The following is a 57,671-nucleotide window of genomic DNA, read 5'->3' on the forward strand; positions in this document are numbered from 1 at the left end:
CTAGACCTGGGCCTGGGAATGGGTGGCGGTAAAGCATGTTGTATGGAAGACCAAGCTCTAGACCGATCTTACGTACTTCATCTTTAAACAGCTCACGTAGAGGCTCAACAAGGCCCATTTCCATATCGTCTGGAAGACCACCAACGTTGTGGTGAGACTTGATAACGTGCGCTTTACCAGTCTTAGATGCCGCAGACTCAATTACGTCTGGGTAGATAGTACCCTGAGCTAGCCACTTAGCATTTTTCAGTTTCTTAGACTCTTCGTCGAAGATATCAACGAATACGTGACCGATGATCTTACGCTTAGCTTCAGGATCGTTCTCGCCTTTAAGCGCTTCTAGGAAACGGTCTTCAGCGTTTACGTGGATGATGTTTAGACCAAACTTGTTGCCGAACATATCCATAACTTGCTCTGCTTCGTTCAGACGAAGTAGGCCGTTATCTACGAATACACACGTTAGTTTGTCGCCGATAGCGCGGTGCGCAAGCATCGCAACGACTGATGAATCAACACCACCAGATAGACCAAGGATAACTTCGTCGTCACCTACTTGTTCTTTAATGCGTGCAACTGCATCTTCAATGATTGAAGCAGAAGTCCAAAGGCCTTCACAACCACATACATTAAGAACGAAGTTTTCTAGCATTTTCATGCCGTTCTTAGTGTGCGTTACTTCTGGGTGGAATTGAACGCCGTAGTATTTCTTCTCTTCGTTCGCCATTGCTGCGTAAGGACAAGTGTCTGTTTCACCTGTTTTAACGAAGTCAGCTGGGATTTCTACTACTTTGTCACCGTGGCTCATCCAAACATCTTGAGATGCTTCTAGATCAGCAAACAGTGCAGATTCACCTGTTACTTGTACTGCTGCGTAGCCGAACTCACGCTCAGTAGACGTTGCTACTTTACCGCCAAGTTGCTCAGCCATAGTTTGCATGCCGTAGCAGATACCGAATACAGGAACACCTGAATCAAATACATATTGAGGTGCACGTGGAGAGTTCTCTTCCGTTACACTTTCAGGGCCACCAGAAAGGATGATGCCGTCTGGGTTGAATTCACGAATATCCGCTTCTTCTACGTCCCAGCTCCAAAGTTCACAGTAAACACCGATTTCACGAATACGACGAGCAACTAGCTGCGTGTATTGAGAGCCGAAATCTAGAATTAGAATACGTTGGTCATGAATATTTTTAGTCATTGTAAGCAGTCTTATTGGCTATGTGATGAAACGGAGGCGAGTTTACTCACCTCTCATTAACTCTTCAAGAAATAAAGCAAACGTTTTCGTCAATTTTCTCTTACTCAATGTTTAATCACTATATAGATAGAGAAAAAACAGAGCTAGATAAAACAGTGTGCCTCTAATGGGCACACTATAAAACGCTTAAAGGAGGCGATTAACCTAGACGGTAGTTAGGCGCTTCTTTAGTAATTTGAACGTCGTGTACGTGAGACTCTTTCATGCCTGCACCAGAGATACGAACAAACTCTGCTTTAGTACGCATATCTTCTACTGTTGCTGAACCTGTTAGGCCCATGCTTGAGCGAAGACCACCCATTTGTTGGTGAACGATCTCTTTTAGGCGACCTTTGTATGCGATACGACCTTCGATACCTTCTGGTACCAGTTTGTCTGCTGCGTTGTCAGACTGGAAGTAACGGTCAGAAGAACCTTGAGACATTGCGCCAAGAGAACCCATACCACGGTAAGACTTGTAAGAACGACCGTTGTAAAGGATAACCTCGCCCGGTGCTTCTTCAGTACCAGCGAACATAGAACCAACCATCACACAAGATGCGCCAGCTACGATTGCTTTACAGATGTCACCAGAGAAACGGATACCGCCATCAGCGATAACTGGGATGCCGTATTCGTTAGCAACTTCTGCTGCGTCTGCGATTGCTGTTACTTGAGGAACACCAACACCAGTAACGATACGAGTTGTACAGATAGAACCAGGGCCGATACCTACTTTAACTGCGCTTACGCCAGCTTCGATAAGTGCACGAGCACCTGCACCCGTTGCAACGTTACCACCAATGATCTCTAGATCTGGGTAAGCTGCGCGAGTTTCGCGGATACGGTTTAGGACACCTTCAGAGTGACCGTGAGAAGAGTCGATAAGTAGAACGTCTACACCAGCTTCAACAAGAGCAGCAACGCGCTCTTCGTTACCAGCGCCAGCGCCAACAGCGGCACCAACACGTAGACTGCCGCGCTCATCTTTACATGCGTTTGGCTTACGTTCTGCTTTATGGAAATCTTTTGCTGTGATCATACCGGTTAGTTGGAACTCATCGTTCACTACCAGTACTTTCTCAACGCGTGCTTCGTGCATTTTCTCTTGCACTTCTTCACGTGTTGCACCTTCTTTAACTGAAGCTAGACGCGACTTAGGCGTCATCACTACGTCTACTTTCTTAGACAAGTCTGTTACGAAGCGAACGTCACGACCAGTAATGATACCAACCAGTTCGTTTGTTTCAGTAACAACTGGGAAACCAGCAAAGCCGTGCTTCTCAGTTAGAGCGACAACGTCAGCGATTGTTGCATCAGGACTTACTGTTACAGGGTGAGAAACCACACCTGCTTCGTAGATTTTAACCTGACGAACCATCTCAGCTTGTTGCTCGATAGACATGTTCTTGTGGATAAAGCCAATGCCACCTTCTTGCGCGAGTGCGATAGCCAGACGAGCTTCCGTCACGGTATCCATCGACGCAGAAATCATAGGGATGTTCAGTGAAATGTTTTTAGTCAGCTGAGTGCGAAGATCAGCTGTGTTTGGGAGAACAGTGGAGTGTGCTGGCACAAGTAGTACGTCATCGAATGTCAGCGCTTCTTTGGCAATTCTTAGCATTTGCAATATCTCACAATTGAGGGGTAGAAAGAAAAATCCCGCTTCATCGTTTCGCATAATGAGGCTCTTAGGATTAGATATTGCGGAGGGATTATACGCACGGGGAAATCGCTTGGCTACACATTTTTGTATTTTTTATTTGCATTTACCCCCTTGATATGTATTATATTGCCGCTATCTTCCATACTCACGCCCTGTGAGATACGACATAAGACCGTCCTACAAAGATAGTGCCTCTATGACCAATCCAAACATCTTTACTGTTTCTCGCCTCAATGCAGAGGTTCGACTTCTTCTTGAAAATGAAATGGGTATTGTCTGGCTCGTCGGAGAGATCTCCAATTTCTCAGCGCCTGTCTCTGGTCACTGGTACCTCACCCTTAAAGACTCTCGTGCTCAGGTGAAATGTGCCATGTTCCGCGGCAACAACCGCCGAGTGACATTTAAGCCTCAAAACGGTAATCAAGTATTAGTCAAAGCCCGCCTCTCTCTCTATGAGCCACGCGGTGACTATCAACTGATCATCGAAAGCATGCAGCCAGAGGGCGATGGTCGGCTTCAGCAAGAGTTTGAAAAACTCAAAATGAACCTTGCTGCAGAAGGTCTGTTTGCTCAATCAAATAAGCAACCTCTGCCAGAACACCCTAAGCGTGTTGGTGTCATCACATCAAAAACGGGTGCCGCTCTCTACGATATCTTGGACGTACTAAAGCGTCGTGATCCATCTTTGCCTGTTGTGGTTTACCCAACCATGGTTCAAGGCGAAGAAGCAGCGATTCAGATTGCTCAAGCAATTGGACGCGCCAATGAGCGTAATGAGTGTGACGTGTTAATTGTGGGCCGTGGCGGCGGTTCACTGGAAGACCTATGGTGCTTTAACAACGAGATCGTTGCGCGCACCATTGCCGCAAGCCAGATTCCAATCATCAGTGCCGTCGGCCACGAGGTGGATGTTACAATTGCTGACTTTGTTGCTGATATGCGCGCCCCTACTCCATCAGCGGCGGCTGAATTAGTGAGCCGTGATAACAGTCATAAAGAACAAGCTTTTTCTGCGAAGCGTGCACGCTTAGTCAGCGCGATTCGTCACCTATTAATGAAACAAGCACAATCGACACATGCGCTTAAGTTCCGCTTAGAGAAACAGCATCCAAGCTACCAGTTACAAAAACAGAGTCAGCAACTGGATGATCTAGACATGCGTCTGCGTCGTGGTATGGCTCAATACCTAAAGCAGCATGCACAGCGTGTCGAGCGTAAGCAGCATCAACTTCAATTGAACTCGCCTGTTAAGCGTTTGGGCGAACAAAAACTGCATCTGCAACGTTCAGAGCAAAAGCTATTGGATGCGATGGATAAGACATTGCTAACCACTCGCCACCAGCTCACAATGGCCGCAGAGAAGCTAGAAACAGTAAGCCCACTCGCGACGCTTAAGCGTGGCTACAGCATCACTCATTCAGCCTCTAAACAGACGGTCTCTTCAATTGAAGATGTGAATGTTGGTGAAGTTATCAAAACGCAAGTTGAAGATGGCGTGATTGAATCTCAAGTCACCCAAAAGATTGCAAAAGCATAAGCGCCTAAGCAGCGTTAAACTAGAAAGCCCTATCAGATTTGATAGGGCTTTTGCTTATGGGGGGAATTATCAGAAGCTGCGAATGACTAGCTTGCCTTCTCTGGATCTTTAAGAGTAAGCATACCTTCAGTCACGATAAAGTCGATGATGGTATCTAGGCCTTTGCTCTCTTTAAGGTTGGTAAACACAAACGGCTTGGTTGGACGCATACGTTGCGTATCTTGTTCCATCACTTCTAGCGACGCGCCAACATAAGGTGCCAAATCAATCTTGTTAATCACCAGCAGATCCGAGCGAGTAATACCCGGGCCACCTTTACGTGGGATCTTTTCCCCTTCCGCTACATCAATTACATAGATAGTCAGGTCAGCAAGCTCTGGGCTGAACGTCGCACTCAGGTTATCACCGCCACTTTCAACAAACACCACATCTAGGTTTTTGTGCAGCTTAGCCAGCTCTTCAACGGCTGCGAGGTTCATCGACGCATCTTCACGAATCGCAGTGTGTGGGCAGCCGCCCGTCTCAACACCGATGATGCGATCCGGCTCTAGTGCTTCGGCGCGAGTTAGGATCTTTGCATCTTCCTGTGTATAAATATCGTTAGTAACGACCGCGATATTCAGCTTGTCACGAATCGCCTTACACAGCACCTCAAGCAGTGCCGTTTTACCAGAGCCTACCGGGCCGCCAATACCAATTCGAAGCGGTTGCTTATAACTTTCCATAGTCTTATTCCTTATATTCTTTCCACTACATCGTTGCGCTATGAACGAAATAGCCTTGTGTATTGTGTTTCATGCAGTGAGCTGGCTATCGACAACGAGGGCGTGAAACTGCCAATCATCCACTCTTCGATCTTACCTGCCTGTTTGATAACCTCTGGGAATCGTTCTGTGACATTCAGTAACGCAAGCTGACCATCGGTTTGACCAAGTGGCACTAGCTTCACGCCTGCAGTGACCAAATTCTCTAACCAGCTCCACAGGTAGCCTTGCTTCAAATCCTCTAAACTGATTTTCCAATGCCTTGCTGCTATGCAGAATCCCAACAGTTGATTGGGGTGCGATTGGATTGAATCCATGACAGAGACATCAATCTCCAATCGCTTAAGCAAAGTAAACAGAGCCAACCCACGCTGCTTTTCCTCCGCACGCAGTTCGCTGGTTTCACGGCTTGCGTACAAAAAATTACACCAGTACTCAATCTGATCGAGCTCGCCTTGTTCTAGTGCCAGATAGAGTCGATCGATAATTGGCAGCTCTAGGGTGGCGACGCTTGAGTTCGCCATGTAATTCAGCCACTGCTCCATCGTACCGCGATTGGTCACCCACCCCGCTTCCACGGCATATTCCAGCCCTTGAGAGTAGGTGAAGCCACCGATTGGTAATGAAGGGCTAATTAATTGAAATAGGCGATAGCTCGCGACATTTGCTGTTGCTTGCATGCTTATCTCCCTAAGGGCTATTTAGGCCGCCATTAAAAACAGCGCACTTAGCGAAGCCACACCCAGTGATGCCCATTTTGAATACAGCGCCTTACCGGCAACATAGCCAACGCCCATCAACCCTAAAGCACTTACCCCCATGCCTGCCGCGAACTGTGCAAGACCAGACGCAGCTTCAACGCCGTGAGCGTAACCATGGAAGAACAGGAAACCGATAGAAACCGCCAGTACGCTGTTGACCTTAGTTGTAGAAGGTGAAAACACATGCCACAAGCACAGGCTTACAACAAACAGAGAAGCGATGATCGCAGGCTCAACCACGACAGAGAAGCCCATTGCTTGACCAACTAATAGTCCCGCCATCAGAGAAACAAGACCGCCACCGACTAGAGCGGATTTAATCTTGTTAGAATAAGAGAGCGCACCAATCAACATGCCAAATGCCACCAGCATGATAAGGTGATCGACACCGGTCACTGGGTGCGTTAGGCCAGAGAGCAGTGAGTGAGAGCCGTGGTCATGACCCGAGTGAGCCAGAGCCAATGTTGATGTTGTTAGCGAAGCGATTGTTAATGTCGTTAAGCCTGTAGCGTATTTAAAGTTCATCGCGTAATCCTTGCGTTATTCTTATCGTTGTTGTGTTTATAAATTAATGTGTCTCAAGTGACTCGATTAGTGATGGTGGTGATGACCGCCAGAGCGCCCACCATAAGCCCCACCTTCTGGTTCAAAGGGTTGTTTTTCAGTGGTTACTGTTGCGCCCAAGCCCTCTACCATTTCATCCAGTACATGGTCGTGCTGATAGCGAACCCAGCCTGCCTCTACTTGTAGGGGAACATGTCGATTACCTAAGTGATAAGCCACGCGCGTCAGCAGGTGCGCATCATCGCAATACACCGTAGAAACAGTTTCTGGTGCCGCTTTGACTTCAACCGTTAAGCCACACTCACTGGTGAGCTGTTCGCCTCCACGTAGGATGTGTCCGCGCGGAAGAAACAAACCAGCATCACGGCCATCATCGAGCGTCACTTTAAGACGACTCTTAATACGACTATCGATCGGTAGGCTCAAAAAGCCGTCGGGCGCCGTGCTCTGCTCTGCTTGAATTTGAGTTAGTTCAATCATGTTATTACTCAACCTCCATATGAGATTCATAACCTTATGTAAGGCGTAGAATTAGATTCCGAGCTCTTAAAACAAGAGTGTTCAAATCAAGAGCTCTCTAAAATAATTTTCTTTAAAACAAAAAGTAACGCTGTGCCATCGGCAACTCTTTGGCCGGCTCACACTCAAGCAGCTGACCATCGGCTCGTACTTGATAGGTTTGTGAATCCACTTCGATCTTCGGCATCCAATCATTGAGCTTCATATCTGCTTTACTGATGTTGCGACAATTACTGACCACACCAATCAGGCTCTTCAACCCAAGCTGCTTATCAATGTTTTGCGCCTTGGCTTCTTTAGAAACAAACAGCATTGAGGTGTTTTGACTTGCCTTGCCCGAGCTACCAAACATAGAGCGGTAGTGCACAGGCTGTGGCGTTGGGATAGAGGCATTAGGATCGCCCATCGGTGCCATCGCGATCATGCCACCTTTTAGAATCACGCTTGGTTTGACACCAAAGAAAGCTGGTTTCCACAACACAAGGTCGGCCAACTTTCCTTCTTCAATTGAGCCAATTTCATGCGCCATGCCGTGAGTGATAGCAGGGTTGATGGTGTATTTTGCAATGTAGCGACGCAGACGGAAGTTATCGCTGTAGTCTGAATCCTCCTCCAGGCTGCCACGCTGCACTTTCATCTTGTGCGCGGTTTGCCAAGTGCGAGTGACCACCTCACCTACGCGCCCCATTGCTTGCGAATCCGATGCAATCATCGAGAACGCGCCAAGATCATGAAGAATATCTTCGGCAGCGATGGTTTCACGACGAATACGAGACTCAGCAAACGCGACATCTTCAGCAATCGACGGTGACAAGTGGTGGCACACCATCAGCATATCTAAATGCTCATCAACGGTATTGACGGTGTAAGGCCTTGTTGGGTTGGTTGATGACGGCAATACATTTGGTTCACCTGCAGCACGAATGATATCGGGCGCATGACCGCCACCTGCTCCTTCGGTGTGATAGGTATGAATCACGCGATCACCAATTGCACCGAGTGTCGATTCCACAAAGCCTGATTCGTTCAAGGTGTCAGTATGAATAGCAACCTGTACATCCATTTCATCGGCAACACTTAAACACGTATCAATCGATGCAGGTGTTGTCCCCCAGTCTTCATGCAGCTTTAAGCCAACTGCACCCGCAGCCACTTGCTCGCGCAGTGCTTCTGGTTGGCTGGCGTTACCCTTGCCGAGTAAACCAAAATTCATTGGGTACTCGTCCAAGGCTTCCAACATACGGTGCATGTTCCACGGACCCGGCGTACAGGTGGTGGCGTTAGTACCTGTATTTGGTCCAGTACCACCACCAATCATGGTCGTGACACCTGACGCCAATGCCTCTTCAATCTGCTGCGGACAGATAAAGTGAATGTGGGAATCGATACCACCAGCAGTGAGGATTGAACCCTCGCCCGCCAAGATCTCAGTCCCCGGGCCAATCACAATATCAACGCCCGGTTGTACGTCTGGGTTGCCTGCTTTACCAAGCGACTGAATGCGGCCATCTTTAATCGCAACATCGGCTTTAACGATGCCCCAATAATCAAGTACCACGGCATTGGTGATCACAAGGTCTGGTGTTTCCGCACTGACTCGTTGGCTCTGTCCCATGCCATCACGAATCACTTTACCGCCACCAAACTTCACTTCGTCACCGTAAACGGTGTAGTCTTTTTCTACTTCTAGCCATAAATCGGTATCAGCAAGACGCACTCGGTCACCGACTGTTGGCCCAAACATCTCGGCATAAGCCTGTCTGGATATCGTCGCCATTATCAATCCTTTGTTATTTTCATTATTTCGTGGGAGCGCTTAGAGCTTGCCCATTACCTTTCCTTGAAAACCGTACACTTCCCTTGCGCCTGCGTAGCTCACCAACTCAACCGTGCGCGACTGGCCGGGTTCAAAGCGGGTTGCTGTCCCTGCAGGAATATTTAGGCGATAGCCCTTGGTTAACTCGCGTTCGAAAATCAGCGATGGGTTCGCTTCGTAGAAATGGTAATGAGATCCAATTTGAACCGGACGGTCACCGATATTGTTGACCTTAACAGAGACAGTATCTCGCCCTTCGTTCAAGGTGATACTGCCGGGTGCTGTTTCGATTTTTCCCGGTACAAATCCGCTGTAATTAGTATTAGAACTGGCCATAACTCCCTCCTTACACAATCGGTTCGTGAACGGTCACCAGTTTGGTGCCATCAGGAAAGGTGGCCTCGACCTGTACATCGGGGATCATTGATGGAATGCCTTCCATTACATCATCGACGGTGAGAAGAGTTCGTCCGAAATCCATCAGCTCAGAGACGGTTTTACCTTCTCTTGCACCTTCTAAAATGGCGCTACTGATCAATGCAATGGACTCAGGGTAATTGAGTTTTAAGCCTTTATCTTTTCGCTGCTGAGCAAGCATGCCAGCGCAAAAAATGAGGAGTTTGTCTTTTTCTCTTGGTGTTAATTCCATTTATTTGCCCACTGTTCGTCTAGATACTTAGTCAGGTTTTCCTTCTGAGCTAAGCCAAGTTTCTATACAGCAAGCGAAAAAAAGTACCGAGGGCTGGAAGTCTACCCTCGGTACAAAAATGGGCAGGTCGCTAAGTCGCCCAAATCCTTGGTAAATCAGGGGTGGAGCCACAAAGATGTGAACGCGTTGCTTGCCATATCTGTCCAAAGGCTTGGAGAATATCTTCACTCCAATGACCTAAAGCTCGGATCACTATCAACCCTTCAATCTGTGTCGCGCCCATAATTAATGAGGACTTACTCGACGAACCAAAATGAACAGGTTGCAGTGAAGCTTGCTGTGTAATAGAGCAGAGCAAGCTCTGTACCAACTCTAAATCTTGTGGCTGGTCCGCGGTGATATAGAAGGTTCCCATCATGGGATAGTTTAATAAACCTATATTTATCATTAACTTATCACCACCATGAAAGTTAAAACCTTCGGTAAGCAATTTCTTGTTATCTAAGTAGATTTCGGTTTTGCCAACGAGGTGCCCTTGCTCAAATCCCTCATTTTGTGCAGGCCGACCAAAACAGTGCATCTCCCAACCCCAAAACTGTGCACCCTTTTCTAGGTAAATTTCAGTGTCTAAACGCACGTGTGCATCAGGAAAAAAGATGTTCTCTTGTGGCACCCACTCGAGGCGTGCATCTTTAGCAACGTGCAACATCTGTTTCTGCTTGGCGTATTTGGTATTTGAACGGTAGAACTTGGTCGCCCCCGGCGTGGTGATCAAGGTATTAGCGCCACTTTCTACTGATATATCAATATTTAACGAGTCACCACCTACGACACCACCTGGAGGATGCAGCAGATAGCTGTGACAGGTTTTCCCATCGGGATACAAGGGTCTTTGCACCGCCAATGGCCCGAGTTGGTAACGGTGTTTCAGCACGGTTTTGTCACCACGGTCAGTAAAGGTCAGATCAAGATTCGCTTGCCAACCATCACGAACGTCCTCCTCTATTGCTCCCCCTAATGGCATTGCGTCTTCCAAGATCGCATTAAGTACTTCGCTCATACCGTGAGATACTCCTTTATCAATTTCTCATCGAGGCCATCCATCTCGCCTTCTGCTACTTGTCGGCCTCGGTCTAGAATACAAAAACGATCGCCAACCTTTCGAGCAAACGGCAGCTTCTGCTCAACCAGCAGTACCGTCAGTCCCATCTTTTCGTTGAGCATGCGAATAATGTCGCCAATCTCTTGCACGATATTGGGCTGAATCCCTTCGGTTGGCTCATCGAGAATCAGTAGCTTTGGGTTCACCACCAACGCTCGACCGATCGCGAGCTGCTGCTGTTGCCCGCCAGACAAATCGCCACCGCGTCGATGTAGCATCTCCTTCAATACCGGAAACAGATCAAAGATAAACTCTGGGATCTTTCGATCGCCCTTGTCTCTAATTGGCAAGCCAACCTCTAAGTTTTCTTGAACCGTGAGCATGGGAAAGATCTGTCGCCCTTGGGGAACATAACCAATCCCTTGTCTTGGGCGCTCTTCTGCATCTGACTTTAATAGTGATTGTCCTGAGAGCGAGATATCACCGCTCTCAACTTTAACGAGACCCATAATGCACTGCAGTAATGTTGTTTTTCCGACGCCATTGCGCCCCATAAGCACGGTGCACTTCCCTTCTGGAATATGCATATCAAGATCCCACAAGGTGTGGCTTTCACCGTAATACTGGTTAACTGATTTCACTTGTAACATCTTATTCTCCCAGATAAACCTGTTTCACTTGTGAATGCGCTTGCACCTGATCCATGGTGCCTTCCGCCAGTACATGACCTTGGTGCAATACAGTTACATGACTGGCAATCGAGCGCACAAAATCCATATCGTGCTCAACCACGACCACGGAATGCTTGCCCGCCAGAGAATTGAGCAGCTCTGAGGTTCTGTCCATCTCTTGGTGAGTCATGCCTGCAACAGGCTCATCCACCAGCAACAGCTTAGGGTTCTGCATCAGCAGCATGCCGATTTCCAACCACTGCTTCTGACCATGAGACAGGTTCCCAGCTAAGTTGGCAGCCTCTTCGTGGAGATGAATCAACTCAAGTACAGAGAGCAGTTTATCTTTCTGCTCACCATTCATTACTGCGGTAAAGGTGCCCCACACTGAGCGAACACCAGACATAGCAAGCTCTAAGTTTTGCCATACGGTCAGACACTCAATCACGGTTGGCTTTTGGAACTTACGCCCAATACCCGCATTGGCAATCTCTGCTTCGTTCATCTTGAGTAGGTTGATGTTAGAGCCAAGCCACACCTCACCGGTATCAGGTTTGGTTTTACCGGTGATGATGTCCATCATGGTGGTTTTGCCCGCGCCATTAGGGCCAATGATGCAGCGCAACTCACCCTCTTTGATATAAAGGTTCAGATCGTTGATCGCTTGGAATCCATCAAAGCTCTTGTTGACCCCTTCTACGTACAACAAAATGTTATGACGGGTATCGATAGCTGGGTGTACATCTGGCTTGAGATAATCAAAGACCTGATCGCGGCGTGTCAGTGCACTCACCGAATCTTTTAGAGAATTCAATGTACTCATACTGTCACCTCCTGTGGCTTGATCGATGCGTTATCTGCGCTCGTTGAACGCGGGTTTGAAGGGGTATTGTTCGATGAATCATTATCGGAAGAATCAGACTTTGACGAGCTGGTTTTCTTGCGCAGCTGTTGCCATTTATCGCTCACAAAGCCAATCACACCCTGCGGGAAATACATGGTCGACAACACAAACAGACCACCCAGAGCAAATAGCCACACCTCTGGGAATTCGACCGTAAACCAACTCTTGGCATAGTTGATAATAAGCGCACCAACAATCGCACCAAACAGAGTGGCACGACCGCCCAAGGCAACCCAAACCACGACTTCAATGGAGTTAAGTGGAGCAAACTCACCGGGGTTGATGATACCGACTTGAGGCACATACAGAGCACCTGCAATACCAGCAATCACCGCCGATAACACAAACACCCACAACTTAATGCCATCAACGTCATAGCCCATAAAGCGAGTACGTGACTCTGTATCACGGATCGCCAGCGCAACACGGCCTAAACGGCTGGTGACCACCATGCGACACACGATGTAGCTGACAATCAAGGCTAAGCCCGTGCATACGAATAAACCAATTTTGGTCGCATCACTCTGCAGGCTAAAGCCGATAATATCTTTAAAGTCAGTCAGACCATTGTTACCACCAAAGCCCATTTCGTTACGGAAAAACGCCAGCATCAAAGCGTAGGTAAGTGCCTGCGTCATAATCGAAAGATAAACGCCCGATACTCGTGAACGAAATGCCAAGTAGCCAAACAGGTAAGCCAACGCGCCCGGCACCAATAGCACCATCAAGCAGGCAAACCAGAACTGGTCAAAGCCGTTCCAGAACCAAGGCAGTGCCGACCAATCGAGGAACACCATAAAGTCAGGGAGAACCGGATCGCCATACACCCCACGATCGCCAATCTGACGCATCAGGTACATGCCCATCGCATAACCACCAAGGGCAAAGAAGGCACCGTGCCCAAGACTGAGAATACCTAGGTAACCCCATACCAGATCGAGAGCCAACGCCAGCATCGCGTAGCTCAAATACTTACCCATCAATGAAATAGTAAAGGTTTCAACGTGTAATGGATGACCGCTAGGTAACAGTGTGTTGGCCATAGGCACCAAAACCACCGCTGCTAGCAAGATAAGGATCGTCAACTGACCGCCCTTGTCACCTCTCAATGCTGAGAGAACAAAAGATTTCGACTGCATAATGTTCTCCTTAACCTTCAGCCGCGCGTCCACGCTGAGGGAATAGCCCACGTGGTCGTTTTTGAATAAATAGAATGATGAAAACCAGTACTAGGATCTTGGCGAGCACCGCGCCAGCCCAAGGTTCGAGTATCTTGTTGAACAGACCCAAACTTAAGCCCGCCACTAGGGTTCCCCAAAGGTTACCTACACCGCCAAACACCACCACCATGAACGAATCTATGATGTAGGCTTGCCCCATGTTCGGACCAACGTTGGTGAGTTGCGATAGCGCCACACCCGCAACACCCGCAACACCAGAGCCTAGACCAAAGGTCATTGCGTCTACACGCTCAGAGCGAATACCCATAGCACGAGCCATTGCACGGTTTTGAGAGACAGCACGTACCTGTAAACCTAGAGGTGTTTTCTTTAGCATCATCAACAATCCCATAAAGACTAAGGCACAGAACAAGATGATATAGAGACGGTTGTAAGTCAGAGACAACATTGGGTTGAGCTCAAGCGCACCGGCCATCCACTCTGGCGTACTCACTGAACGATTCAATGGAGAGAAAATACTGCGCACCGCTTGTTGGAGGATCAGACTAATACCAAAGGTCGCAAGTAGCGTTTCGAGTGGACGACCGTAAAGGTGGCGAATCACAGAGCGTTCGATAAGAATCCCAACCAACCCCGAAACGATGAAGGCAACCGGGATCGACAGAAGCAGTGCAGCGCCGATATGATTCGGCATTAAGAGTTGAAGCACATACGTGGTATAAGCGCCTATCATGATCAATTCGCCATGCGCCATGTTGATCACGCCCATCACACCAAAGGTGATCGCAAGACCGATACCCGCCAGCACTAAGACCGAGCCTAAGCTCAAACCAAAGAACACCGTCTCGACACCCGAGTAGAAGGCTTGGCTCTGCTGATACTGATCGAGAGAACGGTTCGCGGCTTCGATAATGGCCGGTTCGCTCTCCTTAGATAACAGAGAGTTTAAGGTTTTGAGCACAGCCGATTGTTTAAAGTCTCCAAGTGTTTCAATCGCTTCGATACGTGACGCTACACTAGCTTGCGTATCTAGAGAGCTATGAACCGCCAACAGCAGTGCCATTAGATCGGCAACACCGTCATCTGACTCATTCGGCTGCATTTGCTTAATACGCTCAATGATCGAGAGATCCTTAGTACCAAGCAGATTATTCACTGATTGGTAGCGCACCGATGGTTCTTCACTGTTGAGACCCATTGAAGCGATTTCAATACGCAGTATTCCGCGCAGTTTGTTGTTTACACGTACCTTCTTGAATTGCTTACTCGACTCGATTGCCAGTGTCTCGTTACTCCATGCAGATTGAGCCTGCGTTGCTGTCTTGATCCCTTCAATCAAATACAGCTGTTGATAGTGGTCGCTTTTTCTATCACTAGCATAATAGAGCGTACCGTTAAGCCAGCCAGTTAAGAGCGGTTTTGCGACGCCTTCCGGTTGCGAAGCAATAAGCCATTCAATCGCCGACTCTTTTTCTGACGTTTTTTTACCAACTAGCGCCTTGGTAAAGCTTGCGTCGTCGGACACATCGGCCCACGCAAACTGAGCACTAACTACCAGAAGCAGCAGTGCTTTAAACACGTTTAATACGTTTTTCATTTATTGTTCCTTAACCCACCAAGCACGTTTTTATTCAAGCCACGTGTTCGCAGCCTATTGTTATTGTTCCTTGGAAACTTATTGTTGTTTGGAAACTGATTGTTCCTTGTAAACTGATAGCTCCTCGGAAACTGATTGTTCTTTGAAAACTGATTGCTGCTTGGAGACTCATCCTGATTTGGACTCATTAACGAAGGCGCCCTCGGCGAAGTTGACTGAAATGCCAAGGGCGCACGTATCCAGGTTTGCTTAGTTACTACCTGAACACTTCTTCGTTTCTACGTTGAACGCACCACACGAGAACGGCTTAGACCAGCTAGAGTAAAGCTTGGCTGATTCCGGCAAGTAGCTTGACCATGCGTCACCCGCAACAAGGCCTGTGGTTTCCCAAACAACTTCAAATTGACCGTCATCTTGGATCTCACCGATCAATACGGGTTTCGTGATGTGGTGGTTAGGCAACATGGTTGAATAGCCACCGGAAAGGTTAGGAACAGAAACACCGATCAATGCATCTTGGACTGCTTCTGCATCTGTCGTGCCTGCGTTGGTTACCGCTTGAGCCCACATGTTGAAGCCGACGTAGTGCGCCTCCATTGGGTCATTCGTCACACGCTTTTCACTCTTGATGAAGGATTGCCATGTCTCAACAAACTCTTCGTTGGCTTCAGTATCCACGCTCATGAAGTAGTTCCAAGCCGCAAGGTGACCAACCAATGGTTCGGTATCCATACCTGAAAGCTCTTCTTCACCGACCGAGAACGCAATCACTGGAATGTCTTCTGATGAAATGCCTTGTGCGCCCAGCTCTTTATAGAATGGGACGTTCGCATCACCATTGACCGTAGAGACTACCGCTGTCTTTTTGCCTGCGTCGCCAAACTTCTTGATGTCTGAAACGATGGACTGCCAATCTGAGTGACCAAATGGCGTGTAGTTGATCATGATGTCTTCTTGCGCGACACCTTTCTCTTTCAAATACGCTTCAAGGATTTTGTTGGTTGTGCGTGGGTAAACATAGTCGGTACCCGCCAGAACCCAGCGTTCCACTTCAAGCTCTTCCATCAGGTAATCCACCGCTGGAATCGCTTGTTGGTTTGGCGCGGCACCCGTGTAGAAAACGTTTTTCGAAGACTCTTCACCTTCATACTGAACAGGGTAGAAAAGGATGCTGTTGAGCTCTTCAAATACTGGAAGCATGGATTTTCGAGAAACAGATGTCCAACCACCGAAGACCACATCGACTTGCTCTTTTTCGATCAATTCACGCGCCTTTTCTGCGAATAGAGGCCAGTTTGACGCAGGATCGACAACCACAGGCTCAAGCTTCTTACCCAGTAGCCCGCCTTTTTTGTTCTGCTCTTCGATTAGCATAAGAACCGTGTCTTTTAGCGTGGTCTCACTGATCGCCATGGTGCCTGACAATGAGTGCAGAACACCAACCTTAATGGTGTCTTCTGCTGCAAGCACGCTTGCCGAAGAGAAAGAGAGTGAAGTACATAGTGCAGCTAACGATAATTTGAACACCTTGTTCATAGTTGTTACTCCATAATTGTTATTTGTTATCCAATTACAGAATTACAAGAAGAGTGCCAAGCTATCGATAAAGTAAAAAATAAATTAAACAATTGATTTTTAGAGATTTAAATTCATAGAGTACAACTTTGGTGCAGTATGCACTATGTAAGCTGATTCATGGTGGTGCAGTTGTCTCAGGAATGAACCAATATGAAACATGACCACAATAAAAAAGCCCAACTCGCTAAAAGCTGGGCTTAAACATTGAAACGTACTTTAGGACGCGCCAGTATTTTGGGGTGAGACGATATTTTGGGCCGAGATAAATTGATTAGACAGGCTATATCAAAGCTATGCCGTCGGCTTAAACTCAAATGTCACTCTCGACTTAGACTTGAGTTCATTGCATTTATCATTACAAAAGTAGCTGGCGGCACCGCATGCCTGAAGCTTCTCGAGCTGACTTTGACAGTCAGGGCAATAACCAATCTTGGTAAAATGCATTGCACAGGTTTCGCAGTGGTATTGTCCGTCCCAACTTAATTCAGACTGACACTGAGGGCAGATATTTTCGCTCATATCGCATTCCTAAATCATCAACTAGGGCTAACTCTACGCTTAGTGTACTTTCGATTGCTTGATTTGATACATGTTCTTGTCTGCTTGCGCAATCAAACCACTTAAACCGTTTGGATTTTTCTCAAACGCCATCCCCACACTGACTGAAAACTGAGTTCCATCGATATATAACGCTTCTTGCAGCGTACTGTTAAGTACTCGATAAGTCTGAGAAAAACTCTCTTCCGAATTGAAACAAGAGAACACCACAAACTCGTCTCCACCGTAACGCCCTACTTTAGCGCACGCAGTCGTCGCGTCGTCGAGAACCTTGGCAACTCGCTCTAAGATTTCATCACCAAAGCGGTGACCATAGGTATCATTGATCGCCTTGAACTTGTCGACATCGACAAACATGCATCCCATGATCTTTTCTCCAAAGCAGCGCTTTTCGAGAACTTTCTGAGCTTCACATAGCAGTGCTCGACGATTAAGACATCGAGTTAATGAGTCACGAGTAGCGTGATATTGCAGTTGATCCTCGAGTTCATATTTCTCTAAAGCAACAGAGTAGAGTGATGCCAACAGCTCAAGGATTTCAACCTCGAACTCATGGGGCTCAGAGGGGAACTGACTATAAATAGCAAAAGTGCCAAGCACCAAGTCATTAGAAGAGAGAATAGGAACAGACCAGCAGGCATGCAGATTCGCTTGCTGAGTTAACGGTAAGAAAGCCGCCCAGTTTGGGTGATGGTTAATATCTGAGACAATCACCGCCTTTTTTAAGGCCGCTGATTCGCCACATGAACCTATCCCCTTGCCAATCGAAACTCCCTCAATTTTTTCATTATAAAACTGAGGTAAGTTCGGCGCATATTCAAGGTGTAGGGTTTGAGTCTCGGTATTGAGCAACAAGATTGAAGCCATGCGCTCGCCAAAAAGATGTTCAGTAAGCTGAATGATCTTCTCATTCAGCTCCTTTCGATCCATGCCAAGCGCAAGCCTACGTAACAGGCTATTTACGGATCGATGAGCTTCCAATAAAAATTCTTTTTCCATTCACTACAGCTTTATTAAGTGTATTAACAGCAACCTGTTCTTATGCAAGTCTACTTTTTGTTCGATAATAACACACTAACCAACCGAGGCGCACATCCCGAGATCAAAGCTTGATCTTTTGCTTTATCTATTTTGATCAGCGATCTACCCCAAAAAGAATATTTATATCACCACACACCGAAAGCATAAGTTACATGTGCTGCATTTGGATTTTAAACAGCATATAAAACCAAATTGACGTATTAAATCAAGGCTTGTCAGAACATCTCATCTCGATCTGTTGTCGATTAATGTCTAATTACATGCGTCTGCATTTCAATGTGTTGGTCATCTAGTTTGGTCAGTTTTACCGACAAACGGCCTAGCTGAGTGGAGCTAGTGATATGAGTACCACCACAAGGTATTGAAACTAAAGAAGTTTCATTTTTCTGCCATTGCCAGTATCGAGAATCGGTCAAGCATTCGCCTTCGAGTTTCATCGAAACCTGAGTTTCAACGGCCAGCCACTCTGCGATCGTTTGATTGACTGATGCTTCAATCTCAGCAAGATTTTCTAGCATATTCGCAACATTGAGACCGCGCTTTTTAAGGGTTTTCCCTAAGCGATATTTATCGGTGCATAAATCAGGGGTAACGAAACTGGTCACTTGAGCGTAACTATTGAAATCATAGTGCCCGAGTGGATCTTTTCTGTCAGCATCCTTACGCCAGTAGTGTGCAGCAAGCACTTGGTTAAGCGCCAGATACGCGACGTGCCCCGCACTGTGGCCACGGCTAAGGCTATCTTGGTAGGCTTGATTGACATTGAGCTCAACCGCATCACCAACCTTAAGCATTTCAGCCGAAGCAGGTAACTGATGCACCACCACAAAAATCCAGCCTTCCGTATCACGCTTAACAGGAATATCTGCTGACACGTAGAGTTTTCCAGTGGATTGTTCTATTGCACCAACCAGACAATCTTCAACGTCCACACGCTGTTGTTCAATGGTCACATAACCCTGATCCGCAGGATGATCTGGCCAAATATGGCTAACTGGATGAAACGGTGTTTTGTCAACGACGAGGTAAGTCTTATCCGCTTGCTGTTCTACGTACTGCACTGTCGCAGTTAGGCTCCAGATTTGATGACAAAATTGAGTGATAGTTGGAGTGATTTGAGTCGATGTGGTCATATTATTTTCGTTCGAATAAATTTTGCTTAAAAAAATACCCGAGCTCGGCTCGGGTATCAAATCAGGAGTAAAGGTTACTTACGGCCTTTCATCATGCTCATCATGCGCTTACGTTTACGCTCTTGAGAGATAGTTAGCTTGTTTGTCTTACCTTCAAACGGGTTCTCACTGTTCTGGAACTGAATACGAATTGGCGTACCCATGATCTCTAGAGAACGACGGTAGTAGTTCATCAAGTAACGCTTGTATGAATCTGGCAGCTCACGTACTTGGTTACCGTGAATAACCACGATTGGTGGGTTATAACCACCCGCGTGCGCGTACTTGAGCTTCACACGACGACCACGAACCATAGGTGGTTGGTGATCATCCGTCGCCATCTTCATGATACGCGTCAGTACTGAAGTACCTACACGTGTTGTCGCTGACTTGTAAGCTTCTTGAACAGACTCAAACAAGTGACCAACACCAGTACCGTGCAGTGCAGAGATGAAGTGGATACGTGCAAAGTCAACGAAACCAAGACGACGATCTAGCTCTTTCTTAACGCGCTCTTTCACGTCGTTATCTAGACCATCCCACTTGTTTACCGCGATCACGATTGAACGACCTGCGTTCAATGCAAAGCCTAGTAGGCTCAAATCTTGGTCAGAGATGTTTTCGCGAGCATCGATAACAAGCAGTACTACGTTTGCGTCTTCAACTGCCTTCAGCGTTTTTACTACCGAGAACTTCTCAACCGTTTCGTTGATGTTCTTACGACGACGTACACCCGCAGTATCGATCAGAACGTATTCACGCTCATCACGGCTCATTGGAATGTAGATAGAGTCACGCGTTGTACCCGGCATATCGTAAACAACCACACGCTCTTCGCCAAGGATACGGTTCGTTAGCGTTGATTTACCTACGTTTGGACGACCAATGATAGCCAGCTTAATTGGTTGATCTTGAAGACGTTGGAATTCTGCTTCCGCTTCTTCTTCAGTGAAATCAATTTGCTCAGCTTCTTCGTCTTCAAACTCAGTCAGATCGCTTACTTCACCTGCTTCTGCTTTTAGCGCTTCAGCAAATGGGTTAAGTGCTAGGTCGATCAGTGCTGTTACACCACGACCGTGCGCCGCTGCGATTTGGTACATGTCTTCTACACCAAGCTGCCAGAAGTCAGCGCTTGCTGCATCAGGGTCGATACCATCAACCTTGTTTACTACCAGCATTGATGGCTTTTCTAGTTGACGAAGGTGCTTCGCGATAGCAACGTCAGACGGTGTTAGACCAGCACGGCCATCTACCATGAACAGTACTACATCAGCTTCGTCGATCGCCGCCAATGATTGTTCTGCCATTTTTGTTTCAACACCTTCTTCAGTACCGTCGATACCGCCAGTGTCGATTACAATAAATTCATGTTCACCAAGCTGAGCTTGGCCATATTTACGGTCACGCGTTAAGCCAGGAAAATCCGCAACCAATGCATCGCGAGTTCGAGTCAATCGGTTAAACAACGTAGACTTACCTACGTTCGGACGCCCTACTAGAGCAACAACAGGTACCATAACAACCTCTACAATTTCTTTTCTTAATGTAGTTATAGGTAAACACTTGTTCGCAAGTTTAAACTCTTACCTATAACCACACGCTTTATTAATTTTACAACAACAAAACGGCTCCTGGCTGTTACCAACCAGGAGCCGACTGTGAATTATATCACGCTTTTATTGGCTAATCGTCAGTTTCTTTACATCGCCGTTGCGAGTCACGACAAGGTAGCCACCAGAAAGCTCAATTGGTGCAACGGCAAAGCCGCTGTCGTCCACCAGCTGTTGTGCCACAAAGTCACCCGTCGCACGATCTAGCCAGTGTAGGTAACCTTCTGTGTCACCGACCACTACGTATCCGTTAATGATAGCAGGTGCCGTCAGTAAGCGGTTTTCAAGCAGTGATGTACTCCAGATCTCTGTACCACTTCGTGCATCAACTGCCGCTAAGTGATCGTTGTCTGTCACAACAAATAGACGGCTACCATCGCTCGCTAAATCAATTGCAGAAGAGTAGTTACGCTTCCACACTGGCTTACCAGAACGTAGGTCGATCGCAATCAGCTGACCATTAACACCAACGGTGTACAGCGTGCCACCCAGTACCACTGGAGAAGAGTCAACATCAACCAAACGGTCAATCTCGGTTGCCCCTTTCGGTGTGCCTACCGGCTGTTGCCAGATAAGTTGGCCACGATCTACGATTGCCGCTGCAAGTCGACCGTTCGCTGTTCCCCAGAATACACCGCCAGAAACAGTAACAGGTGCACTGTCACCACGCAGGGTTAGGCTAGGAACTTCAGTACTGATGGTCCACTTTTCCTCACCCGTTGCTTGGTCAAGCGCGACCATCATGCCACGGCTAGTGTGAACTAGAACCATGTTGTTCTCTGTTGCTGGTGCCGCTAACACTTCACCATTCACAGATACACGCCAAAGCTCTTCACCGGTTTCTTCATCAACCGCGATCATCTCGCCATTTTCTGAACCAAGGAAAACCTTACCGTAGCCTGCCGTCAAACCACCAGAGATACGCGCAATCACGTCTTTCTCTAGGTCGGTTTTCCAGATCTCTTTACCCGTTTCTGGGTCAAGTGCTTTAAGCATGCCGTCACGACTAGCCACAAATACTTTGTCGTATGCGTATTCAGGCGTGAGCTTTGAGAAGTAATGACCAACGCCATCACCCACAGATGCAGACCACTCTTGAGAAGGCGTAAATTCGCTGGTCACGGTTGGCACAGGAGCCATGATCACCGTGTCTTCTTCACTCGCACAGCCAGCAAGAAGTCCAAGAGCTAATGCACACAGTGTCGCTTTGGGAAACATCTTCTTCATTCAAAGCGCCTTATTTAGCTAGGTCGTCAAGTTTGATTTGAAGCGTTTGGCTAGCATCAACCGCTTGTTGTGCTTCTGTGTAAGCCGCGTATGCCGCGTCGCTGTCGCCTTTACGAAGTGAGATATCACCACGTAGCTCAGCCACTCGACCTTTCCACGACTCATCAGTAATCGCCGCTAGATCGCTCAGCGCCGCATCAAACTCGCCTTGCTCTGCTTTTACGCGAGCAACACGGTAGCCTAGTAAAGGCGCAAGCGCTGCATCTTTCGTTGCAGACTGTGCCCATTCTAGTTGCTCAAGAGCTGCTGCGAGATCGCCCGCTTCTACTTGCGCTTTTGCTAGCTGCATTGCCGCGAGTACTGAGTACTCTGCGTCTTTGTTGCTGTCGATAAAGGCTTGAATGTCAGCTTGTGCATCAAGGCCTTTTGCATCCAGTGCAGAGATAGCTGTGGTGTAGCTTTCAGAAGCCGCTTCACGAGCTTGGATCACTGAGTCTTGGTAATAGCGCCAGCCAAATAGACCACCTAAACCAATCACAGCACCAAAGATCACAGCTTTGCCGTTCTCTTTCCACCAGTCTTTAATGGCTTCAACTTGTTGCTCTTCGCTATCGTAAAGTTCCACTTCCTGTCCTCTTTGATTCTTTTAAACGCCAGCAAAGGGCTGGCGTTGTATATTCATATTGAGCGTTTACTTGCTCAGCGGCGACTTAGATAAGTGCTGCAACTTTTGCTGCAACCTCTGATTGGGCAACAACTTCTTGTTCACCACCAACCAGATCTTTCAATACTACAGTGTTGTCTGCTACTTCGTTTTCACCCAGTACCAGTGCAACCACTGCGCCTACTTTGTCAGCACGCTTAAATTGTTTTTTGAAGCTACCACCACCGAAGTGGTTCATTACGCGCACACCTTCGATGTTGTCACGTAGTTCGTTCGCCAGTTGCATACCTGCGATCATCGTGCCTTCACCAGCTGCAACCATGTAAACATCAACGCTGCGACGAACTTCTGTAAGCTCTAGTGTTTCCATCATCAGTACTAGACGCTCTAGGCCCATTGCAAAACCAACAGCATTCGTTGGTTTGCCACCCAGTTGCTCTACTAGACCATCGTAACGACCACCGCCACACACAGTGCCTTGTGCACCTAGGCTATCGGTGATCCACTCAAATACGGTGCGGTTGTAGTAGTCAAGACCACGAACTAGACGCTCGTTAACTTGGTATTCGATACCAACAGCATCAAGAAGTTCACACAAACCTGCAAAATGTTGCTGAGACTCTTCACCTAAATATTCAGAAAGGCGAGGTGCGTCACCAAGAATAGCCTGAACGTCTGGGTTCTTAGTATCTAGAACACGCAGTGGGTTGGTGTGCATGCGACGCTTACAATCTTCATCCAGTACGTCGATGTGTTGCTCAAGGAACGCCACAAGTGCTGTACGGTAGTTTGCACGGTCTTCAGTAGAACCGATTGAGTTCAGCTCTAGACGTACGTGTTTGTCGATGCCTAGCTCACGCCATAGACGCGCTGTCATCATGATAAGTTCTGCGTCAACGTCTGGACCATCTAGACCAAATACTTCCACACCACATTGGTGGAATTGACGGTAACGACCTTTTTGAGGACGCTCGTGACGGAACATTGGACCCATGTACCACAGACGCTGTTCGTCACGGTTAATTAGGCTGTTTTGAATGCAAGAACGTACACAACCCGCTGTACCCTCAGGGCGTAGCGTTAGGCTGTCACCATTGCGGTCTTCAAAGGTGTACATCTCTTTTGAAACTACGTCTGTCTCTTCACCAACAGCACGGCTAAATAGGTTCGTTTCTTCAACGATAGGCATACGTACTTCGTTGTAACCGTATGCGCTCACCACGCTTTTTACTGCGTTTTCTACTTTCTGCCACAGTGGTGATTGAGTTGGAAGGCAGTCGTTCATGCCTCGGATTGCTTGAATATTTTTAGCCACAATTTTTTCCGTCATTCTGCACAACAAGGCACGGCCTTACGCCCTACCTCATCATGTTTAATTAATCTTCTAGGTTCTTAAGGTCGATGCGATTGGATTTATCCATCACAGACGCTTTCGCTCTGATCTTCGCTTCTAGCTGGTCGACAAGGTCATTGTTGTCGAAACGCTCTTTCTGACGCTTACCGTCTTCGTAGAACGCACTCTTACGTGCACTACCCGCAAGGCCTAAATGCGACACTTCCGCTTCACCAGGGCCATTTACTACACAACCGATGATGGACACATCCATTGGCGTAATGACATCTTCTAGGCGCTCTTCTAATGCATTAACGGTATTAATAACATCAAATTCTTGGCGAGAGCAGCTTGGGCAAGCGATAAAGTTGATACCACGCGAGCGAATACGCAAAGACTTCAGAATATCAAAGCCTACTTTGATCTCTTCTACTGGGTCTGCCGCAAGGGAAATACGCAGTGTATCGCCGATACCTTCAGATAGAAGCATGCCAAGACCAACCGATGATTTTACTGCACCGGCACGAGCACCGCCCGCTTCTGTGATACCCAAGTGCAGAGGCTGATCAATCTTCTGCGCTAATAGGCGGTATGAGCCTACTGCTAAGAAAACGTCTGATGCTTTCACACTGACTTTGAACTGGTCGAAGTTGAGTCGATCAAGGATATCCACGTGGCGCATTGCAGACTCCACTAGGGCTTCTGCTGTTGGCTCTGTGTATTTCTCTTGAATGTCTTTCTCTAGAGAACCACCGTTAACACCAATACGAATCGGAATATTTTTGTCGCGAGCGCAATCCACCACTGAGCGAATACGGCTCTCGTTGCCGATGTTGCCTGGATTGATACGTAGACAGTCAACACCGTACTCTGCCACTTTTAGTGCGATACGGTAGTCGAAGTGGATGTCCGCTACCAAAGGTACCGAAACTTGCTGTTTGATCTGTTTAAACGCTTCTGCTGCATCCATCGTTGGAACAGAGACACGTACAATGTCAGCACCCACATTTTCTAGCGCTTTAATTTGAGCAACAGTCGCCGCAACGTCTGTTGTTCGAGTATTTGTCATGGATTGCACGGCAATTGGTGCACCATCACCGATCGGCACGTCGCCCACATAAATACGGGTCGACTTGCGACGAATAATAGGAGATTCGTGTTGCATATTAACTCTAAGGTAAGGTTATTCTAGCTACTTTGCCTGAAGTATACCCAGAAAGGTCGACAGGTTCACTCGCAAATGTCATTGAGACCGCTTCTGGAGCACCGATAACCACTTTATACGGGGTTTCGCCTGATAAATTCAGTGATTGACCCGCTTTTTTAATACCGGTAGACAAGGTTCTGCCTGTCGCATCTTTCACTTGAATCCAGCAATCAGCACTGAACTGCATCACCAATTCGTTAACAAGCGGCTCAGGCGTCACCACTTCTGGCGCAGCTTCTTCTACTGCAGCTTGCGTTTCTACTGCGGCAACTTGTGTCTCAGTAGGTGCTTCCATCTCTGGGGTGATTTCTACTTCTGCTGTAACATTAGCGTCTGCCATTACTTCGCTGTCGACTACTTCTGGTACATCAACAGCTGCTGTTTCCGCTTCAATTAGGTCTAGTGAGGTTGTGAGTTGATCATCGTTTAACTCATCGACAACAAGCTCTTCGGCGCTCTCTTCGGCAATCAGGGATTGAGACAGGGTATCTTGCTGCTGATTCTGCCACCACCAAAGCGATGAAATTCCGGCAATCACCGCGAAGATGCTCCAAGTCAGTAGCATAATACGGCTATTGTGCTTTTCTGTTTTGGTTTTACGCGAGAAGCTCATCATCTCTTGTTCTTGATGTTGAACATCACCTGCGTGTTCTAGGGCTTCTAAAACAACCTTTTCATCCAAGTTCACATACTTTGCATACGAACGAACGTAGCCGCGCATAAAGGTCGCGACTTGGTCTGAATCAAATTGGTTGTCTTCAATCTGTTGGATCAAGCTAACGCGTAGCTTCAAACGAGAGGAGACTTGTTGTTGGGTTAAACCTAACGCTTCGCGTCGGTTTTTCAGTATCGTTCCTGCTTCTAGTACAGGAGCCGCCGCTTGTGGAGTTTGTGTATCTTGTTCTGTGTTCATAAAGTTGAACTTCTAAATATTATCGTCGGTTGTCGAGAGCCATTTTTTATTATCGTTTACGCTCAATCTTACAACCCACTCTTTGTTGAATTTGTCCCGTAACTCGTATCAAAAACCTTTTGAAATCGAAAACTACACACTGCTATGCATAAGGGTTTTCTCAGGCGCCATCTGCTCAATGCCAACCTAGTAAATAGACATATTGATGATGCGAGTCGCGAGTAAGCACTTAAAATGAGTTTAAGCTGATTTAATCATAAGCCAATGCCATGACAAGGCAAAAACACTTTCGACAAAATTTACCGTTAGCTCATGGTTTTGTACAAAATTTAACGAAAAATGTAAAAAAGCGTGGCATTCGCGCTCGGGAAACGGTGATAAACGGTCAAAAACAAACAAGCCAGAAGTAAACTTCTGGCTTGTTAAAAAAGCGGGAGCGAATTAAAGCGCTTTAACTGGGATAGTTTCCGCAGCCGATTTCTGCTTAGTACGTTTGGTACGGTCGATAACATCACCCACCAGCTGACCACATGCGGCATCGATATCGTCACCACGCGTCTTACGTACTGTTACTGTGTAATCGTATTCCATCAGTGTTTTCTGGAAACGGTCAATACGAGAGTTGCTTGGCTTCTTGTATGGCGAACCTGGGTACGGGTTAAACGGAATCAAGTTAACTTTACATGGCGTATCTTTCATTAGCTCAGCAAGTTCACGAGCGTGGTTCATGTCATCATTCACATGATCCAAGAGCACGTACTCAACCGTTACTTTACCGCGGTTTGCATTTGAAGAAGCAATGTAACGACGAACCGATGCTAGGAAGTCTTCGATATCCCAACGGTCATTGATCGGCATGATTTCGCTACGCAGCTTGTCGTTTGGCGCGTGCAGCGAGATTGCCAGTGCTACGTCGATGTTACCCGTCATTTGATCAAGGCCAGATACAACACCTGACGTCGATACGGTTACGCGGCGCTTAGACAGAGCAAAACCAAGATCGTCTAACATGATCTCTAATGATGGCATTAGGTTTTTCATGTTCAGTAGTGGCTCACCCATACCCATCATTACGACGTTAGTAATTGGACGACGACCTGTCTCTTTCTCAAGACCGATCTCACGAGATGCACGCCAGATTTGGCCCACAATCTCAGATACTTTTAGGTTACGGTTGAAGCCTTGTTGCGCGGTTGAACAGAATTTACATTCTAGGGCACAACCCACCTGTGATGATACACACAGCGTCGCACGGTCACCGTCTGGGATGTATACCGTTTCAACGTCTTGGTCGCCAACGCGCATTGCCCATTTAATGGTACCGTCAGAAGAGTGTTGAGCTTCAGAAACAACAGGTGCAACGATCTCACAGCGGCGTTGGAGTTTCTCACGCAGCTTTTTGTTGATGTTGTTCATGTTTTCGAAGTCATCGACACCAAAGTGGTACATCCACTTCATTACTTGATCTGCTCGAAAAGCTTTCTCATTCAATTCTTCTGTGAAAAATTTACGAAGACCTTTACGATCAAAATCGAGTAGATTGACTTTAGCTGTGGTCATGGTGCCTCTCAATGACGGAACAATAATTAAGGGCGCGAATTGTACAGCCTTTACGCATCTTCAACAAGAGCTGTAAAACCCTGTCTTTACTAAGACATTCAAAGTTAAGTGATTAAAAATTACACAACCATCTTTCGCTACTTACAATTATAGAAATAAGCGCAAGATTCCCGACTATACTCCTTCGTCGCTATCGGGAATGACGGTGCGACTAACCGCTCCTTTCTCGTCATTCCAGAGTCGAGGCACGAGATATCTGGAATCTCAAACAGCGTAAAACCCACTTACAAAAAAGGCCTCACCGAAGTGAAGCCTTGAGAATCGTGAGCCCGTCGCTTATTCAGCAGGACGTGGGCAGATTTCAGATTCTGGGAAGAAGAACTCAATCTCGCGCGCTGCCGATTCTGGGCTATCGCTGCCGTGTACTGAGTTGTAACGCATGCTAATTGCGTAGTCTGCACGGATAGTACCGCACGCCGCTTCTTCAGGGTTTGTTTTACCCATCAGTTCGCGGTAACGACAGATCGCGTCTTCGCCTTCTAGTACCTGAACCATGATAGGACCAGACGTCATAAACTCTTTAAGAGCTGGGAAGAATTCTTTGCCTTCGTGTTCTGCGTAAAAACCGCTCGCCTGTTCTTCTGTTAGGTGCACCATTTTAGCTGCAACGATTTGTAGGCCCGCTTTTTCAATGCGGTGGTAGATTTCGCCGATCAAGTTACGTTTAACAGCATCTGGCTTAACAATTGAGAACGTTCTTTCTAGAGCCATAGGGTTTCCTTCACTTCATTTTTTTTGTTATTAAAAACGACACCTGCCCTCATTATCTGAGTTTAGGTAACAATCAGGCAGCCGATAGCTGCCTGATTTTATAATTATTTTGCTTGCTCAGTCAGCAGACGAGCCAGAGTGCGTACACCCATGCCTGTTGCGCCCGCCGCCCATTTATCACTTGGAGACTTACGGTAAGTGCCCGCGCAATCCATATGTAACCAGCCTTTCTTGTAGTCGTCTACAAAGTAAGACAGGAATGCCGCTGCAGTGCTCGCGCCCGGTGTGTAGTCGCCAGTGCTGATGTTTGAAAGGTCAGCAAAGTTTGATGGCAGCATGCCACGGTGGAAATCAGCTAGAGGCAGTGGCCATAGACCTTCTTTCTCTTGGTTTGCCGCCGTTAGTGCTTGATGAGAAAGCTCATCGTCAAAGCTCATCAGTGCGTGGTAATCATTACCTAGTGCATTCTTCGCAGCGCCCGTTAGCGTCGCACAGTCGATGATAAGCTCTGGGTTTTGCTCACTTGCGTACATCAGACCATCAGCCAAAACCAAGCGACCTTCCGCGTCGGTATTCATGATCTCTACCGTGGTTCCGTTTTTGTAAGTGATGATATCGCCAAGCTTAAGAGCACGACCCGAGATCATGTTCTCTGCACAACATAGAATTAGCTTGATACGCTTGTTCAGACCACGCTCAATCGCCAGACCTAGACCACCAGTGATCGTCGCTGCGCCGCCCATGTCAGCTTTCATCGCAGTCATGAATTGGCCAGGTTTAATGCTGTAACCGCCTGAATCGAAAGTAATACCTTTACCTACTAGACACGCAAATACTGGCGCGTTTTCATCACCCGTTGGGTTGAAGTCTAGTTGTAGCATTGCTGACGTGCGCTCAGAACCGCGACCAACAGCGTAGATGCCTTCCCAACCTTCAGTAAGTAGGTCTTTGTCTTTAACGATCTTCGCTTTTACAGTGCCTTCTGGCGCGATAGATTTGATGTATTCAGCAGCCATCGTTGCCAGCTGACGCGGTGCAACTTCTTCTGCCGTTTTGTTGATGATGTCACGAGTCCAGTCTGTCGCGCGAATACGAGCTTCTAGCTCAGCTTGGTCCGCTTCTGGTAGCTCGCCCCACTCTAGCGTGGTTTGCTTTTTAGGGCCGCGATAACCTTGGTGGAAAGCCCAAACGCTCTCCAGATCCCAACCTTCGCCTTGCAGTGAAATGAACGAAATACCTTGTCCGTCAAGTTTACGACCAGCACGTTGAACTGCACCTAGATCGTGACCTCCTGCTAGGTGGATTGTCGCACCTGCTTCTGAAAACGAAAGGATAGCCTTATCTCCCCACTGAGGCTGGGCAGGCTCTTGACTTAAAAATACTGACATCTGTGTAGACATGATTTCTCCTTGTCTTTGAACCACGTTACCTTAGTGATTCAGATTATTTTTTATTAGCGAACTGATGTTAGCATTATGTAGGAGTAAAATGTCATTTTGATAAAAAAACGGACCATAAGGTCCGCTTTTTTTAGTAAGAATTGTTAACTTGGCTGTGTTTTCAGAGAGCTTATCTCTATCACCAAGTTAAAAATGAGCGTAGAACGTTAGTCCATCTCATCCATCCAGCATAGAATGATGGCCTCAAGGATCTTCTCATTCGAGTGATTTGGTTCATCATCGAAGTCTTCAAGATCTAATATCCATTGGTGCAGATCGGTAAAACGTACTGTTTTTGGATCCGTATCAGGGTATAAGTCGCATAGTTCAATCGCGATATCTCGCGAGTCAATCCACTTTAAGCTCATATCATTTCCTTATTAGTTAAAGGCACTCATGCGCCTCTAATACACTATTATTCTAAGCCAGTTTTACTAAAATCTTCGCCATTCGGCTTGAGTTTTAGTGATCTTCAGAAGCTAGGTTTAGCGTGTATTTTGGAATCTCAACAACGAGATCTTCATCCGCAACTTTTGCCTGACAACCTAGACGAGATTCCATCTCTAGGCCCCATGCTTTATCTAGCATGTCATCTTCAAGATCGTCGCTCTCTTCTAGTGAATCGAAACCTTCACGAATCACAACGTGACACGTTGTACATGCGCACGACTTTTCACATGCATGCTCAATACCAATGCCTGCCTTTAGTGCAACATCAAGTACCGTCTCGCCAGTTTCTGCTTCTAGCACTGCGCCTTCTGGACATAGATCTTCGTGAGGTAAAACAATAATCTTTGGCATGTTTATCTATTCTCTAACTATTAAATATTATCGACTGACTGACCTGACAGTGCAGCACGAATTGATTTATCCATACGACGAGAAGCAAAGTCTTGGCTCGCTTTGTCTGTATTCTTAATCTCTAGCTCAATGGCATCAACGTCATCACCGTTACGCTTTTCGATCAAAGACTCAATCGCTTGTAGTAGCTGTTGTTTCTCTTGTTCGTTAAGCAGCTCGTCGCCATCAGCCTGCATTGCTGCAATTAGACCTTCAATCACACGATCCGCTTCTACACGCTGCTCAGCTAGTGCACGAGCTTGCATGTCTTCTTTTGCGTATGTCATTGAGTCTTTGAGCATGTTAGCCACTTCATCATCGCTTAGACCGTATGATGGCTTAACTTGGATTTCCGCTTGAACGCCCGTGCTCTTTTCCATTGCTGTCACAGACAAAAGACCGTCTGCATCCACTTGGTAAGTTACGCGAATATGCGCTGCACCCGCAGCCATAGGCGGAATACCTTTAAGAGCAAAACGAGCTAATGAACGACAGTCATCAACCATCTCACGTTCACCTTGAACAGTATGAACCGTCATTGCCGTTTGACCATCTTTAAAGGTCGTAAACTCTTGCGCACGAGCAACAGGAATAGTGGTGTTACGAGGAATGATCTTCTCTACTAGACCACCCATGGTTTCGATGCCCAGTGAAAGCGGGATTACGTCCAATAGCAGCATTTCAGCATCTGGCTTGTTGCCCGCTAGGATATCCGCTTGAATTGAAGCACCAATCGCAACCACTTCATCAGGGTTAATGCTCGTCAGCGGTGTGCGACCAAAGAAGTCACCGACCATTTCACGAACAAACAAAGTACGAGTTGAACCACCTACCATAACAACTTCAAGCACTTCATCGGCGTCTACATCAGCATCTTTCAATGCACGACGACAAGACATCAGAGTTTTCTTAACCAAAGGCTTGATGATGTCGTTAAACTCATCACGAGTCAGGGTTCCATTCCAGCCAAGAACTTCGACGTCAACTTGCTCTTCTACAGAAAGGCGGATTTTTGCATCCGTCGCAGCATCTAGCAGAACACGGCTTTGTTCAGCAGTCAGCTCAGTCAAACCGGCTTGCTGTTGGAAGTGCTCAGCGACTAAATGGTCAAAATCGTCGCCACCCAGCGCAGAGTCACCACCTGTTGCTAATACTTCAAATACGCCTTTTGATAGACGCAGGATAGAGATATCAAACGTACCACCACCTAAATCGTATACCGCAATCACGCCTTCTTGACCTGAATCTAGGCCATAAGCAATCGCAGCAGCCGTCGGCTCATTCAAAAGGCGAAGAACATGAAGACCTGCCAGTTGCGCCGCATCTTTTGTACCAGCACGCTGCGCATCATCGAAGTATGCTGGAACAGTAATTACCGCACCTGCAAGTTCACCGCCTAGCGTAGACTCGGCACGTTGACCCAAAGTACGCAAGATATCAGCCGATACTTGAATTGGGTTCTTAGTGCCTTGTTCAGTACGAATAACTGGTAAGCCATTGTCGCTCTCTTCAAATTGATAAGGCAGTGATGGGTAACGCTGCTGAATATCAGCCAATGAACGACCAATAAGACGTTTCACTGAAATGATGGTGTTCTGTGGATCAGTCTGTGCACAATCACGAGCCTCTTGGCCAGTAGTGTGAGAATCAGCTTGATAGTGAACCACAGAAGGCAAAATTGAGCGGCCTTGAGCATCCGCTAAAGTCGTCGCTTCACCACTGCGAACCGAGGCAACAAGAGAGTTGGTGGTACCTAGGTCGATACCCACAGCCAGCTTATGCTCATGCGGTGCTGAGCTTTGTCCTGGTTCTGCAATTTGAAGTAATGCCATGAGGATTCCTTTTATCTAGTCGCTAGTCGAGCAGGTGATCTTCGACTTGTTCTATTTCTTTCTTGAGTTTTGCGATGAATTTCAGTTTACGAACACTGTCGGCGGCTTCTTCCCATGCGGCTTGATCCAGCTGTTGCTCGATCTGCGCAAGGTGTTGTGTGTACATTTTGCCGACTTTAGTATCGAAGTCGAACAGCTCGTCAGCACCATCTGGGCTTGCTGCGATATGCTCTAATTCTTCACGCAGTTCCATCTGCTCCATAAGGAACATGGGATCTTGCATGGTTTGCTGTTCACCACGAATATCAACGCCATTCTGCACTAATAGGTGCTCTGCGCGACTAATTGGGTTCTTAAGTACCTGATAAGCGTCATTGATTTGAGAAGCTTTTTGCACCGCTAGCAAGCGATCACGCTCGGAGGCAGTAGCAAAGTTGTCAGGGTGAAATTGACGCTGCAGATCTCTAAACTGAGAAGCAAGAAGGCTACCATCCAGTTGAAACTGAAGTGGTAGCCCAAATAATTCGAAATGATTCATGTAAAGGTGGTCCTAATTTTAGGCCCTGATGCAGAGCCTAATTGTACGTTGCTTACAATCGATGCGCTTACAATAGATGCTTAGCCATTGAAGCACTTATACATTAAAGCTCTCACCACAACCACACTCGCCTTTCGCATTTGGGTTGTTGAATTCAAAACCTTCGTTTAGGCCTTCTTTTACATAATCAAGCTCAGTGCCGTCTAGGTAAACCAAGCTCTTAGGATCAATGATGACCTTAACACCTGAGTGCTCAAATACTTGGTCTTCTTCATTAAGTTCGTCAACGAACTCAAGTACATATGCCATACCTGAACAGCCAGTGGTTTTTACGCCCAAACGTAACCCGATACCTTTACCTCGGTTATCTAGGAATGCTTGAACTCGGCTTGCCGCCGTCTCTGTCATGGTGATGGCCATACTACAACCTTGTTTTAATAATTTGAGAACTCAGTGGGAGTGCAAAACGCACTCCCTAATATTACTATTTTTTTGCAACGATTCGCTACGGGGTACGATTAACGTTTCTTTTTGTAATCCGCAACGGCTGCTTTAATTGCATCTTCAGCAAGAATCGAACAGTGAACTTTCACTGGTGGAAGCTCTAGCTCTTCTGCAATTTCAGAGTTTTTGATTGCTGCTGCTTCATCGATACTCTTGCCTTTAACCCACTCAGTAACTAGTGAGCTAGACGCGATTGCACTACCGCAACCGTATGTCTTGAATTTTGCATCTTCGATAATACCTTCTGGTGTTACCTTGATTTGCAGTTTCATTACGTCACCACATGCTGGTGCGCCAACCATGCCGCTACCTACACTTGGATCTTCTTTATCAAACGAACCTACGTTACGTGGGTTTTCGTAGTGATCAATTACTTTTTCGCTATATGCCATGATAGTTACCTCGTATCCTCTATATCCGTGAGATTAGTGATGTGCCCACTCAACAGTGTCCAGATCAATCCCTTCTTTATACATATCCCATAGAGGAGACATGTCGCGTAATTTGTTTACTGCTACACGAATCTGTGCGATTGCGTAGTCAACTTCTTCTTCCGTTGTAAAACGGCCGAATGAGAAACGTACTGAGCTGTGTGCCAGTTCATCGTTCAGACCAAGAGCACGTAGAACGTACGATGGCTCAAGGCTAGCAGATGTACATGCAGAGCCAGATGATACTGCTAGGTCTTTTAAAGACATAAGCAGAGACTCGCCTTCAACGAAAGCAAAGCTCACGTTTAGGTTGTGCGGAACACGCTGGTCTAGATCACCGTTTACCGTTACTGCTTCAAGGTCTTGAACACCTTTCAATAGACGCTCACGTAACGCTAGTGCGTGGTCGTAGTCTTTCTGCATATCTTGTTTAGCGATAGCACACGCTTCACCCATACCAACGATTTGATGGGTCGCTAGTGTACCAGAGCGGAAACCACGCTCATGACCACCACCGTGCATTTGAGCTTCAAGACGAATACGAGGCTTACGACGAACGTAAAGTGCACCGATACCTTTAGGGCCGTACATTTTGTGAGCTGAAAGTGAGATTAGGTCAACTTTAGTCTCTTGTACGTCTAGTGGAATTTTACCCGCAGACTGAGCTGCATCAACGTGGAAGATGATCTTGCGTGAACGACATAGTTCGCCGATTGCATTGATATCTTGGATAACGCCGATTTCGTTGTTTACGTGCATGATAGAAACAAGCACTGTATCTTCACGCATTGCAGCTTGTAGCTTGTCTAGATCGATGATGCCGTTTGATTCTGGCTCTAGGTAAGTTACCTCGTAGCCTTCACGCTCAAGTTGGCGACATGGATCAAGAACCGCTTTGTGTTCTGTTTTGCACGTGATTACGTGCTTACCTTTCTTCTCGTAAAAGTGCGCAGCACCTTTAATAGCAAGGTTGTCAGATTCTGTTGCACCAGACGTGAATACGATTTCACGTGGGTCTGCATTCAGGAGATCGGCAATTTGCTCACGAGCATTATCTACTGACTCTTCTGCTTGCCAGCCGTAACGGTGTGAACGAGATGCTGGGTTACCGAAGTTACCGTCCATCGTCATACACTGAACCATTTTTTCAGCAACACGAGAATCAACTGGGCAAGTAGCTGAATAGTCAAAGTAAATAGGCAGTTTCATTTTCTACTCCAATGTAAAAACTGACCGCTAAGAGCGGGCATTAACACCGTGAGGTGCTGCACTAATCGTTGTAGTGCTCGTATTTTTATGTGCAAAACCATTATTAACCGCAAGATCGATGTCTTGACGATCAGAAATTTCTAAAACTTCGTTGTCTTTCATTAGCTCACCGAGCGTAATGTCGTTTAAGAAGCTGCTGATGCGGGAGCTTAGATCACGCCACAGCGTGTGCGTAAGGCAACGTGTGCCACCTTGGCAATCACCACGACCGTGACACTTGGTAGCGTCAACCGATTCATCAACGGCGGCGATCACTGTTCCGACAGCAATGTCACCGGCTTCTGCGCCCAAGCGGTAACCACCACCAGGACCACGCACACTTGCCACTAGGCCAGCTTTGCGCAACTTAGAAAAAAGTTGTTCTAAGTAAGATAACGAAATACCTTGACGTTCAGAGATGTCAGCCAAAGGTACAGGGCTTTTTTGCGAATGCAGTGCTACATCTAGCATAGCTGTGACCGCATATCTTCCTTTAGATGTAAGTTTCATATCACACCGTATCCACATTGTTTATGTGGTTGGAATCTTCCCATACCCGACTAAATTGGTCAAGTATTTAGTTGACTATTTTAGTCAGGTATTCACCCTTACGGAATTTGTGGGTACTTATTCGCCCTTTTGAGACTTCTCAACCGAGGTCAAAATACCACGAAGGGTATTAATTTCTTGGATTTCAGGGCGTGCACGGCTAAACAGACGACGAAGTTTATTCATCACCTGACCTGGTTTGTCCTTAGAGATAAATTGGGTATCAGTAATCACTTTTTCAAGGTGCTCGTAGAACATTTCGAGCTCTTCGTGACGTGGGTACTCATCTTCAGCTTGTGGAGGGTACTGGCTCGCCTCTTGATTTAGGTGCGCAACACGAACTTCATAACTCAATGTCTGTACCGCCATCGCGAGGTTCAATGAGCTGTATTCTGGGTTCGCTGGAATACAAACGTGGTAGTGACACTTTTGTAGCTCTTCATTTGTTAAACCGGTACGTTCACGGCCAAAGATCAGCGCTACTGGGTGTTTTTGTCCTTCGATAGCGAACTTCTCACCACACTCACGTGGTTCTAGCATCGGCCACTCTAGCGTGCGAGAACGAGCACTAGAGCCTACAACTAGACCACAATCTTTTACCGCTTCTTCTAACGTCGATACGATGACCGCGTTCTCTGCGATGTCACCAGCACCTGCAGCCAAAGCCATTGTTTGCTCATCTACTTCACACTGAGGATCCACCAATACTAATTGGCTTAAACCCATAACTTTCATCGCACGAGCGGCAGAGCCGATATTACCCGAGTGAGAAGTACCAACGAGAACGACTTTTACATTGTCTAACATGCTATATGACACCACTTTAAAAATAATCGCGAGATATTAACACATCACAAAGTAAAATGGTCAGACCCTAACAGGAATGTGATTTCAAGAGTTCAAAAAATAACCACTTCCCTTTTGCAAAAACTTTGGTATACTCGCCGCCGCTTTAAATCGTTCTTTAACATCTTGTGGGAATTTCCATATGCATCCAATGCTAAACATTGCTATTCGCGCTGCGCGTAAAGCAGGCAATCACATTGCTAAATCTCTAGAAACAACTGATAAGATCGAAACATCTTTGAAAGGCAACAACGACTACGTTGTAAATATTGCTAAAGAAGCTGAATACATGATTATTGAAACAATCAAAGCTTCTTACCCAGAGCACAGCATTGTTTCTGAAGAGAACGGTCTTACTGAAGGTAAAGACTCTGATGTTCAATGGATCGTTGACCCACTAGATGGCACGAACAACTTCGTTAAAGGCTTCCCACACTTCGCAGTATCTATCGCTGTTCGCATGAACGGCCGTACTGAAGTAGCGTGTGTTTACGACCCAATGCTAAACGAGCTATTCACAGCTCAACGTGGCGCTGGCGCTCAACTAAACAACGCTCGTATGCGTGTAACTCAGCTGAAAGACCTACAAGGTTCTATCCTAGCTGCAGGCTTCCCATTCAAAGCTAAGCAACACTCTGAATCTTTCATGAAGATCATCTCTGGTCTATTCGTTGATTGTTCTGACTTCCGTCGTACTGGTTCTCCAGCACTAGACCTATGTTACCTAGCAGCTGGCCGTGTTGACGGCTACCTAGAGCTAGACCTAAAACCATGGGATATGGCTGCAGGTGATCTAATCGCACGTGAAGCAGGCGCAATCCTGACTGATTTCGCTGGCGGTACTGACTACATGAAGTCTGGTAACGTTGTTGCTTCAAGCGCACGCGGTGTTAAAGCAATTCTTAAGCACGTTCGTGAGAACGCAAACGAAAGTATGCTGAAGTAATTCAGGCCTTACGTAGATAGCCTCTATTAAATAGAGAGCTGGAAAATTCAAAGCCTCGCACATGCGGGGCTTTTTTGTATCCGTTAATCAGAGATGCGAGTAGGATGGCGCTTGGTGATATTTAATACAACTCACTTCGAACGTACTTTGCCTTTATCTTACCCACAAAATGCAGGCATAAAAAAACCGCTAGTTGCCTAGCGGTTTTTTTGGTTTGTAAATGTCATTCAGCATAGCGCCTATGGCATTTCGTCAAACTCTTCGCCTTCTTTTTCCACTTGAGGTGGCATTAGGTGTTCACGAGTGATACCCAACTTCATTGCTAGTGCCGAAGCAACATAGATAGAAGAGTAAGTACCTACTGTGATACCCAGTAGAAGTGCTGTAGCGAAACCGTGAATCATCGCGCCGCCCTGTACAAATAGAGCGATAACTACGAACAAAGTTGTACCAGAAGTGATCAATGTACGGCTCAGTGTTTGAGTGATTGAGCTATTCAATACTTCAGGCGCTTCGCCTTTACGCATCTTACGGAAGTTTTCACGGATACGGTCGAATACAACAATGGTATCGTTGAGTGAGTAACCGACAACCGTTAGCAATGCCGCTACGATGGTTAAGTCCACTTCGATTTGCATCAAAGAGAAAACACCCAGCGTGATGATAACGTCGTGCGCCAATGCGAGTACCGCACCTGCAGCCAAACGCCATTCAAATCGTACCGATACGTAGATCAAGATACAGATAAGAGAAACAAGGATAGCCAGGCCACCCGCTTCTGTTAGCTCATCACCTACGTTTGGACCAACGAACTCGATACGGCGCATTTCAACTTGCTCACCTGTACCTTGTTCGATAGCTGATAGGATCTGGTTGCCTAGCGTTTCGCCCGCTACACCTTCACGTGGACGTAGACGAACCATAACATCACGAGCAGAGCCGAAGTTCTGCACGGTCGCGTCACCAAAGCCTTTTGCTTCTAGTGCCGCACGGATGTTTTCAAGGTTCGCTGGTTGCTCAAAACCGACTTCAATCAGGGTACCGCCAGTAAAGTCTAAACCCCAGTTCAACGACTTGGTTGATAGAGTAAAGATTGCTGTACCAATCATTAAGATAGAAAGAACAAAAGCTACCTTTGACCAACGCATAAAGTCGATCAATTTGTCTGCTTTTAGAATCTGAAACATATTAATTCCTAGCCTTAGATCGACAGTTTGTTTACACGCTTACCGCCATACATCAGGTTCACGATACAACGTGTACCTACGATAGCTGTAAACATAGAGGTCAGAATACCGATAGACAGCGTTACCGCGAAGCCTTTAATCGCACCTGTACCAACAGCGAACAGAATGATAGCTGTTAGGAGCGTGGTGATGTTCGCATCGGCAATCGTGCTGAATGCGTTCGCATAACCTTGGTGAATCGCTTGTTGTGGACTGCGTCCCTCTCGAAGCTCTTCACGTATACGCTCAAAGATCAGAACGTTGGCATCGACCGCCATACCAACCGTCAGTACGATACCTGCGATACCCGGTAGCGTCATGGTTGCACCTGGGATCATCGACATCACACCAATAATCAACACCAAGTTCGCCATTAGCGCTACGTTAGCAATCAAGCCAAAGCGACGGTAATAAATAAGCGTAAATAGCATTACTGCAGCCATACCCCAGATCATCGCCATGATACCCATGTCAATGTTCTGCTGACCCATAGATGGACCGATGGTACGTTCTTCAACAATCGAGATAGGAGCAATCAGAGCACCGGCACGTAGAAGAAGTGCAAGGTTGTGTGCTTCAGCAGCAGAATCGATACCAGTAATACGGAAGTTACGGCCTAGCGCAGATTGAATCGTTGCTTGGTTAATCACTTCTTCATGCTTAGTCAGAATCACTTTGCCTTCAGGTGTCTTACGACCGCTGTCTTTGTACTCTGCAAATACGGTTGCCATTAGCTTACCGATATTTTGACGAGAGAACGCAGACATCTTGCTACCACCTTCGCTGTCTAGCGAGATGTTAACTTGAGGACGACCATATTCATCAACACTTGAGCTTGCATCTGTAATGCTCGAACCACCTAGGATAACGCGCTTCTTAAGAACAACAGGGCGACCATCACGGTCTTGCTTGATTTCGCTACCTGCTGGAGCACGACCTGCCGCAGCTGCAGCAAGATCCGCAGAGCTATCGACTTCACGGAATTCAAGCGTTGCAGTCGCACCAAGAATCTCTTTAGCACGCGCAGTATCTTGAACACCTGGTAGCTCAACTACGATACGGCTAGCGCCTTGACGTTGAACCAACGGCTCAGCAACACCCAATTCGTTAACACGGTTACGTAGGATAGTAATGTTCTGCTCTACAGCGTAATTACGGATCTCTTGAAGACGCGTTTCAGTAAAGTTAGCGATAAGGGAGAAACGACTATTCGACTCAGAATCGACAAACGTCATATCTGGGTGTAGAGATTCTAGCAATGATTTTGCCGCTGCTAGTTGTTCTTCATTACGTAGCAATACTTCAACCGCATCTTTACCTGATGGGCGAATTGCACGGTAACGGATTTTCTCTTCACGAAGTTCGCTACGGAACGCTTCTTCTTGTTGGCCTACAAGTTTTTCCATCGCAGCGTCCATATCCACTTCCATCAAGAAGTGAACACCGCCACGCAGGTCAAGACCCAGCTTCATTGGTGCCGCACCAATTGATTCAAGCCAGTCAGGAGTAGAAGCCGCTAAGTTTAAGGCAACGATAACATCTTCATTCAAAGCTTCAGTGATCACATCACGCGCACTGATTTGAGTATCGGTATCGTTAAAGCGTACAAGAATAGAACCGTTTTCTAGAGCAACGGATTTAGTAGAAAGGCTCTCTGCTTCAAGAGCTTTGGTGACAGTATCCAGCGTAGACATATCTACAGAGGCGCCACGCGCCCCTGTAACTTGAACTGCCGGATCTTCACCGTATAGATTTGGAAGTGCGTACAACGCGGCGATAGCAATGGTAAACATCACCATCAGGTACTTCCATAACGGATAACGGTTTAGCACAGCGAGGATCCTCTAGCTGTTTATAGAGATTTCAGAGTACCTTTTGGTAGCACTGCTGTAACGAAGTCTTTCTTGATCACTACTTCGTTGTTTGGGTTCAGCTCGATTGCAACGTAGTCGTTGTCTTCAGCGATTTTAGTAATCTTACCGATTAGACCACCGCTTGTTAGAACTTCGTCGCCTTTACCCATAGAAGCCATTAGGTTCTTGTGTTCTTTAACACGCTTAGCTTGTGGACGGTAGATCATGAAGTAGAAGATCACCGCGAACATACCTAGCATGATTAGCATTTCGAAACCGCCGCCAGCTGGTGCACCTTCTGCTGCTGCATGTGCTTGAGAAATAAACATTAAAACATCCTCTATTTATATTTTCGTAATTGTTTGTCTAATTGGGTTGCATCCCTTTAATTTCAAGCCCCATCCCTATGAATAGAGACGGGGCTCGCAAAAGAAATACTAAGATTCTTTACCTAGTGGTGGAACTTCGCGTCCCATTCGTGCGTAGAACTCTTCCACAAACTCTTCAAAACGGTCTTCATCAATCGCTTTACGGATATCAGACATCACACGTTGGTAGAAGCGCAGGTTGTGAATAGTGTTCAGGCGCGCACCTAGGATTTCGTTACAACGGTCTAGATGGTGTAGGTAAGACTTGCTGTAGTTCTTACAAGTGTAACAGTCACACTCTGAATCTAGTGGCGTTGTATCGGTTTTATGCTTCGCATTACGGATCTTGATCACACCTTCGGTCACAAATAGGTGGCCGTTACGTGCATTTCGCGTTGGCATTACACAGTCAAACATGTCGATACCACGACGAACACCTTCAACTAGGTCTTCAGGTTTACCCACACCCATTAGGTAGCGTGGCTTATCTTCAGGAAGTTGAGGACATGTGTGTTCAAGAATACGGTGCATGTCTTCTTTTGGTTCGCCTACTGCTAGACCACCAACCGCGTAACCGTCAAAGCCGATTTCAGTCAGGCCTTTTACAGAAACATCACGTAGGTCTTCGTACACACCACCTTGAACGATACCGAATAGAGAGTTCGGGTTTTCAAGTTTGTCGAAGTGGTTACGTGAACGTTCAGCCCAACGCAGAGACATCTCCATAGAGTCTTTTGCTTCTTTGTGTGTCGCAGGGTAAGGCGTACACTCGTCGAAGATCATAACGATGTCTGAACCTAGGTCTTTTTGGATTTCCATAGACTTTTCAGCGTCCATGAAGATCTTGTCACCGTTTACAGGGTTACGGAAATGTACACCCTCTTCAGTGATTTTACGCATTGCACCTAAGCTGAATACTTGGAAGCCGCCTGAATCGGTAAGAATAGGACCTTGCCAGTTCATGAAATCGTGCAGGTCACCGTGCATTTTCATGATTTCTTGACCAGGACGTAGCCATAGGTGGAAAGTGTTACCCAGTAGGATTTCAGCACCTGTGTCTTTTACTTCTTCAGGAGTCATACCTTTTACAGTACCGTAAGTACCTACAGGCATGAATGCTGGTGTTTCAACGGTACCGCGTTCAAACTGAAGTTGACCACGACGTGCACCAGCGTTTGTTTTTTTAAGTTCGTATTTTAATTTCACGAAGCCTCCAATATGCCAGAGAAACAATCTGACTGTTAATTCAGAGCTTAAGAGTTGCTTAAGTCTCTATGAGGAGCGGTCGCGGATTCCTTGCGAGAGATGAGGCTGATTGTTCAACCTTTCTCCTAGCTTACTGCTAGCACCCGTAAATTCTGTTTATATCGTTTATTACCAGCTTAAATTAGCTAGTTTTCTTGTTGATGAACATCGCGTCACCATAGCTGAAGAAGCGATATTCACTCTTCACTGCGTGGTCGTATGCACCCATCACATTGTCGTAGCCTGCAAAGGCACTCACTAGCATGATCAGTGTCGATTCAGGCAGGTGGAAGTTAGTGATAAGGCAATCCACCAGCTGGTATTCATAACCTGGGAAGATGAAGATCTCTGTGTCACCGAAAAATGGGACGAGTTCAGTGCCTTTCTTCAAAGCATCTTGTGCAGCACTCTCAAGAGAGCGAACTGACGTTGTGCCAACAGCAATGATACGACCACCTCGTGCTTTGGTTGCCGCGATTGCATCGACTACCTCTTGCGGTACTTCAACGTACTCAGCGTGCATGTGGTGATCGTTGATGTTGTCTACTTTGACTGGCTGGAACGTACCTGCGCCAACGTGAAGCGTCACGTAAGCAAACTCAACACCTTTTTCTTTCATGTCAGCCATGAGCTTGTCATCAAAGTGAAGGCCAGCGGTTGGTGCTGCGACTGCACCCGGCTTTTCGTTGTAAACCGTTTGGTAGCGCTCTTTATCTGCATCTTCATCTGGGCGATCGATGTAAGGCGGCAGTGGCATGTGGCCAACGCTATTCAAGATATCAAGAACGCTCTCTTCAGAAGTGAAACGAATCTCAAACAACGCATCATGACGTGCAACCATTTCAGCTTCATATTCATCGTTCTCACCAAGGAACAGTTGTGTGCCCGGCTTTGGAGATTTAGAACAACGAACGTGTGCAAGAATCGTTTTCTCATCCAACATACGCTCAACCAGCACTTCTAGCCTGCCGCCAGAGGCTTTACGACCAAACACACGTGCAGGAATAACGCGTGTATTGTTGAACACCACCAAGTCGCCTGGTTCAACCAAGTCTAGAACGTCTTTAAATGAGCCATCATTTAGGTTACCCGTATTGCCATCCAGCTTTAATAGGCGGCTTGCTGTGCGCTCCTCTTGTGGGTAGCGAGCAATGAGTTCATCGGGTAGGTCAAAGTGAAAATCTGAAACTTGCATTCTTCTAGTCTTGTTTAGTTGGATGAGGTCAATTCAGTAGACGACACGAAGCCGCGACTAAATTTTTCGCAGTGGGCTAGTATAGGCACACAGGGCTCAATAGCAAGGATTACAGTGCTTGATTATTGTAAATAGGCGTAAAAAATCGCCTAGAAATACTGCAAAAGTTTAGCGACATTTGTTGCATAAAAGTCACCCAAAAATGAGTTAGCTCTCAGATATTTTAGGGAGATAAATCTATAGTAGAGAAAGTAAAATAAAATAATAAGGAGGTCTGTATGATCAAGGTTGAAGACATGATGACTCGCAACCCTCATACCCTATTGCGCTCACACTCACTCGCCGATGCCAAGCACACCATGGAAGCGCTTGATATCCGACATATTCCCGTTGTAGATGCAGACAGAAAACTGCTTGGTGTGGTAACTCAACGTGATGTACTCGCTGCTCAAGAATCTAGCCTACAAAACATCCCTCAAGCTCAGTCATATACTCTCGCGACACCGCTCAATGAGATCATGCATAAAAACGTTATGTCCGTTGAACCAAGAGCGGGACTGAAAGAGTCTGCTATTTATATGCAGAAGCACAAAGTGGGTTGTCTGCCAGTTGTAGAACACGGCGAGTTGGTTGGCATCATTACAGACAGTGACTTCGTGACTATTGCAATCAACCTTTTGGAACTGCAAGAAGAGAGTGAACCGGAAGAGATTGAGGCCTAATTCATAAGATTCAATATTTGGCGTATGGCAAGAGTCAACGGCCGCAGCGTGATTCCGTTCATCTCGCAAAGTGAGCCTAGACTTTTACATAGATGACAGGCAAAAAAATGAGCGGCTGGATTGGGCCGCTCGAAGGTCAGGGTTTCATGCGTTCCTGTAAACAGTAAGGAATCTTGTTATTGCTCGATCTGATTTTTCATTCTTATATAGGTAGGCGGCCTTCCTTATTGCTTCGCTTATCACTGCACTCCTCAATTTGACATTATGCTCATAGAACACGGATAAAAAAGTTTGGGCTTCATTTCGGGAAAATAACTTAAGGGCTAGGTGAAAGGGTACCTAATCCCTCAAGCTTGCCTGTGGCGTAAGGTATGCTCTGCTTTGGTTTTTATGTAGCGAACATACTTCCCTGTTTCGACACTATCTCTATCAAATTAAATACGAGCTAAAACGCTAAAAACGTTTGTAACTCAAAAACTGCATTTTGCGTCGACAAGCTAATTAATATTATGGGGGATTGCTCGTCGCTTTATGTCGCTCCATGTTGCTTTCGCTTATTACCATCTCCAAATTTGAAATCGATTACAAGCGCACTATAGCTAGACATAAGTCTTAATCTTCATGTAGTTAATCTAACTCAAACTAACATAGAGCAAAAGGTCTAAAGTTAATAAAAAGTTAAATTCAAAGCTTTATATCGTTGTGATCTCAGTGGCTATTTCACTGCTTACTATTCGAGGATTTACGTAATTTTATTACGTTGAAAAATTGAGCAGCACCCAGTTTAAAACAACCGTTTGATTTAGAGTAAGCGTAAGAATGTCGTTAGTCTTTAACTACTGAGAAGTATATACATCAAGGAAATTAAACAAGGAGCAAAAAAGAATGTGTAAAACTAAGCGTGTGAAATTTCACAAATTAATGAAAGCTACTTAACAAGATCTCTATTGTTTACCGTCGAATAAAAGCACATCAACAGAATAAAATACTAAAAAGCACACCAGATGCAGTGTGCTTTTTATCGAACTGCCAATAATTTAACTTAATACTTATTGCTATTGTGAATAGAAAAAAGATTAAAGTAATTCAGAAACAACTTCTGCTAGCTGGCTGAATGTGCTTACTCGTGAAGAGCTAGGGCGCCAAACTAAGCCAATATGACGATGCGCTTGCTGCCCCGGCGCATCAACCACCACCAAGTTCTGGTTTTCAATCAAGCCATGATCAATCGCCATCTGAGGAATGAAGGTAGTGCCTAAGCCATTGGCAACCATTTGTACGAGAGTATGAAGGCTAGTTGCGGAGAACGGATTGATCTTCTCTCTATCTGTCAATTGACATGCTGACACCGCATGCTCCGTTAAACAATGCTCTTTTTCTAAAAGGAACACCGACTCATCTGGAAGGTCTGCATATTTAATTGGCGTGCGAATCGCGTCGGCTTGATTACGACTGATGATCATTCGGAACGGGTCACTGCCGACAATTTGGCTTTCCATTCCATCAATATCGACTGGCAATGCCAATATCAATACATCCAACTCTCCTTGACGGAGTGCTGCTAGCAGGTTGGTGGTCGTGTCTTCGCGAAGCAGCATATTCAATTCAGGGAAGCGAACATTAACCTCTTGAACGAGGTTACATAGAAGAAAAGGGGCAATCGTCGGAATACAACCCACTTTTAATTGACCTTGCATGTCGCCACCTTGGCACAAACGCCCAAGCTCGACTAAGTCTTGACCCTTGGCTAGCAACTCTCTTCCATGCTCCACCACTTGCTCACCAGCATGCGTAAATACCAGTGGGCTCTTCTTATCTTTCTTTTCATAGAGAGGACACCCAATCAACTCTTCTAGGTTTTGTATACCTTTACTTAGGGTTGATTGACTCACGAAACAGCGCTCGGCCGCATCACCGAAGTGGCGTGTTTCATGTAGTGTCACTAGATAGTGAAGTTGCTTAAGACTTGGCCATTTATTCATGAAATTACTTTGTAATATGAGTAAGATAAGTTGGAGTCTACCCACCTGGAATGGTCAACAGACTTGGAAAGGACAAAGAGAGGGTTTATCGCTTTTTTCGATGAACTCAATCTATTTAATTCGCTTTTTTCTATAGTACCGATTGTACTATAGTTTGTCGCGTAGAAACGGAGCCCAATCAAAGAAGTATTGGGCCAACTAATTTTTTAGGAGATTCCAAAATGGTACTAGTAGGTCGTCAAGCCCCTGACTTTACTGCAGCAGCTGTTCTAGGTAACGGCGAAATCGTTGACAACTTCAACTTCGCAGAATTCACAAAAGGTAAGAAAGCGGTTGTTTTCTTCTACCCACTAGACTTCACATTCGTTTGTCCTTCAGAGCTAATCGCTTTCGACAACCGTCTAGAAGATTTCCAAGCTAAAGGCGTTGAAGTAATCGGTGTTTCTATCGATTCTCAATTCTCTCACAACGCATGGCGTAACACTGCTATCGAAGATGGCGGTATCGGTCAAGTTAAGTACCCACTAGTAGCTGACGTTAAGCACGAAATCTGTAAAGCATACGACGTTGAGCACCCAGAAGCTGGCGTTGCTTTCCGTGGTTCTTTCCTAATCGACGCTGACGGTCTTGTACGTCACCAAGTAGTTAACGACCTACCACTAGGTCGTAACATCGACGAAATGCTACGCATGGTTGACGCACTAAACTTCCACGAGAAGAACGGTGAAGTTTGTCCTGCACAATGGGAAGAAGGTAAATCAGGTATGGACGCATCTCCAAAAGGTGTTGCAGCATTCCTATCTGAGCACGCAGACGACCTAAGCAAGTAATTACATTCTTAAGCCCGCGCTCAACTCGGGTGAATGGTTGGAAGCTCTCTTAGTAGCCAAAGGCACAAGAAGCGTAAAGCAATAGCACAAAGTGCAACGCCAATCAGTTAAGAAGTAAAGTCTTTATAAAAGCCCGAAGTTAACGCTTCGGGCTTTTCTTATATCGGTCAGCAACCTTGTTGTCGATTTCTCCCCTGTTTCTAAATTGAGGCAACAGTTACCGAAAAGATTTACCCCTATTTTGCCCCCTTTCCCTCTACCTTTTCATCACTTGCTATTGCTATCATCCAGTTATCCCCTCTTTGGAATGAAAGAATGAAACCTGAATTAGAAGTATGTATCGATAACCTCGAGTCTCTTCACCTTGCTATCGAAGGCGGCGCAGATCGCATAGAGCTGTGCTCATCTCTCGCGTTAGGCGGGTTAACCCCAAGCTTTGGGTTTATGAAAAAAGCCGCAAAGCTCTCTTCAGTTCCTGTTTATGCGATGATCCGACTAAGGCAAGGGGACTTCATCTTCGGGCAAGAGGATATTGAGTGCATGCTTGAGGATATTGAAGCCGCCTCTATCGCGGGGCTAACTGGTGTCGTTTTGGGTGTTACCAATACCGATGGCAGTTTAGATTTGAATGCTATGGAGAGATTGACTCAAAAAGCGAAAGGCTTAAACCTCGGTATGACTCTTCACCGAGCAATTGATGTCTCTCCTGACTATACACTTACGCTACAACAAGCCATTGAGCTTGGCTTTGAACGAGTACTGACCTCAGGGCTTGCTCCAACGGCCGAGCACGGAATAGATGTTTTAGAGGACATGGTAAAGTTTGCTAAAGGGCGTATCGATATTATGGCTGGGGCTGGTGTTAATGCAGAAAACGCTTCTCTTCTTTTACAATCATCGAAGGTCAATGCACTGCATCTATCAGGGAAAACTACTCGTGATAGCTTAATGAATAAAACATCAGAGGCAAAAATGGGAAATCAGGATATCGATGATTACCTTATTCCTGTCACCAGTTCAGACAAAATAAGAGCAGTTAAAACCATTATCCTCAAGCACATTTAACTGGTTAACTGTTCAACTGATTCATAAAGCTTTACCGAGTAAGACTGGTTTATCGATTAGAGTCGCGTATATTGTTTAAACCAGTCAACGATACTCACGGACAGATATGGCAAAGGATTTATTTGGCACACTCGATCTAAACTTGCTACGAACCTTTTTAATTGTTCATCAGGAAAAGAACACTCGTAAAGCCGCTGAGCGCTTGTTTGTCTCACAACCAGCAGTCAGCCAAGCACTGCAGAAACTTCGCCATCACTTTGATGATGAGTTGTTTGTGAAGGTTCATGGTGGTCTTCAAGCAACTTACTTTGCAGAAAGCCTTGCCAATGAAATAACCCCTCATTTGGATGGCTTGGCAGTCGCTCTCAATACCGCCAATGCATTCGACCCAAGCCAGATAACTTCAAATATTCGAATCGCTCTCTCCCCTGTCACTATGGCATGTTTATGCGGACCTCTTTATCAGGAGATCAAGCGCCAAGCCCCGAATGCAAAGCTAGAACTAATCGGTTGGAGTACTACGACTCCCGAAGAGATAAGAAAAGATTCAATCCACCTTGGCGTCAATTACTTGTTAGAGAACAGTAGTAAGGAGGTTTATACTCGAAAGGTGCTTGATTTAACTGGCTGTATTTTTGTTCGAAAAGATCATCCAATAAAAAAAACGGTCATTACGCCTGTAGATATGGCTGGTTATGACATCGCTTCATTGATTAGCCCCGGATGGAATGACAACTTCAGTTACGCCTCTCGACTATTAGAGAAGTATGATATTGAGCATAGCATTGGTTTTCGCTCCGAGATGTTGATGGCCGTGATTGATATCATTCAACACACTGATATGTACATGCCCCACTCCAATCTTTTCCCTGTTGAGAACTACCCAAACCTCAGAGCAGTTAAAGTCTTAGTAGAAGGCAAAGAATACCACTACCCTCTTTTTACTCACATCCACTCTAAGAATAAAAACAACCCGCTGCATGGTTGGTTAACTAACATCGTTGAAGAGGCTCTACAACATCAAGTCAATAAGCATGGCTTATTATTCAAATAACCAAAGCTACTTAGCCTAAAAATAAAACACTGTTTAATATTATCTCCATCGACAAGGAGTCAATCATTAAACCATAGTAAGGATGCTCAATATTCCGTTTATTGAGAGTGTATTTATGAATAAGTCAATTCTTGCAGTGTCTTTAGCTACGCTATTTTCTGTGCCAGCAATCGCAGCTGACAATGCAACTAATCCAATTTGGTCAGAACCAACGAACCCAATCGAAGCAGTTCCTGAGCAACCTGTACTTCCAGGTATCGACAATAGTGTTCCTGGTGTACCGGACCGCCCACAACCACCTGTCCACGTGCAGCCACCAATTGAGGCAGCACCAGAGCAACCTGTTTTGCCTGAGATTGACAATGGTGTTCCGGGTGTACCAGAAAGACCGCAACCACAAGTACCAACTCAACCACCAGTTGATAATACGCCAGACCGTCCACAGCCACCGGTAAAACCGGTACAGCCGCCTGTCGACAATTCACCTGAGCGTCCGACACCTCAGTTCCCTAGCAATCCAATTGAAGGAGCACCATCTCAACCAATCGAGATCCAACCAGAGCACCCAATTCAGGATGGCGATTACGCTCCTGATATCTCTGGTCCATCAGAAGCTGAGCGTACCTCTGCATTAGAACTTGGCTTCCAAGCGATGGCTGAAGAGTACAACCAAAAATTTAACGAGCACCAAGAGCAGATGGATGGTATCCGTGCAAGCTTACACGCGGTGACGAACGCACGCCCATTCGTAACTAACGGTGAGTTTGCTGTTGGTGCGGGTGTTGGTTTTGCAGGCTCTAAAGAAGCTATTGCACTGGGTGGTGCTTACGGTATCAGCGAGCAGCTGAGCGTATCAGGCACATTCAACTATGAAACCTCAGGCAAGTACTCATCATCAGATGTATCTGGTGGTGTGGGTGTTCAGTTTAACTTCAAGTAACACTCTCTCCCCTACTAAGGATGGTGGGGGAACCTTTTCTTCAGGGAGCTTTATTAACGTAAGTGCCGGATGCGCTTACTTCAATTATTAATGAGAGTGTCATGAATATCTTAAAAACAATCGCTTTAACAACCGCCTTTTTTTCAACCGCTAGCTTTGCAGTCCAAGACGCCTTTTCAGGCCACCGTATAGGTGCAGGCTTCTCTAGTGCTCAAATCGATTATGTCTATACAGACGGCCATAGTGCTGATCTAGGTAGTGGACTCAAGCTGGAATATGGTTACGACCTAAACCGCATCTTTGGCTTCAACGTTTCGATGGATTACGTTACAGATGATTACAAGCTTTTGAATTACGACTATGAATCTAAGGTAACAACCATTAAGTTAGACTCAGACATTGGTTATACGTTTGACTTAGATGGGTTCAATCTTAAACCTTATGGCGCGATTGGTTTAGCTCGCATCATTGATAAACAAACAGTTAGCGACTCACAAGGTAGCTACACCATTTCAAGAAACGATACCTCTATTCTGATGGGAGCAGGGGTGCGCGCAAACTTCGACTTTGGCCTCTACAGTGATCTTCGTTTCAACTTCATGATGTTAGACGACTACGATATCGACCAACTGTCGATCACGTTTGGCTATAAGTTCTAAGCTCTTATCCTATAGCTTAAAATTCGAACCTACTTCAGCGCGTCATCTAGGCTTTGATCACCTAGGTGGCGTACGTCTTTGCCTTTCACAAAATAGATGATGTATTCACAAATATTCTGGCATCGGTCGCCAACACGCTCTATAGCTCGCGCTGACCACATTACTTGCAAGATGTTAGGAATATTTTTTGGATCTTCCATCATATAAGTCATCAACTGACGAATCACCGCTTCGTACTCTGAATCCAATTTATCATCGAGCTTATGGACTTCGGCTGCAGCATCCACATCCATACGAGCAAAAGCATCAAGTACTTGATGAAGCATCGCAATCGCATGACGACACAGTGGCTCTAGTGAGACATGAAATTTCTGATCTTTGGTCGAAGGAATATCAATCGCACCTTGCGCGATCTTCGAGGCTACATCACCAATACGCTCAAGATCAGTAATCGTCTTGATGATCGCCATGATCAAGCGTAGGTCTTTCGCGGTAGGTTGTCGCTTCGCGATAATACGAGTACAGGCTTCATCGATAGAGACTTCCATTGCATTTACTTTGTGGTCGTCACGGATGACTTTCTTGGCCAGTTCAATATCGTCTTTATGGAGCGCTTGCATAGCAAAAGAGAGCTGCTGCTCCACTAAACCGCCCATAGTTAGAACATGAGTACGAATTGACTCAAGTTCCACATTAAATTGTCCAGATATATGACGACCGAAATGCATGTCTGCTCCTGTATGATGCATCACCACGAATGTGGTAACGTTAACCGTATCTTCCTGTAATGTAGTCTTCTGTTTGATTTTTCAATGGTGACGTAAAGATTGAATCTGTATCTGAGTACTCGATCAACTTTCCCATATGAATAAAAGCAGTGTGGTCACTAACTCGCGCTGCCTGTTGCATGTTGTGGGTGACAATAACAACCGTATATTGCGCCTTCAGATCATTAATCAACTCTTCAATAGTAAGTGTAGATATCGGATCCAGAGCCGATGTCGGCTCGTCCAACAAAAGAACCTCAGGTTCAATCGCGACAGCACGTGCAATCACTAAACGCTGCTGCTGACCACCAGATAAACCAAACGCATTTTCATGCAGGCGGTCTTTCACCTCATCCCACAAAGCAGCTGCGCGAAGAGACCGCTCCACAGCATCATCAAGATCTCGGCTGTTACTCATGCCTTGTAACCTCAAGCCGTAAACCACGTTCTCATAGATTGACTTGGGAAAAGGGTTTGGTCTTTGGAATACCATTCCGACACGACGGCGAAGGGTTGCAACATCAACCTGAGGGTCATAGACGTTGTGACCGTACAGCTTTACCTTCCCTGAAACGCGACACCCTTCAACCAGATCGTTCATGCGATTGATACAGCGTAGCAGCGTGGACTTACCACAACCCGATGGGCCGATAAATGCCGTCACCTGGCCCTTAGGGATTTTCATTGAGATGTCATCCAGCGCTTGGCTATCTTTATAATAAAGATTCAAGCCCTCAATAGAGATGGCGGTCTGCTCATCCGTCAAATTGTGAACATCAAGTGGGGCGTAGTAACCCAAGGTTTCATTAATTGAAAACATCTAATCTTGTCCTAAGGTTCGGTACTTCTCTCGCAGGTTATTGCGGATGTTAATCGCTGTTAGATTTAACCCAACAATGACAGTCACCAAAAGAAACGACGTGGCGTACACCAGCGGCCTTGCCGCCTCAATATTGGACGTCTGAAAGCCAACATCATAAATGTGGAAGCCCAAGTGCATGAATTTTCTATCTAGATGCACATAAGGGAATTGACCGTCGACAGGCAGGCTTGATGCCAACTTAACGACACCCACCAGCATCAAAGGAGCTACCTCGCCTGCTGCACGTGCAATCGCGAGAATCAAACCAGTAATGATCGCTGGGCTGGCCATCGGTAATACGATGCGCCATAGCGTCTCAAACTGAGTGGCACCTAACGCCAAAGAACCATGACGAACCGCGCTTGGAATTCGAGTTAGACCTTCCTCGGTGGTGACGATAACCACTGGCAATGTCAAAACCGCTAGCGTCAATGAAGACCATAACAACCCCGGGGTACCAAAGGTTGGAGCAGGTAAGCGCTCGGCATAAAACAAGGTATCAATCGAGCCACCAATTGTATACACAAAGAAACCGAGACCAAATACTCCATATACAATCGAGGGTACGCCCGCAAGGTTGATCACGGCAATGCGGATCAAGCGCGTCAGTGCGTTCGTTTTAGCATACTCATGTAGATAAATGGCAGCAATAACCCCAAGAGGCATCACCACGATCGACATTAAAATAACCAGCAACACGGTACCGAATATGGCAGGGAACACTCCGCCTTCAGAGTTAGATTCTCTTGGGTTTTCCGATAAGAATTTCCAAACTTGCTTGAACCAATGCGTTACCTTTTCAGCATAGTTCATCTTGTTTGGATACCAATAATCTAAAATATGACTGAGCGGAATCTCCACTTGCTGTCCTGTCATATCCTCAACGATTACGCTCTCGATATTAAGTTGAGTTCGTAGCTGCTCTAAGCGAAGCTCTGCATCATCAAGTTGTTCATTTAACGCACGTCGCGTGTCATTGTAGCTTTTAAGATAACCCTCACTAACGGTTTCATTAAGCTCAAGCTTTCTCTTTTCTAATCTGAGTTTTTCAAGTTGCCAACTGATCCCGCTGATCTCTTGATTTACAATTCGTGAGGTCTCCTCACGCAACACATCAGCAAATGCGAGACCATCCACCAGCGAACTGTCGATATCCGTATATGTCGTGCCTGCCGCGCTCTTAAAGCTCACTGGCTTACCGAAAAAATATCCGCCACGACTACGTTCAATCACCGCCCACTCTTTAGGTGTCGTTGGCTCTTGCAAATCGATATCTAAAATGGAGACGAAATCAGCTGGGTACAACTCTCGGTTGGCAACCTTGATACTCAGGCGCTTAACCAAACCACTCTTCAATTGCTGCTCAGATAAATGTTCGTGCGATTGAGGAATTTGCGCAGTAGGGATGTATTTACTCTCATAGAGCTGGCCGATCAAACGCTCAGGTGTATCATTGAGCTCCATTTGAGTGACCTTGGCGTCATCTAACTGCCATTGATAAAGAGGCGCAGGCCAGAAGTAAGTTAAGCCTTTCCAGCCAATCAGTAACATTAATCCCAATACAGAAAGCATACTGATGCTCACTGCACCACCAGTCAGCCAGATCCACGGAGAGCCCAACTTTACCCAGTAAAAAAGAGATGTAAATTTATTGGTCATAAGTTTCATGCTCTACCTTTAAACCTATAACGCACGATATTTGTCACGCAGCCTTTGTCTTACCCACTCTGCTAAAGAGTTCACGGCAAAGGTAAAGACAAACAGCAACAGCGCTGCTAAAAATAGTAAACGGAAATGCGACCCACCAACCTCAGACTCTGGTAGTTCTACAGCAATCGTGGCTGACAGTGTTCTCATTCCTTCAAGAATATTCCAATCCAGTATCGGCGTGTTTCCGGTCGCCATTAGCACGATCATTGTTTCGCCAACCGCACGCCCCAATCCCATCATAATGGCCGAGAAAATACCTGGGCTAGCCGTCAGTAACACCACATAAATCAGGGTCTGCCAAGCTGTTGCTCCCAAAGCCAAAGAGCCATCAGAAAGGTGCTTGGGAACCGAGAATATTGCGTCTTCGGCAATAGTGAAGATAGTTGGAATCACCGCGAAACCCATGGCAAAACCGACAACCAGCGCATTACGCTGGTCGAAACCAATTCCGTAACCCGCAAGGTAGGTTCGGATATCACCACCAAACAGCAGCGATTCAATGTCACTTCCCAGAACAAAGACACCAATAACCGTTAGTACCAATACCGGAATCAGTATCAAGGCATGCCAACCGTTGGAGAAACGACGCGTAAAGCCTTTCGGCAGTACAAACCAAACCAATCCCGTCAGCAGCGCGCTGAGTGGCAATAGAAGCATCAGTGAGAACACCGCAGTCAGGTGGGTTTCAACAATGGGTGCAAACCATAATCCCGCAAGGAAACCTATGATAACCGTAGGCAAGGCCTCCATGAGCTCAATCGACGGCTTCACCACTCGACGCATTCTTGGTGACATGAAATAGGCGGTGTAGATAGCGCCAAGTACTGCAATTGGCGTCGCAAACAACATTGCAAACAGTGCAGCCTTAATCGTACCGAAGGTGATCGGGATTAAACTGAATTTCTCTTCAAAATCATCATTGGCTGATGTGGACTGCCATACATAAGCTGGCTCTGGGTAACTCTCGTACCAGACTTTTTGCCAAAGTGACGAAAGTGAGATCTGAGGATATTCATTATCGACAGCCGCAACGCTAATTTCGTTGTCGATGAGCGTCGCGAGATGCAGTTCATTCGCTGACATTGCTGCCAATTGAGGCGCTCTATCAAAAGCACGCTCAAACAGGGAGAGTTTTTCACTGGTGGTATAGTGACTTTGTAAGGTGCCATTTTTATAGAAGCTGTAGAAACCTTTACGGTAAGTGTCCGGCAAAATGTACTGAACTTCCTCCGCAAGCTGGAAGTCTCGAATATGGGTTAAACGGCGCTCTTTATTTTGTAGCACATCAAACCATTGCGAGACTTGACCATCTTGATGAGTCACCAACAGAGAATAGGCACCAGATAAGAGGTCGACGCTCTTCACACCATGCTTTACATCATTCAAGCTCAAATCCACCAGCTCACGTACTGAGAATCGCCCCTGATTCAACGTCAGAACCGCAAGCTCTGAAGAAGTTCGCATATAGAGTGTCTTGCCATCTGGGGTCATCAAAATCTGATCTTGTTGGCTAAACTTATCAGAGAGCCATTGTTTCCCCTGTAAGCGATAATTCCCAAGAAGGTCGGTCTGATACCACTTCACCAACAAACGCTGGTCACTCAATTGGGCGGTAATGGTGAGTTGGGCGGAATGCAGCGAGAAAGCAAAGCGTTCAATGTGAGCTCCTTCACTCTCAGCTGGAGTTAAGAAAGACTCTGCCACATTAAGGTGCTGTACCTTGGGCTCAGCAACACTGTCCGGTTTGTAGAGCGGCGCACTAAATTGTGGAGAAAACAGGGAGATATCTCCGAGCTCAGTGGCGAAGGCAAACCAGTTTTCTGATGGCGTATTTCGAGCAAAGGCCGATGGCTCAGTTGTGATCTGTTCCGAGAAATAAGAATCGGAGTTTTGTGCGTCTAAATCCCAGAATTGGACTTTCCCTGAGTTTTCAATAGTAAACGCATGCTGCCCGTACTCATCAACAGCTAGAGCAATCGGTTCAGTCACTGTGACAGACTTGTTGACCTGATTAGTCTGAATATCCGCATCAGAGAAGATAGGAAGAATGACCATCGCAAGGTAAATAAAAATCAGGACCAAAGCCGCAAGAACACTTACTCCACCGCATGTCACAGAAAAGCGGACAAGACGGTCTTTCAACCATCGTTTCTTGTCTTTCTCTTTCAGTGAAAATTGGCTAGGGGTCATCTCTTTCTCTACCTTTTTTGAGTGGATATCATAATATTTCGATTAGATGACAATTATATTACAGGTCACATTAAATAACTGAAACTAGTAGTAACTTTTGCATAAACTTCCAATTGCAATAATACCGTAACAAAATGGGAATACGCTGCCTATTTTTTATAATTTAAGCCCCAGAAAACTGGTCAGTCCATCTAGGAGAACCTCATGAGCGCAGAAAAACTCTACATAGAAAAAGAACTTAGTTGGCTCTCTTTTAACGAGAGGGTGCTGCAAGAGTCTGCAGATAAGAGTGTACCCTTGATTGAGCGAATCCGTTTTTTGGGTATATTCTCCAATAATTTAGACGAGTTTTACAAAGTTCGCTTTGCTGATGTCAAACGCCGTATTTTGATCAATCAAGAACGCGGCATTAATGACAATTCAAAACACCTGCTAACAAAAATGCAGACCAAAGCGTTAAAACTCAATCAAAAGTTTGATGAACTTTATAATGAGTTGATTCTAGAAATGGCAAGGCGACGTATCTTTCTAGTCAACGAAACTCAACTGAATGAATCACAAATAAAATGGATTCGAAAATACTTTAGAAAGGAAGTTCTGCCCCACATTACTCCCCTACTGATGACCGAAGAGATCGATGTACTTCAGTTCCTCAAAGATGAGTACGCCTACCTCACGGTTGAACTGCAAAAAGATCAGCAATCGAGCTACGCCTTAATCGAAATCCCAACCGACCACCTACCTCGCTTTGTGATGGTTCCAGAGCAAAAAGGTAAGCGTCGCAAGACCATCATCCTACTCGACAACATCATTCGTTACTGTATTGATGACCTATTCAAAGGCTTCTTCGAGTATGACTCTCTTAACTGCTACGCGATGAAAATGACGCGAGATGCAGAATACGATCTCAGTCATGAGGTTGAACACAGCCTACTTGAACAGATGTCAGAAGGTGTCGCACAGCGACTGAGTGCCATGCCGGTACGCTTTGTCTATGAACATACCATGCCTGAAAACATGTTGAGTTTCTTATGTGACAAGCTAGGGATGTCCAACTATGACAGCTTAATCCCAGGTGGCCGCTACCATAATTTCAAAGATTTCATTGGCTTCCCTAACGTAGGGCGCGAGTACTTGGAAAACAAGCCACTACCACCAATGAAGTGTGCTGACTTTGATCACTTTGATAACGCTTTTGATGCCATCAAAGAGAAGGACATCTTAC

At 46.2% G+C, this 57,671-nt stretch carries 55 protein-coding genes (2 of these 55 cut by a window edge); 9 read left to right on the plus strand and 46 right to left on the minus strand.

Annotation, left to right across the window (positions count from 1 at the left end; all coding sequences use genetic code 11):
- Positions 1-1,201 carry the 5' portion of a glutamine-hydrolyzing GMP synthase gene (gene guaA, locus KI655_RS02500; protein WP_032551338.1) on the minus strand. The gene continues 353 nt to the left of window position 1, outside the view, so the window shows 1,201 of its 1,554 coding nt (coding positions 1-1,201); its start codon is at positions 1,199-1,201; the stop codon falls past the left edge of the window.
- A gap of 199 nt (positions 1,202-1,400) precedes the next feature.
- Entirely contained in the window at positions 1,401-2,864 is a 1,464-nt protein-coding gene (gene guaB, locus KI655_RS02505; protein WP_150871141.1) for an IMP dehydrogenase, read from the minus strand.
- Between the two features lie 238 nt (positions 2,865-3,102).
- Here guaB and xseA point away from each other — a divergent pair, with 238 nt between their 5' ends.
- Complete coding sequence (gene xseA, locus KI655_RS02510) at positions 3,103-4,443, plus strand: exodeoxyribonuclease VII large subunit (RefSeq protein ID WP_285401396.1); 1,341 nt, start codon at positions 3,103-3,105, stop codon at positions 4,441-4,443.
- 86 nt (positions 4,444-4,529) lie between these two features.
- Here the strand turns inward: xseA and ureG are convergent, their stop codons facing one another.
- The 34 genes from ureG to trmJ form a co-directional block, all read right to left on the minus strand.
- Positions 4,530-5,168 carry an urease accessory protein UreG gene (ureG, locus tag KI655_RS02515; RefSeq protein WP_285401398.1) on the minus strand — a complete coding sequence of 213 codons (639 nt, stop codon included), beginning with the start codon at positions 5,166-5,168 and terminating at the stop codon, positions 4,530-4,532.
- A 38-nt stretch (positions 5,169-5,206) separates the two neighbouring features.
- Positions 5,207-5,887, minus strand: a complete 681-nt coding sequence (locus KI655_RS02520; RefSeq protein ID WP_285401400.1) for an urease accessory protein UreF — start codon at positions 5,885-5,887, stop codon at positions 5,207-5,209.
- A gap of 21 nt (positions 5,888-5,908) precedes the next feature.
- On the minus strand, positions 5,909-6,493 hold the full coding sequence (locus KI655_RS02525) for a HupE/UreJ family protein (protein ID WP_285401402.1): 585 nt from the start codon (positions 6,491-6,493) through the stop codon (positions 5,909-5,911).
- Positions 6,494-6,559: 66 nt separating this feature from the next.
- Positions 6,560-7,012 carry an urease accessory protein UreE gene (ureE, locus tag KI655_RS02530; RefSeq protein WP_285401404.1) on the minus strand — a complete coding sequence of 151 codons (453 nt, stop codon included), beginning with the start codon at positions 7,010-7,012 and terminating at the stop codon, positions 6,560-6,562.
- 112 nt (positions 7,013-7,124) lie between these two features.
- Positions 7,125-8,828, minus strand: coding sequence for an urease subunit alpha (gene ureC, locus KI655_RS02535; RefSeq protein ID WP_285401406.1), 1,704 nt, complete (start codon positions 8,826-8,828; stop codon positions 7,125-7,127).
- Positions 8,829-8,867: 39 nt separating this feature from the next.
- Positions 8,868-9,203: an urease subunit beta gene (locus KI655_RS02540; RefSeq protein WP_285401408.1), complete on the minus strand. Its 336-nt coding sequence runs from the start codon at positions 9,201-9,203 to the stop codon at positions 8,868-8,870.
- A gap of 10 nt (positions 9,204-9,213) precedes the next feature.
- Positions 9,214-9,516, minus strand: a complete 303-nt coding sequence (ureA, locus tag KI655_RS02545) for an urease subunit gamma (RefSeq protein ID WP_032551330.1) — start codon at positions 9,514-9,516, stop codon at positions 9,214-9,216.
- 130 nt (positions 9,517-9,646) lie between these two features.
- Positions 9,647-10,576, minus strand: a complete 930-nt coding sequence (locus KI655_RS02550; RefSeq protein ID WP_285401410.1) for an urease accessory protein UreD — start codon at positions 10,574-10,576, stop codon at positions 9,647-9,649.
- Positions 10,573-11,268: an urea ABC transporter ATP-binding subunit UrtE gene (urtE, locus tag KI655_RS02555; protein ID WP_285401412.1), complete on the minus strand. Its 696-nt coding sequence runs from the start codon at positions 11,266-11,268 to the stop codon at positions 10,573-10,575. The genes KI655_RS02550 and urtE overlap by 4 nt, the downstream gene beginning before the upstream one ends.
- Before the next feature lies 1 nt (position 11,269).
- Positions 11,270-12,112 carry an urea ABC transporter ATP-binding protein UrtD gene (gene urtD, locus KI655_RS02560; RefSeq protein ID WP_285401414.1) on the minus strand — a complete coding sequence of 281 codons (843 nt, stop codon included), beginning with the start codon at positions 12,110-12,112 and terminating at the stop codon, positions 11,270-11,272.
- Positions 12,109-13,332: an urea ABC transporter permease subunit UrtC gene (gene urtC, locus KI655_RS02565; protein WP_285401416.1), complete on the minus strand. Its 1,224-nt coding sequence runs from the start codon at positions 13,330-13,332 to the stop codon at positions 12,109-12,111. The genes urtD and urtC overlap by 4 nt, the downstream gene beginning before the upstream one ends.
- Before the next feature lie 10 nt (positions 13,333-13,342).
- A complete protein-coding gene (gene urtB / locus KI655_RS02570) occupies positions 13,343-14,971 on the minus strand; it encodes an urea ABC transporter permease subunit UrtB (protein WP_285401418.1) in 1,629 nt (542 codons plus the stop codon).
- 249 nt (positions 14,972-15,220) lie between these two features.
- Positions 15,221-16,507, minus strand: a complete 1,287-nt coding sequence (gene urtA / locus KI655_RS02575; protein WP_285401420.1) for an urea ABC transporter substrate-binding protein — start codon at positions 16,505-16,507, stop codon at positions 15,221-15,223.
- Between the two features lie 333 nt (positions 16,508-16,840).
- On the minus strand, positions 16,841-17,068 hold the full coding sequence (locus KI655_RS02580) for a zinc ribbon domain-containing protein (RefSeq protein WP_285401422.1): 228 nt from the start codon (positions 17,066-17,068) through the stop codon (positions 16,841-16,843).
- A gap of 39 nt (positions 17,069-17,107) precedes the next feature.
- Positions 17,108-18,106 (minus strand): sensor domain-containing diguanylate cyclase, encoded by a 999-nt coding sequence (locus KI655_RS02585; protein WP_285401424.1) that lies wholly within the window; start codon positions 18,104-18,106, stop codon positions 17,108-17,110.
- Between the two features lie 287 nt (positions 18,107-18,393).
- Complete coding sequence (locus KI655_RS02590) at positions 18,394-19,281, minus strand: alanyl-tRNA editing protein (RefSeq protein ID WP_285401425.1); 888 nt, start codon at positions 19,279-19,281, stop codon at positions 18,394-18,396.
- A 74-nt stretch (positions 19,282-19,355) separates the two neighbouring features.
- On the minus strand, positions 19,356-20,837 hold the full coding sequence (gene der, locus KI655_RS02595; protein WP_285401427.1) for a ribosome biogenesis GTPase Der: 1,482 nt from the start codon (positions 20,835-20,837) through the stop codon (positions 19,356-19,358).
- 159 nt (positions 20,838-20,996) lie between these two features.
- A complete protein-coding gene (gene bamB / locus KI655_RS02600) occupies positions 20,997-22,157 on the minus strand; it encodes an outer membrane protein assembly factor BamB (protein ID WP_285401429.1) in 1,161 nt (386 codons plus the stop codon).
- Positions 22,158-22,167: 10 nt separating this feature from the next.
- Complete coding sequence (locus KI655_RS02605; RefSeq protein WP_285401431.1) at positions 22,168-22,782, minus strand: YfgM family protein; 615 nt, start codon at positions 22,780-22,782, stop codon at positions 22,168-22,170.
- A gap of 85 nt (positions 22,783-22,867) precedes the next feature.
- Positions 22,868-24,136: a histidine--tRNA ligase gene (gene hisS, locus KI655_RS02610; protein WP_285401433.1), complete on the minus strand. Its 1,269-nt coding sequence runs from the start codon at positions 24,134-24,136 to the stop codon at positions 22,868-22,870.
- A 61-nt stretch (positions 24,137-24,197) separates the two neighbouring features.
- A complete protein-coding gene (gene ispG, locus KI655_RS02615; RefSeq protein WP_285401435.1) occupies positions 24,198-25,319 on the minus strand; it encodes a flavodoxin-dependent (E)-4-hydroxy-3-methylbut-2-enyl-diphosphate synthase in 1,122 nt (373 codons plus the stop codon).
- A 7-nt stretch (positions 25,320-25,326) separates the two neighbouring features.
- On the minus strand, positions 25,327-26,274 hold the full coding sequence (rodZ, locus tag KI655_RS02620; RefSeq protein WP_285401437.1) for a cytoskeleton protein RodZ: 948 nt from the start codon (positions 26,272-26,274) through the stop codon (positions 25,327-25,329).
- Between the two features lie 441 nt (positions 26,275-26,715).
- A complete protein-coding gene (locus KI655_RS02625) occupies positions 26,716-27,834 on the minus strand; it encodes a bifunctional tRNA (adenosine(37)-C2)-methyltransferase TrmG/ribosomal RNA large subunit methyltransferase RlmN (protein ID WP_285401439.1) in 1,119 nt (372 codons plus the stop codon).
- Positions 27,835-28,170: 336 nt separating this feature from the next.
- On the minus strand, positions 28,171-28,605 hold the full coding sequence (gene ndk / locus KI655_RS02630; protein ID WP_032551313.1) for a nucleoside-diphosphate kinase: 435 nt from the start codon (positions 28,603-28,605) through the stop codon (positions 28,171-28,173).
- Between the two features lie 104 nt (positions 28,606-28,709).
- Complete coding sequence (gene pepB / locus KI655_RS02635) at positions 28,710-30,005, minus strand: aminopeptidase PepB (protein WP_285401442.1); 1,296 nt, start codon at positions 30,003-30,005, stop codon at positions 28,710-28,712.
- A 206-nt stretch (positions 30,006-30,211) separates the two neighbouring features.
- A complete protein-coding gene (iscX, locus tag KI655_RS02640) occupies positions 30,212-30,412 on the minus strand; it encodes a Fe-S cluster assembly protein IscX (protein WP_032551310.1) in 201 nt (66 codons plus the stop codon).
- A 94-nt stretch (positions 30,413-30,506) separates the two neighbouring features.
- Entirely contained in the window at positions 30,507-30,845 is a 339-nt protein-coding gene (gene fdx / locus KI655_RS02645) for an ISC system 2Fe-2S type ferredoxin (RefSeq protein WP_032551309.1), read from the minus strand.
- A gap of 20 nt (positions 30,846-30,865) precedes the next feature.
- Complete coding sequence (hscA, locus tag KI655_RS02650; protein WP_285401445.1) at positions 30,866-32,716, minus strand: Fe-S protein assembly chaperone HscA; 1,851 nt, start codon at positions 32,714-32,716, stop codon at positions 30,866-30,868.
- Positions 32,717-32,738: 22 nt separating this feature from the next.
- The gene (hscB, locus tag KI655_RS02655) at positions 32,739-33,254 is read right to left on the minus strand and encodes a co-chaperone HscB (RefSeq protein ID WP_285401447.1); all 516 of its coding nucleotides are present in this window, start codon (positions 33,252-33,254) and stop codon (positions 32,739-32,741) included.
- Positions 33,255-33,350: 96 nt separating this feature from the next.
- Positions 33,351-33,674 carry an iron-sulfur cluster assembly protein IscA gene (gene iscA / locus KI655_RS02660; protein ID WP_032551305.1) on the minus strand — a complete coding sequence of 108 codons (324 nt, stop codon included), beginning with the start codon at positions 33,672-33,674 and terminating at the stop codon, positions 33,351-33,353.
- A 98-nt stretch (positions 33,675-33,772) separates the two neighbouring features.
- Positions 33,773-34,150 (minus strand): Fe-S cluster assembly scaffold IscU, encoded by a 378-nt coding sequence (gene iscU, locus KI655_RS02665; RefSeq protein ID WP_004740340.1) that lies wholly within the window; start codon positions 34,148-34,150, stop codon positions 33,773-33,775.
- 33 nt (positions 34,151-34,183) lie between these two features.
- Positions 34,184-35,398: an IscS subfamily cysteine desulfurase gene (locus KI655_RS02670; protein ID WP_032551302.1), complete on the minus strand. Its 1,215-nt coding sequence runs from the start codon at positions 35,396-35,398 to the stop codon at positions 34,184-34,186.
- A gap of 27 nt (positions 35,399-35,425) precedes the next feature.
- Complete coding sequence (iscR, locus tag KI655_RS02675) at positions 35,426-35,947, minus strand: Fe-S cluster assembly transcriptional regulator IscR (RefSeq protein WP_084181864.1); 522 nt, start codon at positions 35,945-35,947, stop codon at positions 35,426-35,428.
- Between the two features lie 117 nt (positions 35,948-36,064).
- Positions 36,065-36,793 carry a tRNA (cytosine(32)/uridine(32)-2'-O)-methyltransferase TrmJ gene (gene trmJ / locus KI655_RS02680; RefSeq protein ID WP_032551299.1) on the minus strand — a complete coding sequence of 243 codons (729 nt, stop codon included), beginning with the start codon at positions 36,791-36,793 and terminating at the stop codon, positions 36,065-36,067.
- 181 nt (positions 36,794-36,974) lie between these two features.
- On the opposite strand from trmJ, the gene suhB reads away from it, so the two are divergent.
- Positions 36,975-37,778, plus strand: a complete 804-nt coding sequence (gene suhB / locus KI655_RS02685) for an inositol-1-monophosphatase (protein ID WP_285401506.1) — start codon at positions 36,975-36,977, stop codon at positions 37,776-37,778.
- Between the two features lie 239 nt (positions 37,779-38,017).
- Here the strand turns inward: suhB and secF are convergent, their stop codons facing one another.
- From secF to queA, 5 genes are all read right to left on the minus strand, one after another.
- Positions 38,018-38,965 carry a protein translocase subunit SecF gene (gene secF / locus KI655_RS02690; RefSeq protein ID WP_285401508.1) on the minus strand — a complete coding sequence of 316 codons (948 nt, stop codon included), beginning with the start codon at positions 38,963-38,965 and terminating at the stop codon, positions 38,018-38,020.
- Between the two features lie 14 nt (positions 38,966-38,979).
- Positions 38,980-40,836 (minus strand): protein translocase subunit SecD, encoded by a 1,857-nt coding sequence (gene secD, locus KI655_RS02695; RefSeq protein ID WP_285401510.1) that lies wholly within the window; start codon positions 40,834-40,836, stop codon positions 38,980-38,982.
- Between the two features lie 20 nt (positions 40,837-40,856).
- Positions 40,857-41,186: a preprotein translocase subunit YajC gene (gene yajC, locus KI655_RS02700; protein ID WP_032551291.1), complete on the minus strand. Its 330-nt coding sequence runs from the start codon at positions 41,184-41,186 to the stop codon at positions 40,857-40,859.
- A 108-nt stretch (positions 41,187-41,294) separates the two neighbouring features.
- The gene (tgt, locus tag KI655_RS02705; protein WP_032551290.1) at positions 41,295-42,431 is read right to left on the minus strand and encodes a tRNA guanosine(34) transglycosylase Tgt; all 1,137 of its coding nucleotides are present in this window, start codon (positions 42,429-42,431) and stop codon (positions 41,295-41,297) included.
- A 181-nt stretch (positions 42,432-42,612) separates the two neighbouring features.
- Positions 42,613-43,665, minus strand: coding sequence for a tRNA preQ1(34) S-adenosylmethionine ribosyltransferase-isomerase QueA (queA, locus tag KI655_RS02710; RefSeq protein WP_285401513.1), 1,053 nt, complete (start codon positions 43,663-43,665; stop codon positions 42,613-42,615).
- A gap of 278 nt (positions 43,666-43,943) precedes the next feature.
- Here queA and KI655_RS02715 point away from each other — a divergent pair, with 278 nt between their 5' ends.
- Positions 43,944-44,387, plus strand: coding sequence for a CBS domain-containing protein (locus KI655_RS02715; protein WP_285401515.1), 444 nt, complete (start codon positions 43,944-43,946; stop codon positions 44,385-44,387).
- A gap of 1,076 nt (positions 44,388-45,463) precedes the next feature.
- On the opposite strand, the gene KI655_RS02720 is transcribed toward KI655_RS02715, so the two are convergent.
- On the minus strand, positions 45,464-46,369 hold the full coding sequence (locus KI655_RS02720) for a hydrogen peroxide-inducible genes activator (protein ID WP_285401517.1): 906 nt from the start codon (positions 46,367-46,369) through the stop codon (positions 45,464-45,466).
- Positions 46,370-46,590: 221 nt separating this feature from the next.
- Here KI655_RS02720 and KI655_RS02725 point away from each other — a divergent pair, with 221 nt between their 5' ends.
- From KI655_RS02725 to KI655_RS02745, 5 genes are all read left to right on the plus strand, one after another.
- Complete coding sequence (locus tag KI655_RS02725; protein WP_017053745.1) at positions 46,591-47,199, plus strand: peroxiredoxin C; 609 nt, start codon at positions 46,591-46,593, stop codon at positions 47,197-47,199.
- 315 nt (positions 47,200-47,514) lie between these two features.
- On the plus strand, positions 47,515-48,264 hold the full coding sequence (locus KI655_RS02730; RefSeq protein WP_285401522.1) for a copper homeostasis protein CutC: 750 nt from the start codon (positions 47,515-47,517) through the stop codon (positions 48,262-48,264).
- 106 nt (positions 48,265-48,370) lie between these two features.
- On the plus strand, positions 48,371-49,318 hold the full coding sequence (locus tag KI655_RS02735; protein WP_285401524.1) for a LysR family transcriptional regulator: 948 nt from the start codon (positions 48,371-48,373) through the stop codon (positions 49,316-49,318).
- 115 nt (positions 49,319-49,433) lie between these two features.
- Positions 49,434-50,258, plus strand: a complete 825-nt coding sequence (locus tag KI655_RS02740; RefSeq protein WP_285401526.1) for a YadA C-terminal domain-containing protein — start codon at positions 49,434-49,436, stop codon at positions 50,256-50,258.
- A 101-nt stretch (positions 50,259-50,359) separates the two neighbouring features.
- Complete coding sequence (locus tag KI655_RS02745) at positions 50,360-50,917, plus strand: porin family protein (RefSeq protein WP_285401528.1); 558 nt, start codon at positions 50,360-50,362, stop codon at positions 50,915-50,917.
- Between the two features lie 29 nt (positions 50,918-50,946).
- Here KI655_RS02745 and phoU read toward each other — a convergent pair whose 3' ends face one another.
- From phoU to KI655_RS02765, 4 genes are read right to left on the minus strand one after another with little or no spacing between them, the layout of a single operon-like run.
- The gene (gene phoU / locus KI655_RS02750; RefSeq protein ID WP_285401530.1) at positions 50,947-51,645 is read right to left on the minus strand and encodes a phosphate signaling complex protein PhoU; all 699 of its coding nucleotides are present in this window, start codon (positions 51,643-51,645) and stop codon (positions 50,947-50,949) included.
- A 40-nt stretch (positions 51,646-51,685) separates the two neighbouring features.
- Positions 51,686-52,504 carry a phosphate ABC transporter ATP-binding protein PstB gene (pstB, locus tag KI655_RS02755; RefSeq protein WP_285401532.1) on the minus strand — a complete coding sequence of 273 codons (819 nt, stop codon included), beginning with the start codon at positions 52,502-52,504 and terminating at the stop codon, positions 51,686-51,688.
- On the minus strand, positions 52,505-54,205 hold the full coding sequence (pstA, locus tag KI655_RS02760; RefSeq protein ID WP_285401552.1) for a phosphate ABC transporter permease PstA: 1,701 nt from the start codon (positions 54,203-54,205) through the stop codon (positions 52,505-52,507).
- 24 nt (positions 54,206-54,229) lie between these two features.
- Positions 54,230-56,446: an ABC transporter permease subunit gene (locus tag KI655_RS02765; protein ID WP_285401534.1), complete on the minus strand. Its 2,217-nt coding sequence runs from the start codon at positions 56,444-56,446 to the stop codon at positions 54,230-54,232.
- Between the two features lie 204 nt (positions 56,447-56,650).
- Here KI655_RS02765 and ppk1 point away from each other — a divergent pair, with 204 nt between their 5' ends.
- A protein-coding gene (gene ppk1 / locus KI655_RS02770; RefSeq protein ID WP_285401536.1) for a polyphosphate kinase 1 crosses the window boundary here: on the plus strand, positions 56,651-57,671 show its 5' end (the start). It continues 1,079 nt past the right edge of the window; 1,021 of the gene's 2,100 nt are visible here — the first part of the coding sequence; its start codon is at positions 56,651-56,653; its stop codon lies beyond the right edge, outside the window.

It is taken from the genome of Vibrio sp. D404a, assembly GCF_030248535.1.
In the GTDB taxonomy this organism is placed as follows: Bacteria; Pseudomonadota; Gammaproteobacteria; order Enterobacterales; family Vibrionaceae; genus Vibrio.

Bases quoted from the DNA above. Each gene is read 5' to 3' on its own strand.
- KI655_RS02540 (WP_285401408.1), bottom strand. From the start codon at position 9,203: ATGGCCAGTTCTAATACTAATTACAGCGGATTTGTACCGGGAAAAATC.
- KI655_RS02670 (WP_032551302.1), bottom strand. From the start codon at position 35,398: ATGAAACTGCCTATTTACTTTGACTATTCAGCTACTTGCCCAGTTGAT.
- iscX (WP_032551310.1), bottom strand. From the start codon at position 30,412: ATGAGCTTAAAGTGGATTGACTCGCGAGATATCGCGATTGAACTATGC.
- pstB (WP_285401532.1), bottom strand. From the start codon at position 52,504: ATGTTTTCAATTAATGAAACCTTGGGTTACTACGCCCCACTTGATGTT.
- rodZ (WP_285401437.1), bottom strand. From the start codon at position 26,274: ATGAACACAGAACAAGATACACAAACTCCACAAGCGGCGGCTCCTGTA.
- KI655_RS02580 (WP_285401422.1), bottom strand. From the start codon at position 17,068: ATGAGCGAAAATATCTGCCCTCAGTGTCAGTCTGAATTAAGTTGGGAC.
- KI655_RS02525 (WP_285401402.1), bottom strand. From the start codon at position 6,493: ATGAACTTTAAATACGCTACAGGCTTAACGACATTAACAATCGCTTCG.
- pepB (WP_285401442.1), bottom strand. From the start codon at position 30,005: ATGTCTACACAGATGTCAGTATTTTTAAGTCAAGAGCCTGCCCAGCCT.
- KI655_RS02730 (WP_285401522.1), top strand. From the start codon at position 47,515: ATGAAACCTGAATTAGAAGTATGTATCGATAACCTCGAGTCTCTTCAC.
- urtD (WP_285401414.1), bottom strand. From the start codon at position 12,112: ATGAGTACATTGAATTCTCTAAAAGATTCGGTGAGTGCACTGACACGC.
- KI655_RS02550 (WP_285401410.1), bottom strand. From the start codon at position 10,576: ATGAGCGAAGTACTTAATGCGATCTTGGAAGACGCAATGCCATTAGGG.
- iscU (WP_004740340.1), bottom strand. From the start codon at position 34,150: ATGGCATATAGCGAAAAAGTAATTGATCACTACGAAAACCCACGTAAC.
- KI655_RS02740 (WP_285401526.1), top strand. From the start codon at position 49,434: ATGAATAAGTCAATTCTTGCAGTGTCTTTAGCTACGCTATTTTCTGTG.
- urtC (WP_285401416.1), bottom strand. From the start codon at position 13,332: ATGCAGTCGAAATCTTTTGTTCTCTCAGCATTGAGAGGTGACAAGGGC.
- queA (WP_285401513.1), bottom strand. From the start codon at position 43,665: ATGCAAGTTTCAGATTTTCACTTTGACCTACCCGATGAACTCATTGCT.
- KI655_RS02585 (WP_285401424.1), bottom strand. From the start codon at position 18,106: ATGGAAAAAGAATTTTTATTGGAAGCTCATCGATCCGTAAATAGCCTG.
- iscA (WP_032551305.1), bottom strand. From the start codon at position 33,674: ATGGCCATCACCATGACAGAGACGGCGGCAAGCCGAGTTCAAGCATTC.
- KI655_RS02590 (WP_285401425.1), bottom strand. From the start codon at position 19,281: ATGACCACATCGACTCAAATCACTCCAACTATCACTCAATTTTGTCAT.
- ureA (WP_032551330.1), bottom strand. From the start codon at position 9,516: ATGGAATTAACACCAAGAGAAAAAGACAAACTCCTCATTTTTTGCGCT.
- secF (WP_285401508.1), bottom strand. From the start codon at position 38,965: ATGTTTCAGATTCTAAAAGCAGACAAATTGATCGACTTTATGCGTTGG.
- KI655_RS02720 (WP_285401517.1), bottom strand. From the start codon at position 46,369: ATGAATAAATGGCCAAGTCTTAAGCAACTTCACTATCTAGTGACACTA.
- hscB (WP_285401447.1), bottom strand. From the start codon at position 33,254: ATGAATCATTTCGAATTATTTGGGCTACCACTTCAGTTTCAACTGGAT.
- KI655_RS02520 (WP_285401400.1), bottom strand. From the start codon at position 5,887: ATGCAAGCAACAGCAAATGTCGCGAGCTATCGCCTATTTCAATTAATT.
- trmJ (WP_032551299.1), bottom strand. From the start codon at position 36,793: ATGTTAGACAATGTAAAAGTCGTTCTCGTTGGTACTTCTCACTCGGGT.
- phoU (WP_285401530.1), bottom strand. From the start codon at position 51,645: ATGCATTTCGGTCGTCATATATCTGGACAATTTAATGTGGAACTTGAG.
- KI655_RS02735 (WP_285401524.1), top strand. From the start codon at position 48,371: ATGGCAAAGGATTTATTTGGCACACTCGATCTAAACTTGCTACGAACC.
- urtB (WP_285401418.1), bottom strand. From the start codon at position 14,971: ATGAAAAACGTATTAAACGTGTTTAAAGCACTGCTGCTTCTGGTAGTT.
- pstA (WP_285401552.1), bottom strand. From the start codon at position 54,205: ATGACCAATAAATTTACATCTCTTTTTTACTGGGTAAAGTTGGGCTCT.
- guaB (WP_150871141.1), bottom strand. From the start codon at position 2,864: ATGCTAAGAATTGCCAAAGAAGCGCTGACATTCGATGACGTACTACTT.
- urtA (WP_285401420.1), bottom strand. From the start codon at position 16,507: ATGAACAAGGTGTTCAAATTATCGTTAGCTGCACTATGTACTTCACTC.
- KI655_RS02765 (WP_285401534.1), bottom strand. From the start codon at position 56,446: ATGACCCCTAGCCAATTTTCACTGAAAGAGAAAGACAAGAAACGATGG.
- hscA (WP_285401445.1), bottom strand. From the start codon at position 32,716: ATGGCATTACTTCAAATTGCAGAACCAGGACAAAGCTCAGCACCGCAT.
- KI655_RS02625 (WP_285401439.1), bottom strand. From the start codon at position 27,834: ATGACCACAGCTAAAGTCAATCTACTCGATTTTGATCGTAAAGGTCTT.
- KI655_RS02715 (WP_285401515.1), top strand. From the start codon at position 43,944: ATGATCAAGGTTGAAGACATGATGACTCGCAACCCTCATACCCTATTG.
- ureC (WP_285401406.1), bottom strand. From the start codon at position 8,828: ATGGCGACGATATCCAGACAGGCTTATGCCGAGATGTTTGGGCCAACA.
- der (WP_285401427.1), bottom strand. From the start codon at position 20,837: ATGGTACCTGTTGTTGCTCTAGTAGGGCGTCCGAACGTAGGTAAGTCT.
- KI655_RS02725 (WP_017053745.1), top strand. From the start codon at position 46,591: ATGGTACTAGTAGGTCGTCAAGCCCCTGACTTTACTGCAGCAGCTGTT.
- KI655_RS02745 (WP_285401528.1), top strand. From the start codon at position 50,360: ATGAATATCTTAAAAACAATCGCTTTAACAACCGCCTTTTTTTCAACC.
- ureE (WP_285401404.1), bottom strand. From the start codon at position 7,012: ATGATTGAACTAACTCAAATTCAAGCAGAGCAGAGCACGGCGCCCGAC.
- fdx (WP_032551309.1), bottom strand. From the start codon at position 30,845: ATGCCAAAGATTATTGTTTTACCTCACGAAGATCTATGTCCAGAAGGC.
- ndk (WP_032551313.1), bottom strand. From the start codon at position 28,605: ATGGCTCTAGAAAGAACGTTCTCAATTGTTAAGCCAGATGCTGTTAAA.
- urtE (WP_285401412.1), bottom strand. From the start codon at position 11,268: ATGTTACAAGTGAAATCAGTTAACCAGTATTACGGTGAAAGCCACACC.
- bamB (WP_285401429.1), bottom strand. From the start codon at position 22,157: ATGAAGAAGATGTTTCCCAAAGCGACACTGTGTGCATTAGCTCTTGGA.
- xseA (WP_285401396.1), top strand. From the start codon at position 3,103: ATGACCAATCCAAACATCTTTACTGTTTCTCGCCTCAATGCAGAGGTT.
- iscR (WP_084181864.1), bottom strand. From the start codon at position 35,947: ATGAAACTTACATCTAAAGGAAGATATGCGGTCACAGCTATGCTAGAT.
- suhB (WP_285401506.1), top strand. From the start codon at position 36,975: ATGCATCCAATGCTAAACATTGCTATTCGCGCTGCGCGTAAAGCAGGC.
- yajC (WP_032551291.1), bottom strand. From the start codon at position 41,186: ATGTTTATTTCTCAAGCACATGCAGCAGCAGAAGGTGCACCAGCTGGC.
- ispG (WP_285401435.1), bottom strand. From the start codon at position 25,319: ATGCAACACGAATCTCCTATTATTCGTCGCAAGTCGACCCGTATTTAT.
- ureG (WP_285401398.1), bottom strand. From the start codon at position 5,168: ATGGAAAGTTATAAGCAACCGCTTCGAATTGGTATTGGCGGCCCGGTA.